Genomic DNA, 55,519 nt, shown 5'->3' with positions numbered 1-55,519 from the left:
GACCACGCAGTTCCAGTCGATCCCGCCATCTGCGCAGCAGAACCCGCTGCATGCGGGCGGCGTGATCGACCTGTCGCGGCAGTATGGCGGCGTTGACCTGCGCTGGAACGCCGCGCTCACGCTGGCCGACCGACCACTCGACGTGGTGGCGGGCCTGGCCTACGACAGCCTGCGCGAAAAGCGGCGCGGCTACGAGAACTACCTCGGACCGGTCTCGGCGCCGGTGCTCGGCGTGCAGGGGCGACTCAGGCGCAACGAGCTCAACGAGGCGTGGAATCTCGATCCTTACGCGCAAGCCAGCTGGCGCTTCACCGACCGTTGGACGCTCGAGGCCGGCGTGCGCCGCAGCAGCGTGCATTTCAACTCGCAGGATCGCTACATCGTCGGGGCGAACCGCGACGACAGTGGCAGCGCGCGCTACAGCAAGACCTTGCCCGTGGCCTCGCTGCGCTACCAGGCGACGCAGGACCTGGCGCTGTACGGCTCCATCGGTCGCGGCTTCGAGACGCCGACGCTGAACGAGCTTTCTTATCGGGTGAACGGTGCGAGCGGGCTCAACTTTGCGCTGCGGCCTTCGGTGAACGACAGCATCGAGATCGGAGCCAAGGCGCGGCTTGCCGGTGGCCTGCTGACGGCGGCGCTGTTCCAGACCCGCACGCGCGACGAGATCGTCACGGACACCAACGTTGGCGGTCGCGCCACTTTCCAGAACGCGGGCCGCACCAGACGCAATGGCTTCGAGCTGGGGTGGCAGCACGAGACCGCGAATCACTGGCGCACGCAGCTGGCCTACACGTGGCTGGACGCGACGTATCGCGATGCCTTCTGTTCGCCGTCGCCGTGCGCAGCTGCGAACACCGTGGCGGCGGGCAATCGCATTCCGGGCATTGCACGGCAGTCGCTGTTCGCATCGCTGGGCTGGGTGCCGCCCGAGGGCTGGCGCGCCGGCGTCGAGATGCGCGCGCTGGGCCGAATGCAGGCCAACGACGTCAACACCGCGAGCGCGCCGGGCTATGCCGTCGCGGCGGTGTATGCGGGCTACCTGACGAAATGGGAGCGTTGGGAGTTCAACGCCTTTGCGCGTGTCGACAACCTGTTCGACCGGCGCTACGTGGGCTCGGTCATCGTCAACGAGGGCAATGCGCGCTATTACGAGCCTGCGCCGGGCCGTAACTGGACGGTGGGCTTGAGCGGCGCTTACCGCTTCTGACCCACCGCCACTTGTCGCTTCTTACTTGAGGCCGGCAGCCGCGCGCAGGGCGGGCGCCTGCGTCGTCGCTTCCCAGGTGAACTCGGGCTCTTCGCGGCCGAAGTGGCCGTAGGCGGCGGTCTTCTGGTAGATCGGCCGCAGCAGGTCGAGCATCTGGATGATGCCCTTCGGACGCAGGTCGAAGTGCTCGCGCACGAGTTCGGCGATCTTGTCGTCGGGGATCACGCCGGTGCCTTCGGTGTAGACCGTGATGTTCATCGGCTCGGCCACGCCGATGGCGTATGCCACCTGGATCTGGCACTGGCGCGCGATGCCGGCGGCCACGATGTTCTTGGCCACATAGCGCGCGGCGTAGGCGGCCGAGCGGTCGACCTTCGACGGGTCCTTGCCGGAGAACGCACCGCCGCCGTGCGGGCAGGCGCCGCCGTAGGTGTCGACGATGATCTTGCGGCCGGTGAGGCCGCAGTCGCCCTGCGGGCCGCCGATGACGAAGCGGCCGGTCGGGTTGATCAGGTAGCGCGTGTCCTTGAGCCACTCCTTGGGCAGTACCGGCTTGATGATCTCCTCGATGATGGCTTCGTTGAACGAGGCCTTCATCTTGGTCGAGGTTTCGCTCTGGTCGGGGCTGTGCTGGGTGGAGAGCACCACGGTGTCGATGCTGTGCGGCTTGCCGTCCACGTAGCGCATCGTCACCTGGCTCTTGGCGTCGGGGCGCAGGAAGGGCAGGCGGCCGTCCTTGCGCAACTGGGCCTGGCGCTCGACGAGGCGGTGCGCGTAGTAGATGGGCGCGGGCATCAGCTCGGGCGTTTCGTCGCAGGCGTAGCCGAACATCAGGCCCTGGTCGCCGGCACCGGTGTTCAGGTGGTCGTCCGATGCATGGTCCACGCCCTGGGCGATGTCGTTGGACTGCTTGTCGTAGCAGACCATCACGGCGCAACCCTTGTAGTCGATGCCGTACTCGGTGTTGTCGTAGCCGATACGCTTGATGGTGTCGCGCGCCACCTGGATGTAGTCGACATGCGCGTTGGTCGTGATTTCGCCGGCTAGCACGACCAGGCCGGTGTTGGTCAGCGTCTCGGCGGCCACGCGGCTGCGGGGGTCCTGCTCGAAGATCGCGTCAAGGATTGCGTCCGAGATCTGGTCGGCTACCTTGTCGGGGTGGCCTTCGGAAACCGATTCGGAAGTGAAGAGGAAATCGTTCGCCATTTGTTCAAACTCCTTGAAGTGGTTGGCGCGTTGCCAACTCTGCGGAGCCATGGCGAACGCTTTAGCAGATGCCGATGAATCGGCCGGGGCACAATCGCTTCGCGCTTGTGTTTGTCGCCCTGCAAGTTGTTCCGTAACTCGGCGACAATTTGCATTCTATTCGAGCCGCGCAATACCATGCGCGCGCGTCCGTTTTTTGACCCCCTCCCTCCCGTTTTCAATGATCACCCTGTTCCGCCTGCTTGCCCGCGTGCCGATGCCGTTGATGCATCGACTCGGCGCCATGCTGGGCTGGCTGGTCTGGTGGAGCGCGCCGGACTATCGCCGCCGCTTCAAGGCCAACGCCGAGAGCGCGGGCTTCGTCCCCGACCAGTACCGTCCCGCCATTGCCGCCGCCGGCAAGATGGCTTCCGAGCTCCCCTGGCTCTGGCTGCGCCCGCAGGGCCAGACCGTGCTGCACCGGGTGGTGCGCTGGGAGGGCGTCGAGGCCTTCGAGGCGGCCATGCAGGCCAAAAAGGGCGTGATCCTGGTCGCGCCGCACCTCGGCAGCTGGGAGATGTGCGGCCAGGCCATCGGCGAGCGCTTTCTCGCGGCCTATGGGCCGATCACGGCGCTGTTTCGCCCCGCGCGCAAGAAGTGGATGGCTGACCTGATCGCCGCCGGTTCGCGCGATCGGCCCGGCCTGCAGACGCTGCCCACCAACAACAGCGGCGTGCGCGGCCTGATCCGCACGCTGCGCGGCGGGGGCTACACCGGCATCCTGCCCGACCAGGTGCCGCCGCTGGGGCAGGGCGTGTGGGCGCCGTTCCTGGGGCGTCCGGCCTACACCATGACCCTGCTTCCCCGCCTTGCGCAACAGACCGGCGCGGCCTGCTTCCTCAGCGTGTGCGAGCGCCTGCCGAATGGCGCGGGCTACGTGATCCGCTTCGAACCCATCGTCGGCACGGCGCTGACCGACCCGTCGGCTTCCATCGAGGACGCGTCGGCTGCCATGAACGACGCCATCGGCCGGCTGATCCACAGCCTGCCGGGCCAGTACGTCTGGGACTACGCCCGCTACAAGGAGCCGCGCGCCGAGCGCGTGGCCGCCGCTGCCGGGGAGGCCGCATGAGCCTCGGTTCCCGACTCGGCATCGGCTTCATGCGCGTGATCGCGCCGCTGCCGTTGCCGCTCGTGCGCGGCTTCGGCGCGTTCCTCGGCCGCATCCTCCACACCGTCGCCGTGCCGCGGCGGCGCGTGGTCGACACCAACCTGGCGGTCTGCTTCCCCGAGAAATCGGAGGCCGAGCGGCGCGCCATCGCGCGCCAGACCTTCGTCTACGTGGCGCAGTCCTGGCTGGACCGCAGCTGGCTATGGCATGCGCCCGAAAAGGTGGTGTCGAGCCGGCTCAAGGTGGTCGGGGCCGCTTCGGAGATCCGCGAGATCGCCGACGGCGATGAGCCAATGATCCTGTTCGCACCGCATTTCTATGGCCTCGACGCCGCGGCCACCGCGCTGACCATGCACACGGCGCGCCCTTCGGCCACCATCTACACGACCCAGCGTGACCCGATGGTCGACGCCTGGATCCGCGAAGGCCGCACCCGCTTCGGCGACGTGGCGGCGCTCAACCGGGTGGACGGCATCAAGCCGGTGCTGCAGGGCCTGCGCAAGGGCGGCCTGCTGTACCTGCTGCCCGACATGGACTTCGGGCGTGACCAGACCATTTTTGTGCCGTTCTACGGCGTGCAGGCGGCCACCGTGCCCTCGCTGTCGCGATTCGCGCGGCTGGGCAAGGCCAAGGTTGTGCCGGTGGTGTCGAAGCTCACGCCCGGGGGCTACGAGATCGAGATCCTGCCGACCTGGCAGAACTTCCCGACCGACGACGTCGAGGCCGACACGACGCTCATGAACACGCGGCTGCAGGGCTACATCGACACGATGCCTGCCCAGTACTACTGGGTGCATCGCCGGTTCAAGACCCGCCCGGAGGGCGAGCCGCCGATTTACTGATTGCGCTGCAGGAAGCCCTCGATCTCGCGGGCAACCAGCTGCGGCTGCTCGTGCACGATCCAGTGGGTCGCGTTCGGCACCTTCTTCACTTCGAGCTTCGGCACGTAGTCTTCCAGCCCTTCGAGCAGGCCGGGCAGCAGCGCAGCGTCGTCGAGCGCCCAGAACACGAAGGTCGGCACGTCCACCGTGAGCCGTTCGCGTGGCAGCACGGGAATGCCGTCGATGGTCTGGCCCGGGAGCGGCGGCTTCATCGGCGTCACGCGGTAGAGGTTGCAAGCGCCCGTGAGGCCCGCGCCCCAGACCTCGCGGTACTTCTGCTTCACCTCTTCGGTGAGCCAGCCGAAGCCGTCGGGGCCGGCCTTCATCAGCAGGAAGAAGGGCCACATGCGCTTGAAGTCGTCGGCCGCGAGCAGCCCCTCGGCGTCGGGGCGCGCGAGGAAGTTCATGTAGGCGCTCGCTTGCTGCTGCTCCGGGCTGTTGCGCAGTTCGCGGGTGAAGGTGCCTGGGTGCGGCGAATTGATGATGACCAGCTTGCCGACCTGCTGCGGGAATGCGTTGGCATAGCCCCAGGCAAAGGCGCCGCCCCAGTCGTGGGCCACCAGCGCGGCCATCGTGCCGTCGGCGCTTTCGGTCGCGACGAGCTGCTGGATGTCCTGGATCAGCAGGTGAGCCTTGTAGGCCGCTACTTCCGTCGGCGCGCTCGACTTTTCGAAGCCGCGCAGGTTGGGCGCCACGCAGCGGTAGCCGCCATGGGCGGGGTCTGCGAAGTATTCGAGCAGTTCGTCCCAGATGAACGCGGCCTCGGGGAAGCCGTGGAGGAACACCATCAGCGGCTGGCCCGGCTTGCCGGCGGCGCGGCAGCTCAGGGTGGTGCCGTTGGGCAGGCTGCGTTGGAAGGTCTCGATCATGCTTCTTGTCTCCTTGGGTTGACTGTCGCTATTGTTTTGATAGTGAACTGCGCAGATGGGACGGTCGGTACAGCCTGTTTTGTGGTCAGGCCTCTTCTGGCTCAGCCGGTGGCTCCGGTGCCGTTGCCGGTGCGGCAGCCCCATCCGGATGCACCCAGCGCCACAGCAGTTCGGCTGCTTCGCCAACGCCCTGCTTCTTCAAAGCCGAGAACAGTTTCACCTCGCCGCCGCCGGCGTTCAGTCGCGTAATGGACAGCACCTTGGCGGCTTCGCTGCGAGTGAGCTTGTCGGACTTGGTCAGCAGCACAAGGAACTTGAGGCCCTGCTCCACGCGCGGGCGGATCACGTCGAGCAGGATCTCGTCGAGCTCAGTCAGGCCGTGGCGCGGGTCGCACATCAGCACCACGCCGCGCAGGCTTTCGCGCGTCATCAGGTAGTTGCCCATCACGCGCTGCCAGCGCAGCTTGGCCTCGCGCGGCACGGCCGCATAGCCGTAGCCGGGCAGGTCGGCCAGCACCGCGTCGTCGACCTTCTGCTTGCCGATGCCGAACAGGTTGATGTGCTGCGTGCGGCCGGGTGTCTTGGAGGCGAAGGCCAGGCGCGTCTGCTGCGTGAGTGTGTTTATGGCGGTCGACTTGCCGGCGTTGGAGCGGCCGACGAAGGCGATCTCGGGCAGGTCGACGGGGGGCAGATGCTCCAGCTGGGGGGCGCTGGTGAGGAAGTGGGCGGTGTGCAGCCAGCCGAGCGCAACGCGCTCGCGTTCAGCGACCTGGGGGTCCGCGGCGGGGGCCGCGCGGGGAGGATAGGCAGCGGGCTTGGCGCGCGGGGAGGGCATCTACGGACTTTCGAAACAAGACCCACATTGTAGAATCGTGAGGTTTTGCGCCATAAATTCGAAGCCCCCGATATGAAGTTGTTTGCCAATATTCTGCTTGCAGCCCTCGTGGGCATCGCATCCAGCGCGAGTTTTGCAGCCGATGAACACGCGGCTGCTCCGGCCGCGGCGCCTGCAAAACCGGCCAAGCCGGACCCCGCCAAGGGGGACACGCTGTTCAATGCGAGCACTCCAACAGTGCAGAGCTGCGCCTCGTGCCACAACGCCGACGGCAACTCGACCATCGCGGCCAATCCCAAGCTGGCACAACAGCATCCCGAATACATCCTCAAGCAGCTGGAAGACTTCAAGTCCGGCAAGCGCAAGAACAGCGTCATGAGTCCCATGGCTGCGAACCTCAGTGACCAGGACATGCGCGACATCGCCTGGTTCGTGGCTTCGAAGAAGGTCAAGACCGGCTTCTCGAAGAGCAAGGACACCGTGGCCTTGGGCGAGAAGATCTACCGCGGCGGTATCGGTGAGCGCTCCATCCCCGCCTGCGCCGGCTGCCACAGCCCCAACGGCGCCGGCTTGCCCGCTCAATACCCGCGCCTGGGCGGCCAGAACGCCGACTACACCGTGGCCCAGCTCAAGGCCTTCCGTGGCGACGGCACCCCGGTGCGTACCAACAGCGGCCCCATGACCGGCGTCGCTGCCAAGCTCAACGACCGCGAAATTGCCGCCGTGGCGGACTACATTGCCGGCTTGCGCTGATGACGATGCGCTCCAGAGCGTGAACTAACCGCCGACAACAACCCCAAACAAAGGGCGGGCCGATCCAGCAGGATGGCCCGCCTTTTTGCTTTTTTCCCTTCTTCCCTTACCTTCGCCCGATGTCCGTCTCCACCCATGGCCTTCGCGTTCATCGCGGCCCGCACATGCTTCGTGCTGCGGTGGAGCTGTTTTCGTCGATGCGCTTCGCGATCGCGCTGCTCACCATCATCTGCATCGCATCGATCATCGGCACCGTGCTCAAACAGCACGAGCCGATCAACAACTACATCAACCAGTTCGGGCCGTTCTGGGCCGAGCTGTTCCGCGCGGCGCGGCTCGACTCGATCTACAGCGCCTGGTGGTTCCTGCTGATCCTGCTGTTCCTCGTGATCAGCACCACGCTGTGCATTGCGCGCAACACGCCGCGCATCCTGGTCGACCTCAAGACCTTCAAGGAAGACATCCGTGCGCAGAGCCTGAAGGCCTTCGGCCAGCGCGCAGAGAACCGGCTCGGTGAAACGCCCGAAGCGGCGGCCAACCGCATCGGGCAACTGCTGGTGAGCGGCGGCTGGAAGGTCAAGCTGCAGCAGCGCGAGGCTGTCGACGGCAGCCGACCGACTTCCGCGGGCTGGATGGTCGCGGCGCGTGCCGGCGGCGCCCACAAGCTCGGCTACATCGCGGCCCACAGCGCGATCGTGCTGGTGTGCATCGGCGGCCTGCTCGACGGCGATCTCGTGGTGCGCGCGCAGACCTGGTTCAACGGCAAGAGCGTGTTCACCGGCGGCGGCATGATCGCTGACGTGGCGCCGGAGCACCGCCTGTCCGCCAGCAACCCGACCTTCCGCGGCAACATCCTCGTGCCTGAAGGCGGGCAGGGCAGTGTGGCCATCCTGAACCAGTCCGACGGCGTGCTGCTGCAGGAGCTGCCGTTCTCCATCGAGCTGAAGAAGTTCATCGTCGACTACTACTCGACCGGCATGCCCAAGCTGTTTGCAAGCGAGGTGGTGCTGCACGACCGCGAGACTGGCGAGCAGGTGCCCGCGCGCATCGAGGTGAACCACCCGGCCAGCTACAAGGGCGTGGAGATCTACCAGTCGAGCTTCGATGATGGCGGCTCCAAGGTGAAGCTCAAGGCGGTGCCGATGGCGGCCGCTGCCAAGTCTTTCGAAGTGGAAGGCATCATCGGCGGCCCGAGCACCGAGATCACCAACGGCAAGGACAAGCTCACGCTCGAATACGCCGCGCTGCGCGTGATCAACGTCGAGAACTTCGCCGACGCCGGCGTCATGGGCAGCGGCGCCGACGTGCGCAAGGTCGACCTGCGCCACGACATCGAATCGCGCCTGGGCGCCGCCAACAAGACCAACAAGCCGAAGGTGCTGCGCAACATCGGCCCGAGCATCGGCTACAAGCTACGCGATGCCGCCGGCCAGGCGCGCGAGTATCAAAACTACATGGTGCCGGTCGACACCGGCGACGGCCAGCCGGTGTTCCTGCTCGGCATGCGCGAGAAGCCCGAAGACCCGTTCCGCTACCTGCGCGTGCCGGCCGACGAGCAGGGCTCGATGGATGGTTTCGTGCGCATGCGCGCCGCACTCGGCGACGCCGACACCCGCGCGCGCGCCATCGAGCGCTACATCGCCAAGGCGACCGACCCCAAGCGCCCCGAAATGGCCGAGCAGCTGCGCGTGTCGGCCGCGCGCGCGCTGGCGCTGTTCTCGGGCAGCGAGCGTGCCAAGGCCGACGCCACCACCGTAGGCGGCTGGCAGGCGATTGCAGAGTTCATGGAAGTCAACGTGCCCGAGGCCGAGCGCGAGCGCGCCGGCGGCGTGCTGGTGCGCATCCTGAACGATGTGCTGTTCGAAGTGCTCAATTTGAGCCGCGAAGGCGCCGGCCTGGCCGCGCTGCCGAACGACGAGAAGTCGCAGGCCTACCTGACCCAGGCCGTGCTGGCCATCAGCGACGCGCACTTCTACCCGGCCCCGGTCGCGATGATGATGACCGACTTCACCCAGGTGCAGGCCAGCGTGTTCCAGGTGGCGCGCGCCCCTGGCAAGAACGTCGTCTATCTGGGCTGTCTGTTGCTGATCGTCGGGATTTTTGCCATGCTGTACGTGCGTGAGCGGCGCCTCTGGGTGTGGCTGACGCCCGATGGCAATGGGACAGACGGCGACAAATTGGAGACAGCCGCCACGATGGCGTTCTCGGTCAATCGCAAGACCATGGACAGCGACCGCGAATTCGAGCACCTCAAACGCAAGTTGCTCGCCCTGAACAAGACAGAACCCGAGACACCATGAACACCACGACCCTCACGCTCAATGAAAGCTGGCTCTCGCGCCGCAACCTGTTCGACTGGGTGTTCGCGGCGCTGGTGCTGGCCGGCGGCCTGTTCGCGTTCGCGCGCTATGCGGGGTCGATGGACTACTACGAGAAGCCGATCCTCATTGCCGCGGTGATCGCGATGATCTCCATCGGCTGGTTCTGGCGGCCGCTGCGCGTGCTGGCTATCGTGGTGGCCGCGGCGTCGCTGCTGGCCATTGCCTCGTACCAGGGCGACCTGGCGCGCGCCGACACGGTGTTCTGGCTCAAGTACTTTTTGTCGAGCCAGTCGGCCATCCTCTGGATGAGCATGCTGTTCTTCATGGGCACGCTGTTCTACTGGCTCGGCTTCTTCGGCGGCAAGCAGTCGGACACCTTCGACATGATCGGCTCGCGCCTGACCTGGGCTGCGGTCACGATGGCGCTGATCGGCACCATGGTGCGCTGGTACGAAAGCCACCTGCTCGGCCCGGACATCGGCCACATCCCGGTCAGCAATCTGTACGAAGTGTTCGTGCTGTTCTGCTGGCTGACGGCTGCGTTCTACCTCTACTTCGAAGAGCGCTACAACACGCGTGCGCTCGGCGCCTTCGTGATGCTGGTGGTGAGCGCGGCGGTCGGCTTCCTGCTCTGGTACACGATCGTGCGCGAGGCGCATGAAATCCAGCCGCTGGTGCCTGCGCTGCAGAGTTGGTGGATGAAGCTGCACGTGCCGGCCAACTTCATCGGCTACGGCACCTTCGCGCTGTCGGCCATGGTCGCCTTCGCCTATCTCATCAAGGAGCAGGCCAACGAGACTCGCTGGTACAAGCTCACGCCGATCTGGCTGCTGGGCGTAGCGCTGTGCTTCGTGCCGGTGGCATTCCGCCAGCGCGTGCAGGAAGCCGGCGGCAGCTACTGGGTGGTCTATGCGGGCATCTCGGCGCTGATTGCGGCGGGCATCCTGCTCGGGCGCAAGCGCATCGCGGCGCGCCTGCCGGCCAACGACGTGCTCGACGACGTCATGTACAAGTCGATCACCGTCGGCTTCGCCTTCTTCACCATCGCCACCGTGCTGGGCGCCCTGTGGGCTGCCGACGCCTGGGGCGGCTACTGGAGCTGGGACCCGAAGGAAACCTGGGCGCTGATCGTCTGGCTCAACTATGCGGCCTGGCTGCACATGCGGCTCGTGAAGGGCCTGCGCGGCACCGTGGCCGCCTGGTGGGCACTGGGCGGGCTGGCGGTCACCACTTTCGCCTTCCTTGGCGTGAACATGTTCCTGAGCGGGTTGCACAGCTACGGCACGCTGTAGACGCAAGCTTGCGGTCTTTCGCGAAGAATTGAAACCGCGCGCCGCGACGGCGCGTAACCAAATCAGGGTTGGTCACGAACTACCCTGAGCACAACGATTCACGCGAAAGGCCTGTCATGTCGTTCCATTCCCGCCCGATCCGTCGCAACAGCAGCAGCCAAGGCGACAACGGCTTCATCCACCCGCTGTCGAGCGAGATCACGCCGCGCGCCGCCTACGAAAGCCGGCGCGACATGCTGAAGCTCATGGCTGGTGGCGCGGCAGGGGCGGCGCTGGCCGGTTTTGCCTCGCGCGAAGCCTGGGCACAGGCCGAGCGCCCCAACAAGCTCGCGCCGCTGCCGGGCGCCAAGTCGACGGTGCCGGGCGCCATGTCGATGGAAAAGCTCACCGACTACAAGGACGCATCGACCTACAACAACTACTACGAGTTCGGCACCGACAAGGCCGATCCGGCCAAGAACGCCGGAACGCTGAAGACGCGGCCGTGGACAGTGGAGATCGAAGGGCTGGTCAAGAAGCCGGGCAAGTACGGCATCGAAGACCTGCTCAAGCTCAGCGCGCAGGAAGAGCGCATCTACCGCCTGCGCTGTGTCGAAGGCTGGTCGATGGTCATTCCGTGGGTCGGCTATTCGCTGGCCGAGCTGATCAAGAAGGTCGAGCCGCAGGGCAATGCCAAGTTCATCGAGTTCGTGACGCTGGCCGACCCCAAGACCATGCCCTTCGTGGGCTCGCGCGTGCTCGACTGGCCCTACACCGAAGGCCTGCGCATGGACGAGGCGATGCATCCGCTCACGCTGCTTGCCTTTGGCATGTACGGCGAGGTGCTGCCCAACCAGAACGGCGCGCCGGTGCGCCTGGTGGTGCCGTGGAAGTACGGCTTCAAGTCGGCCAAGTCGATCGTGAAGATCCGCTTTGTCGAGAAGGAGCCGAGCACCGCCTGGAACAAGGCTGCGGCCAACGAGTACGGCTTCTATTCGAACGTGAACCCGAACGTCGATCACCCGCGCTGGAGCCAGGCCACCGAGCGCCGCATCGGCGACGGCGGCGGCCTGTTCGCCAAGCGGCGCAAGACCGAGATGTTCAACGGCTATGAAGCCCAGGTCGGCCAGCTCTATGCGGGCATGGACCTGAAGAAAAACTTCTGAGCCCGCTTCTGCACCCGGCCATCGCTCCATGAACAAGCTGCTCATGCACCCGGCGACCAAGCCGGTCATCTTTTTGCTGTGCCTGCTGCCGTTCGCACGGCTGGCCTACGGCGCGTTCACGGACGGACTCGGCGCCAACCCCGCCGAGTTCCTGATCCGCGCCACGGGCGACTGGACGCTGCGCTTCATCTGCATCGTGCTGGCGGTGACGCCGCTGCGCGTCATCAGCAAATGGAACGCGCTTGCGCGCTATCGGCGCATGCTGGGCCTGTTCGCCTACTTCTACGTGGTGCTGCACCTGCTGTGCTACAGCTGGTTCGACATGGGCTTCGAGTGGGGCGACATCGCCAAGGACATCGCGAAGCGGCCGTTCATCCTGGTGGGCTTCTCGGCCTTCGTGCTGCTGACGCCGCTGGCGGCCACGTCGTTCAATCGCGCGATCAAGGCGATGGGTGCCAGGCGTTGGCAGATGCTGCACAAGCTGGTCTACGTGATCGCGGGCCTGGGCTTGCTGCACTTCTTCTGGATGCGCGCGGGCAAGAACAACTTCGCCGAAGTGTTCATCTACGTTGCGATCATCGGGGTGCTGCTGGCGTGGCGCGTGTGGAATTTTGCGAGCAAGCGCAGGGCGAAGCCGGCAGCAGGGGCAGCAGGCGCGGTGCGCAACAGCGAGAAGCCGCTGCGCACCAACTGACGGCAGTAATCAGCCGTCGATCTCGCTGCGCAGCTGGTCTTCCATCGTCTCGCGACGGCGGATCAGCCTGGCGCTGGCACCACTCACCAGCACCTCGGCGGCACGGCCGCGCGTGTTGTAGTTGCTGGACATGCTCATGCAGTACGCGCCCGCCGACAGCACCGCCAGGAGGTCGCCCGCCACCACGTTGAGCGCGCGGTCGCGGCCGATCCAGTCGCCGCTTTCGCAGACTGGGCCAACCACATCGTAGGTCGGTGCGTCGCCGGCGCGCGTGCGCACCGGCACGATACGCTGGAAGGCCTGGTACATCGCGGGGCGCGGCAGGTCGTTCATGGCCGCGTCGACGATGCAGAAGTTCTTGTCCTCGCCCGGCTTGGTGTAGAGCACCTCGGTCACGCACACGCCAGCATTGCCGACCAGCGAGCGGCCGGGCTCGATCACCAGCTTGCGCTGGCCGAAGCCGCGCGCGTCGAGCTTGGCGAGCAACTGCTGCCACAGCGCATCGGCCTTGGGCGGGACTTCGCCGTTGTAGTCGATGCCCAGGCCACCGCCGAAGTCCAGGTGATGGATCGGCACGCCGGCCGCCTCGATTGCCTCGACCAGGTCGAGCACGCGATCGCAGGCGTCGAGGTAGGGCGAGGCTTCGGTGATCTGCGAGCCGATGTGGCAGTCGATGCCGACCACTTCCAGGCCCGGCAGCCTTGCGGCATGCCGGTAGGCCTCGACCGCGCGGTCGTGCGCGATACCGAACTTGTTGCCTTTGAGGCCGGTGGAGATGTACGGATGCGTCTTCGGGTCGACGTTCGGATTGATGCGAATGCTGATGGGCGCGCGCTTGCCTTCGGCCACCGCCACTTCGTTGAGAACGTCGAGCTCGGCTTCGCTCTCGACGTTGAAGCAGGCGATGCCGGCGGCGAGGGCCTCGCGCATTTCCGCGCGCGTCTTGCCGACGCCGGAGAAGATGATCTTCTTCGGATCGGCGCCGACGGCCAGCACGCGAGCCAGTTCACCGCCCGAGACGATGTCGAAGCCGCAGCCTGCCTCCGCGAAAACGCGCAGCACGCCGAGCGACGAATTGGCCTTCATCGCATAGCAAATCAGCGCATCGCGACCTTCGAAGCCACGCTGGTAGGCCGCCAGGGCGTCCAGCATCCACTGCTTCGAGTAGACGAAAAGAGGGGTGCCATGCTCGCGGGCCAGTGCGTCGAGCGCAACGCCTTCGACGTGCAGCGCGCCGTCGCGCTCGGCAATGTGCGGCTGGCCGGGGAGGGCGGGGGATGTGATACCGGAGCTCACTTGCGCGGTTCCGTGCTGTTGCTGGCCGGTGCGCTGGCAGCAGCGGCCGGTGCACTTGCGGCAGCCGCTGGTGCGGGCGCCGCCTCGCTGGAGGACGATGACCGCAAGCTTTCGGGCGTCATCAACTGCGGCAACGTGGCTCGTCCGGCGGCGGCAGGATCGGTCGGCAGGTACAGCGCACCGCGCTGTCCGCAAGCAACCAGACCGGCAGCGCCTGCGACGAGGCAGACCATGAGCGCAGCGCGGGCGCGGGTGCTCACTAGAATTTGGCGAACGTTCAACATAGCGAAATTGTAATGACCGACACCGAGTACATGGACCGCGCCGAAGCCGCGCTCGCCGCCATCGAGCAAGGCTGCGACCGTATCAACGAGGCAACCGACGCCGACATAGACAACCAGAGGGTGGGCGGGATGATCACGATTTCGTTCCCCAACGGCAGCCAGTTGATCGTGAATCTGCAAAAGCCCCTGCAGGAAATCTGGCTTGCCGCGCGCTCCGGCGGCTACCACTATCGCCATGACGGCCAAGTCTGGGTCGATACCAAGACCGGGGAGGAATTCTTCGGCAACCTGTCGCGCGAGGCGACCATGCAGGCAGGTCAGCCGCTGGCATTCGCGGCCGCCTGATTCTTCGTCTTCGCCGTCAGTTGCGGAAAAGATCGAGGATGCGATTGCGCTCCTCGGGCGGGGCCGGCGGGCTCACTGGGGCGCCGGTCAGGGCTTCCGCTGGCGCCGCAGGCGTGGACTCCACACCCAGGCTTGCCACGCCGCGTCCCGGCGCGTAGTCGTCGTAGTACCACTCGCCGCCGACGCTCACGATGCCTGAAGGCGGATTGGCCGATAGCTCAGTCACCGGCACGCCCTTGATGGCGGTTTCCATGTAGGTGATCCAGATCGGCAGGCTCAGGCCGCCGCCGGTTTCGCGGTCGCCCAGGTTGCGCGGTGTGTCGTAGCCGATCCACGAGATGGCCGTCATGGTCGGCTGGAAGCCCGCGAACCAGGCATCCAGCGAGTCGTTGGTGGTGCCGGTCTTGCCGTACAGGTCGGGGCGCTTGAGCATGGCTTGCGCCTTGGCAGCGGTGCCGGCGCGGGCCACGGAATTCAGCAGCGTGTCCATGATGAAGGCATTGCGCTGGGGAATGGCGCGCAGCGACTCGTTGAGCAGCGGCGGTTGCTTGTCGACCAGCACCTTGTCCTTGTGGTCGGTGATGCGGGTCACGAGATACGGATTGACGCGGTAGCCGCCGTTGGCGAACACCGAATAGCCCACCGCCATCTGCATCGGCGTGACCGAGCCTGCGCCGAGCGCCATCGGCAGATAGGCCGGATGCTTGTCCTTGTCGAAGCCGAAATTGGTGATCCACTCCTGCGCGTAGCGCGTGCCGATGGACTGCAGGATGCGGATCGACACGAGGTTCTTCGACTTCATCAGCGCGGTGCGCATCGACATCGGACCGTCGTAGCCGCCGCCGTAGTTCTTCGGCTCCCAGGGCTGGCCGCCGGTGGTGCCGGCGTCGAAGAAGAGGGGGCCGTCGTTGATGACAGTGGCCGGGGTGAAGCCCTTTTCAAGCGCCGCGGAATAGATGAATGGCTTGAAGCTCGAACCCGGCTGGCGCCAGGCCTGCGTCACGTGGTTGAACTTGTTCTTGCCGAAATCGAAGCCGCCGACCAGCGCCTTGATGGCACCGTCGCGCGGATCCATGGCGACGAAAGCGCCTTCCACCTCGGGCAGTTGCGTGATTTCCCAGGTGTTCTTGAGCGTCTTCACCACACGGATGACCGCGCCGCGGCGGATCTTGATGTTGGGCGGAGCCTTGTCGGAGAGGCCGGACTGCGCGGGCTTGAGGCCGTCGCCGGTGATCTGCACGGGGTCGCCGTTGCCGCGCACGGCGTCGATCTGCTTGGCCGTGGCCTTGAGCACGACCGCTGCCATCACGTCGCCGTTGTCGGGGTGGTCGCTGAGTGCGTCGTCCACCGCCTCGTCGAGTTCCTTGGCGTCGTTCGGCAGATCGACGAACTTCTCGGGGCCGCGATAGATCTGGCGGCGCTCGTAGTCCATGATGCCCTTGCGCAGTGCCTTGTAGGCTGCAGCCTGGTCGGCCGCGACCAGCGAGGTGTAGACCTTCAGGCCGCGCGTATAGGTGCTGTCGCCGTACTGGGCGTACATCAGCTGGCGCACGGTTTCCGCGACGTATTCGGCGTGCAGGCGGTTCGGGTCGGCGGCATCGCGCAGGTGCAGTTCTTCCTTCTTGGCTTCGGCGGCCTGTTCGGCGGTGATGAAGCCGGCTTCCTGCATGCGGTCGATTACGTAGAACTGGCGGCCGCGTGCACGCTGTGGGTTGTTGACCGGGTTGTTCGCACCCGGCGCCTTCGGCAGGCCGGCCAGCATGGCGGCCTGTGCGATCGTGAGCTCTTGCAACGGCTTGCCGAAATACGCTTCGGAGGCGGCGGCGAAGCCGTAGGCGCGGTTGCCGAGGTAGATCTGGTTCAAGTAGATCTCGAAGATCTGGTCCTTGGTGAGCAGGTGCTCCAGCTTGAAGGTCAGCAGCACCTCGTAGATCTTGCGGGTGAGCGTCTTCTCCGAGCTCAGGTAGACGTTGCGTGCCACCTGCATCGTGATGGTCGATGCGCCTTGGCTTTTCACGCGATTCATGTTGGCCAGGCCCGCGCGCACCATGCCCTTGTAGTCGACGCCGCCGTGGTCGTAGAAGCGTGCATCTTCGGCCGCGAGCACGGCGTCTTTCACGACCTTCGGAATGGCCGAGATCGGGGTGAGATTACGGCGCTCCTCGCCGAATTCACCGATCAGGATGCCTTCGGCCGAGAACACCCGCAGCGGCAGTTTGGGCCGGTAGTCGGAGAGCTCGCTGATGTCCGGCAGGTTCGGATACGCGACGGCAAGAGCCACCGCCACCACGCAAAGTACCGCCAGCACACCGGCCGCGGCAATGCCGAAGCCCCAGAAGAAAAAGCGCAACAGCCATTTCAGCCAGGTCGGGCGCTTGGGGGGAGGGGTCTTGGCTGGCCCTTTGGGGCTTGAAGTTTCTTGCATGAGGGGCCGGAGAGTCACCGGACATTATAAAAAGCCGTCCTCTTTTCACGATCCGATCTTTGCTGCCCTTGCATCGCCATAATTCAAAAGTTACAAAATGCGGATTTGACGTCAGGTTTTGACAACGCTTCAGGGTTTTGCCCCCCGGCGCTGCTTGGTTGCCGCTACGCCTGCTGCTAGCATGCAACCGAACGCACATTTTTCTATTGGTTACAAATACAGGGGGAGAGGGACCTAACTTGGCTGCTCTTGGATCATTGTTTCGTCGTCAGAACGCTCCCCTGCTTGGGCTGGATGTCAGTTCGTCCAGCGTCAAGCTGGTCGAGCTCGGCCGTGAGGCCAGCGGCAAGCTGGTTCTGGAACGCTGTGCCATCGAGCCCCTGGAACGTGGCTGGATCACTGACGGCAACGTCGAAAAGTTCGACGAGGTGGCGGAAGCCGTCCGGCGCGTCGTCCGCAAGAGCGGCACGCGCACGCGCAATGTGGCGCTTGCACTGCCGCCATCGGCCGTGATCACCAAGAAGATCATTCTTCCGGGCGGCATGAGCGAGCAGGAGCTCGAGATTCAAGTCGAGTCCGAAGCCAACCAGTACATCCCGTTCTCGCTGGACGAAGTCAGTCTCGACTTCTGCGTCACGGGGCCGAGTGCCACGTCCGCTGGCGACGTGGAAGTGCTGATTGCCGCGTCCCGCAAGGAAAAGGTCCAGGATCGCGAAGGCTTGGCAGAAGCCGCCGGCCTGAAGGCGATGATCCTCGACGTCGAGTCCTATGCATCGCGCCTGGCAACCGCCCGCCTGATCGAGCAGTTGCCCGGCAAGGGTGTGGATTCGATCGTGGCGCTCTTCGAAGTGGGTGCCTTCACCACCAGCATGCAGGTGCTGCGCAACCAGGAAGTGCTGTACGACCGCGACCAGGCATTCGGCGGCGCCCAGCTCACGCAACTGATCGTGCGCCAGTACGGTTTTTCCGCTGAAGAAGCCGAAGCCAAGAAGCGCAGCGGCGACCTGCCCGACGACTACGGTTCCGGTGTGCTCAAGCCTTTCGTGGAAAGCATCGCGCAGGAAATCGCGCGTGCGCTCCAGTTCTTCTTTACAAGTACGCCGCACAACCGTGTCGACTACGTGCTGCTGGCGGGTGGATCGGCATCGCTGCCGGGCCTGACCAACGCCGTGACGCGACAGACTTCGTTTGCCTGCTCGCTCCTGAATCCCTTCGACGGCATGGACTTCAGCTCGAACATTCGCGAGAAGAAGGTTCGCCGTGAGGCGCCGTCCTATCTGACCTCTTGCGGGTTGGCCATGCGGAGGTTCCTGCAGTGATCCTCATCAATCTGCTTCCGCACCGCGAAGCTGCACGCAAGCGGCGGCGCGAGGCTTTCTTTGGCACCTTGGGCGCCGCAGCGGTGCTGGGTCTTCTGATCGCCGGCCTGGGCTACCTCTGGTTCGAGGCCCAGATCGCAGGGCAGCGATCAAAGAACAGCTTCCTCTCGGCCGAAATCAAGAAGCTCGAGGTCGAGATCAAGGAAATCTCGACATTGCAGGAAGAAATCGCGGCGCTGCGCGCGCGCCAGCAGGCCGTCGAAGACTTGCAGGGCGACCGCAATCTGCCTGTGCACCTGCTCAACGAACTGGTCCGGCAACTGCCCGACGGTGTCTATCTGACCAGCATGAAGCAGGACAACCAGACGGTCACGCTTCAGGGCATGGCCCAGTCGAACGAGCGTGTCTCGGAACTGCTGCGCAACCTTGGCAACAACAGCCCTTGGCTTGTGAAGCCGGAGCTGGTTGAAATCACTTCGGCAAACGTGAACCTGACTCAGCGGGACCAACGCCGCGTGGCGAACTTCACGATGCGCATTGGCCTGAAACGCCCCACCGATGCTCAAAAGGCCGCCGCCGAAAAGGCCTTGGCCGCAACGGCGCAATCCAAGGGGTAACCGATCATGGCAAGCAATCGCCCCTCCCAAAAAATAGATGTCGGCGCTGCGTTGCAGCGTTTCGGCGAACAGTTCCGCGGGCTCAACCCGAACGATCCGTCGATGTGGCCGCCGGTGCCCCGGTACGCGCTCTGCCTGGCGGTCACCGCGCTGGTACTGGTTGCCCTGTGGTTCGTCTGGCTGACCAATTCAAACGACGAACTCGAAAGCGAGCGTTCCAAGGAAGTCGCGCTCAAGGCCGACTACCAGAAGAAGGTGGCCCAGGCGGCCAACCTCGAACTGCTGAAGAAGCAGCGCGAACAGGTCCAGCAGTACGTGACCCTGCTCGAGAAGCAATTGCCCAGCAAGGCTGAAATGGACGCTCTGCTGTCGGACATCAACCAGGCAGGCCTTGGCCGCAGCCTTCAGTTCGAGTTGTTCCGTCCTGGCACGGTGTCGGTCAAGGACTACTATGCCGAGCTGCCGATCGCCGTTCGCGTGACGGGGCGCTACCACGACATGGGCGCCTTTGTAGCCGACGTTGCCGGCCTGTCGCGCATCGTGACGTTGAACAACATCACCGTCACTCCGCAAAAGGACAAGGACGTGCTGACGATGGACACCACCGCACGCACCTTCCGCTACCTCGATGATGACGAGCGGGCCGCGCAGAAGCGCGCCGCTGCGCCGAAGGCGAAGAAATGAAAATCGCCGCCAAAGTACTGTGGCTCACGATGGCCGCGCTGGGGCTGAGTGCCTGCGACTCGGGCCAGGACGACCTGCAAAGCTGGATGGCCGAACAGCGCGCCCAGGTGAAGCCCTCGGTGCCACCCATTTCGGAGCCCAAGAAGTTCACGCCGCAGGCCTATACCGAAGCCTCGTCGTTCGAGCCTTTCAACATCCTGAAACTGACGCAGGCGCTGCGCCGCGAGTCGAACCAGCCGAGCACGTCGGAGCTGATCGCGCCCGAACTGGCGCGCCGCAAGGAGGCGCTCGAAGCCTTCCCGCTCGACTCGATGGCGATGGTCGGCAGCATGAACCGCAACGGCCAGCCGGTGGCGCTGGTCCGTGTCGACAAGCTGCTCTACAAGGTGCGCGTCGGCGAATACCTGGGACTCAACTACGGGCGCATTACCCGTATCAACGAAACCGAAGTCGCCTTGCGTGAAATCGTGCAAGACGCCGCCGGTGAATGGATCGAACGCGTCGCGACGCTGCAGCTGCAAGAGAGTGCGAAATGAACCAAAACAAATCAACGATGGCACAGTGGCTGCGCGCTGCCGGCCTGGGTCTGCTGGCCTTCGGTGCATTGGCCGTGGCCCATGCGCAAAACGCCATCGAGGCCGTGACCAGCTCGACCCAGTCCGGTGCGGAAGTGATCCGCATCGACCTCGCGCAGCCGCTCACCGCGGTGCCCGCCGGGTTTGCCGTGCAAACGCCGGCTCGCATTGCGCTCGATTTTCCGGGTGTCACGAATGCCATCGGCCGCTCCGCCATCGAAGTGAACCAGGGCAACCTGCGTTCGGTGAACGTGGTCCAGGCTGGTGAGCGCAGCCGGGTGGTGTTGAACCTGAAGCAGGCGACTGCGTACAAGGCCGAGATCCAGGGCAAGTCGCTGCTGGTCATCCTCGAGCCGGTGGCTGGCTCCGCGCTTGTCACGTCTGCCGCCACGACTTTCGCGGAAAACCGCAACCGGGACATGCTGCCGTTGCGCGACGTCGATTTCCGCCTTGGCGCCGACAGCACGGGCCGCGTCATCGTCGATCTTCCGAACAACCAGGTTGGTGTCGACGTCAAGCAGCAGGGCAAGAACCTCGTCGTGGAGTTCACCAAGTCGACGTTGCCCGAGGGGCTGCGCCGCCGCCTCGACGTGGCCGACTTCGGAACGCCGGTCCAGCTGATCACTTCGCAGCAATCGGGCGACCGCGTCCGCATGACGATCGAAGCCAAGGGCGACTGGGAGCACAGCGCCTACCAGAGCGAGAACCAGTTCGTGGTCGAAGTCCGCGCCCGCAAGGTCGATCCGACCAAGCTGACGCAAGGCGTCGGCTACAACGGCGAAAAGCTGTCGCTGAACTTCCAGAACATTGAAATCCGTTCGCTGCTGCAGGTGATTGCCGACTTCACGAACTTCAACATCGTGACCTCGGACTCGGTGAGCGGCGCGCTGACTCTGCGACTGAAGGACGTGCCCTGGGACCAGGCGCTCGACATCATCATGCAGGCGAAGAATCTGGGCATGCGCAAGAACGGCAGCGTGCTGTGGATCGCGCCCAAGGATGAAATCAACGCGAAGGAAAAGCTCGAATTCGAGGCCAAGGCCGCGATCGAGAACCTGGAGCCACTGCGGACCCAATCGTTCCAGCTTAACTACACCAAAGCGATTGCCATTGCTCAGGGGCTGACTGGGACGAGCGCTGCATCGGGTGGCGGTGGCGGTGGCGGTGGAGGTACGACGACGCGAATCCTGAGTCCCCGCGGCAGCGTCATCGCAGAGTCGCGCACCAACCAGCTCTTCGTGTCGGATATCCCGTCGCGCCTGGCCCAGATCACCGACCTGATCCAGAAGCTGGACATCCCGGTTCGCCAGGTGCTGATCGAAGCCCGGATCGTTGAAGCGTCCGATACCTTCGGCAAGTCGCTCGGTGTGCGGCTGGGCGGCGGTATCTCGGGCGAGCGCTTTGCCTCGTCCGCTGGGAATCGGGCCTATGGCAACGTTGGCGTGATGCCCGTCGTCACGGCGGGCACCAACGGTGGCGCCAGCACTGCCACCACCACTTGGACTAATTCCAACTTCATCAACCTCCCGGCAGGCGATGCGGGCGGCACAGGTAACGCGGCAGGTACCTTCGCGATCTCGCTCTTCAATTCGAGCTTCTCGCGCATGCTGAACCTCGAAATCTCGGCGCTCGAAGCCGACGGCAAGGGCAAGCTGGTGTCCAGCCCACGCGTCATCACAGCCGACCAGACCAAGGCGCTGATCGAGCAGGGTGAAGAAATCCCGTACCAGCAGGCCACGTCCAGCGGCGCTACCTCGATCTCGTTCCGCAAGGCGGTGCTGAAGCTCGAAGTCACGCCGCAGATCACGCCGGAGGGCAACATCATCCTGACGCTGGACGTAAGCAAGGACGCCCGCGGCGTGAATACCTCGGCGGGCCCGGCGATCAACACCAAGCACGTGCAGACCGAGGTGCTGGTGGAGAACGGCGGCACGGTCGTCATCGGTGGTATCTTCGAGCTCACCGAAACCAATGACGAATCGCGCGTGCCGGTGCTGGGTGAAGTGCCCTACCTGGGGGCACTGTTCCGCAAGCGCGAACGCGTTGCCAACAAGACCGAAATGCTCGTCTTTATCACCCCGAAGATGATTACCGACCGCAACGCCGCGCGCTGACGCGCGGGCGTAGCAGCCACCGCGTGGCGGTCGCACTCGTCGGCTTGCCCGGCGCCGGAAAATCCGCAGTGGGCCGGCGCCTGGGGATGCGGCTGGACCTTCCGTTCATCGACACCGATCACGTGATCGAGCAGCGCATAGGCTGCTCGATCCGCGATTACTTCGAGCGAGAGGGCGAAGTAGCCTTTCGAGACATCGAGCAGACCGTGATCGCCGACCTGGCTGCCAACGCCCATGGCGTTCTGGCGACTGGAGGCGGCGCGGTGCTGCGGGAGGCCAACCGCACCCAGTTGCGCGATCACTTCCACGTGATCTACCTGCGCTCCTCCCCCGAAGACCTGTTTCGGCGCCTGCGCCACGACGTCAAGCGCCCCCTGCTGCAGGTGGCCGACCCGCTGGGTCGGCTGCGCGAACTGCACGATGCGCGCGACCCGTTCTATCGGGAAACAGCCCATGACGTGGTCGATACCGGTCGCCCGTCGATCGCCATGCTGGTGAACATCATCGTGATGCAGCTGGAGCTGGCGGGCGTCGTCGAGCCAGGTGCTCACCCCGAAGAGCCCCCCGCCTGAGCCCGCCCGGGCCGCAGCGCCTAAACTCGCTGCCCATGTCCCTGCCCGTACTTTCCGCCCCGCCAGAACGCGTCGACATCCAGCTCGGCGACCGCAGTTACCCGATCCTGATCGGCGCCGGCCTGCTGGACGACCCCAAGAGCTTTGCCGTCACGCCCGCCGCGGCCACGGCCCTGATCGTCAGCAACACCACGGTGGCGCCGCTTTACGCCAAGGCGCTGCAGGCTGCCCTGGCGGACCGCTTCCGCACGGTTCACCTGCTCGAGTTGCCCGACGGCGAGGTCTACAAGAACCTGCAGACCCTGAACCTGATCTTCGACGACCTGCTGGGCCATGGCAGCGACCGCAAGACCGTGCTGTTCGCCCTGGGCGGCGGCGTGGTGGGCGATATGACCGGCTTCGCCGCCGCCAGCTACATGCGAGGCGTGCCTTTCGTGCAGGTGCCGACCACGCTGCTGGCGCAGGTTGATTCCTCGGTCGGCGGCAAGACGGCCATCAATCACCCGCTCGGCAAGAACATGATTGGCGCGTTCTACCAGCCGCAGCTCGTGGTTTGCGATCTGTCCACGCTGCAGACGCTGCCCCCGCGCGAACTGAGCGCCGGCCTGGCCGAAGTCATCAAGTACGGCCCGATCCACGACATGGCCTTCTTCGACTGGATCGAGGCGAACATCGACGCCCTCGTCGCAAGAGACCCCGCCGCACTGGCCTACGCCGTCAAGCGCAGCTGCGAGATCAAGGCGCTGGTGGTCGGCCAGGACGAGCGCGAGACCGGCCTGCGCGCGATCCTCAATTTCGGCCACACCTTCGGCCACGCGATCGAGTCGGGCCTCGGCTATGGCGAATGGCTGCACGGTGAGGCCGTCGGCTGCGGCATGGTCATGGCGGCGCACCTGTCGCAGCGGCTCGGCGGCGTCGATGCCGCATTCGTCGAGAGGCTCACGCGCCTGATCGAGCGCGCCGGCCTGCCGATCGTCGGCCCCGCGCTGGGAGCCGAGCGCTATCTGGAGCTGATGCGCGTCGACAAGAAATCGGAAGCCGGCGAGATCCGCTTCGTGGTGATCGACCGGCCCGGCTCTGCCGTGGTCCGCAGCGCGCCTGACGCGCTGGTGCGCGAAGTGCTCGCGCAGTGCTGCGCCGGATGAGCCTCGCGGCCTATGCCTGCCTGCCCGCGCGGTCGCGCGGCCGTCGGCATGCGGAGCCGCCCGCGCCTACGCGCGATGCCTTCCAGCGCGATCGCGACCGCATCGTGCATTCCACGGCTTTTCGCCGACTGGTCTACAAGACACAGGTGTTCCTGAACCACGAGGGTGACCTGTTCCGTACCCGGCTCACGCACTCGCTCGAAGTTGCCCAGCTGGGCCGCTCGATCGCCCGGGCCCTGCGCATCAACGAAGACCTGGTCGAAGCGATTGCGCTGGCCCATGACCTGGGCCACACGCCCTTCGGCCATGCGGGCCAGGACGCGCTCAACGACTGCATGGCCGGGCATGGTGGCTTCGAGCACAACCTGCAGAGCCTGCGTGTGGTCGATGCGCTGGAGCATCGCTATCCGCAGTACGACGGGCTGAATCTCAGCTTCGAGACCCGCGAGGGCATCCTCAAGCACTGCTCCCGCGCGAATGCGGAGCGCATCGAGGCGGCTGAGCCCGGGGGTGTGGCCCGGCGCTTCCTGGACCGCACGCAGCCGGCCCTCGAGGCGCAGCTGTGCAACCTCGCCGATGCCATCGCCTACAACGCCCACGACATCGACGACGGCGTGCGCTCGGGGCTCATCAGCGTCGAGCAACTGTCCGAGGTCGAGCTGTTCGAGCGCCATCGCCGCGAGGCGCTTGCCGAGCACCCGCAGTTGCAGGGCCGACGCGTGCTCTACGAAACCATCCGGCGCATGCTGAGCGCGCAGGTCTACGACGTGATCGACGCGACGCGCGCGGCGCTCGAAGTCCTCGCTCCGGCCGATGCCGACGCGGTGCGCAAGGCTCCGCCCGTTGTCGCGTTCAGCGGCACCATGCAGGCCCAGTCGGAAGACCTCAAGCGCTTTCTCTTCCACAACCTTTACCGGCATCCGCAGGTCACCCAGACCACCGACCAAGCACGCGACGTGGTGCGGGAGTTGTTCGAGGCCTATCTCGAGCGCAGTGCCGAAATGCCAACTTCCTTCGCTGAGCGCGGCGACAGGCACCGCGCTGTGGCCGACTACATCGCAGGCATGACCGACCGCTTCGCAATGCGTGAACACGAGCGGCTCACAGGCCGTCGGGGGATCGCGTGAGTTCCGTCGCAGCACGTCCGCGAGTTCCCGTCGCCGCCTTTGCCGTCCTGCTGGGCGGCGTCAGCGGAGCCCTGCACTTGGGCAAGCTGCCGCCTGCCGTGCCGGCGCTGCAGGCATCGCTCGGCATCGGCCTGGTCGAGGCGGGATTCCTTTTGTCGCTCGTGCAGGTCGCAAGCATGACCCTGGGGCTGCTGGTCGGGCTTGCTGCCGACACCATCGGCCTGCGCCGCAGCATGCTGACGGGGCTGATCGTCTTGACCGTCGCGAGCCTGCTGGGTGGCTTGGTCGGCACCAGCGCGGACGGCGGCGCGCACGCCGTGCAATGGCTGCTTCTGCTGCGTGGCGTCGAAGGCATTGGCTTCCTGCTGGCGGTCATGCCAGGACCGGGGCTGATCCGCGCCTTGACCCCGCCGGGCGCGGACAAGGCGGCGCTGGGCCTCTGGGGCGCCTACATGCCGCTCGGCGTGGCCCTTGCACTGCTGCTTGGACCCGCCCTGATCGCCTGGGGCGGTTGGACGGGCTGGTGGTGGGCGCTGTCGCTCGTTTCGGCCGGTGCTGCGCTCTGGCTGTGGACGGTCGTGCCTGCTGATCGCACCCGCCAGGCAGCGGCAGGCCAGCCCAGCGAAGGCTGGTCATCGCGCCTGCGCGCCACTGTCGGTGCGCGTGCACCCTGGCTGATCGCGCTGACGTTCGCCGTGTACTCGTCACAGTGGATGGCCGTCATCGGTTTCCTGCCCGCCATCTATGCGGGTGCGGGCGTGCCGGCCGCCTGGAACGCGGTGCTCACCGCGCTCGCGGCTGCCATGAACATCGTCGGCAACATTGCCGGCGGCCGCTGGCTGCAGCGCGGTGTGGCGCCCGAACGCCTGCTGCAACTCGGCTTCCTGACGATGGCGCTGGGCGGCGTGGCCGCCTTCGCGCAAACAGGGCAAGGCGCCGACGCGCTGGGCCTGCCACCCGCGCTGCGCTACATCGCCGTCTGCGCCTTCTCGCTGGGCGGCGGCATGGTGCCGGCCACGCTGTTTTTGCTGGGAGTGCGGCTGGCACCCGGGCCCACCACCGTGTCGACGACCGTCGGCCTCATGCAGCAGGCTTCCTCGCTCGGCCAGTTCCTGGCCCCGCCCGCGGTGGCGTGGCTGGCCCACCGCGTTGGCGGCTGGCACTGGACCTGGACGGCCACGCTGGCCTGTTCGCTGGCCGGCATGGCGATCGCGCGGCGACTGGGGCGGATTCGCCCTGCGGCGGAGATGGCATGACCCATCCGACGACAATTGCAGCCGCCCAGGCCGAAGCGGACACGCGGCGCTGGCTCGAATGCGCGGTGATCGGCCTCAACCTGTGCCCCTTCGCAAAGGCCGTGCACGTGAAGGCGCAGATCCACTACGCCGTGTACGAGCCCACCGAAGAGGCCGACCTGATGGATGCGCTACTGGCCGAAGCCAAAGACCTCGCAGCGCTCGACGCCGCCGTGCGCGACACCACACTTCTGATTGCACCGAACACCTTGGCCGACTTCCTGGACTTCAACGATTTCGCGGCGCGTGCCGAACGCCGGCTCGCGCGCGCCGGTTTCGACGGCGTGTTCCAGCTGGCGAGCTTTCATCCGCAGTTCCAGTTCGCCGGCACCGAAGCCGACGACCTCGGCAACGCCACCAACCGCGCGCCATACCCCACGCTGCACCTGCTGCGCGAGGACAGCGTGAGCCGCGCGGTCGAGGCGTTCCCCGAGGCGGAGGCCATCTTCGAGCGCAACATCGACACGCTCGAAGCGCTGGGGTCCGATGGCTGGGCGGCGCTCGACGTCGGCCCCGGGAGTGCCAAGCCATGAACACCAAAGCCGCATCGAAACCGGTGACGAAGACGAACAAGGCAGTCAAGGCTGATGCCGAACTGGCCGATGCCCTGCGCCCTGGCCAGTCCGTCGAGTTGCTCAAGGAGCTGCACATCCTCACCCGCGAGGGGCGGCTCAACCAGGACTCGCGGCGCAAGCTCAAGCAGGTCTACCACCTGTTCCAGTTCATCGAGCAGCTGCTGCGCGAGCTGCCGGAAGAGGGCGCAGGCGCCACGCTGGCCGACCATGGCGCGGGCAAGTCGTACCTCGGCTTCATCATCTATGACCTGTTCTTCCGGGCACGACAGGGCAGCAGCGGCCATGTCTACGGCATCGAGACGCGCGGCGAACTGGTCGAGCGCTCGCGTGCGCTGGCGCAGCGGCTGGGCTTCGACCGCATGTCGTTCCTGAACCTCACCGTGGCCGAATCGGCGCAGGCAAGCGAACTGCCGGAGCAGATCGACGTGGTCACCGCGCTGCACGCCTGCGACACCGCCACCGACGACGCCATCGCCTTTGGCCTGGCCAAGAAGGCGCGCTGCATGGTGCTCGTGCCCTGCTGCCAGGCCGAAGTGGCCGCCTGCCTGCGCGAAACCAAGGCGCTGGCACTCTCGCGGACACCGCTGGCCGAGCTGTGGCGCCATCCGCTGCACACGCGCGAAATCGGCAGCCAGCTCACCAACGTGCTGCGCTGCTTGTATCTCGAAGCCAACGGCTACAGCGTTACGGTGACCGAACTGGTCGGCTGGGAGCACAGCATGAAAAACGAACTGATCCTGGCGCGCTACACGGGCCAGCGCAAGGCGAGTGCGGCGACGCGGCTGCGCGAGTTGCTGGCGCAGTTCGGGCTCGACACGCTGGGCGACACGCGCTTTCGTCTCGCCTGAAGGCTGGCGCGCAACTCGCGTCCGCTTGCCCCGATGGCCCGTCTTCCCCGTCTCACGCTGGCCGACATGCCGCACCACGTGATTCAGCGCGGCAACAACCGCCAGCCGATCTTCGTGGATCGCGCGGATCACGAGAAGCTGCTCGCGCTGCTGGCCGAGAACGCCACGCGCTTCGGCATCGCGCTGCATGCCTATGTGTTGATGGACAACCACTTTCATCTGCTGGCCACGCCCAACAGCACCACCGGCCTGCCCCAGTTCATGCAGTCGGTGGGTCGCAGCTACGTGCGCTACTTCAACGACCGCCACGGCCGCAGCGGCACGCTGTGGGAGGGGCGCTACCGGTCGACGCTGATCCAGGCCGACCGCTACCTGCTGACCTGCATGGCCTACATCGACCTCAACCCGGTGCGGGCGGGCATGGTGGCCGATGCGCGCGACTTTCCGTGGTCGAGCCACGGCCACTACGCCGGGCTGCGGCACGACCGGTTGCTGACGCCGCATCCGCTGTACTGGGAGCTCGGCAACACGCCGTTCGCGCGGGAGGCCGCGTATGTCGAGTTGGTGCGCGGTGGGGTACGCGCGGCTGACCAAAGCGCGCTGACTGAAGCCACCTTGCGGGGCTGGGCTGCCGGTGACGACGATTTTCTCGACGGCCTGCAGAAGTCCACCGACCGCCGGGTGGTCAAAGCCAAGGCTGGCCGGCCGCCTTCGAACAGCTCATCCTGAGCTGAAAAGCGGCACCAATTCATTGCGTCGATTGGTCTTTGTGCTCCTGTTTTCGATATGTCCCCAATTTAATTCCGATAAGAAAACTCAACATTTAATAAGAATCTGACCCCTATTAAAGTGTTTGGCATTCTTTGTGCATCGCAATATGCTCCCTTTCCCTGCGAAAACTGAAGGAGCGCGCCCATGACGACGGCTGCCGAGATTCAACATCTCCAAGAACACGGTCTGTATTCCGGTGCCGACGAGCACGATGCCTGCGGCGTCGGCTTCGTTGCACACATCAAGGGCGAAAAAAGCCATGCCATCGTGCTGCAGGGCTTGAAGATCCTCGAAAACCTCGACCATCGCGGCGCCGTGGGCGCTGACAAGCTGATGGGCGACGGCGCCGGCATCCTGATCCAGCTGCCCGACCACCTGTACCGCGAAGAAATGGCGAAGCAGGGCGTCACGCTGCCCCCGCCGGGCGAGTACGGCGTCGGCATGATCTTCCTGCCGAAGGAACACGCCTCGCGCGAGGCCTGCGAACAAGAGATGGAACGCGCCATCAAGGCCGAAGGCCAGGTGCTGCTCGGCTGGCGCGACGTGCCGGTCAACCGCGACATGCCCATGTCGCCCACCGTGCGCGAAAAAGAGCCGCTGCTGCGCCAGGTCTTCATCGGCCGCGGCAACGACGTGATCGTGCAGGACGCGCTGGAACGCAAGCTCTACGTGATCCGCAAGACCGCCAGCGCCAACATCCAGCGCCTGAAGCTCAAGCACAGCAAGGAATACTACGTTCCCAGCATGTCGAGCCGCACCGTGGTCTACAAAGGCCTGCTGCTGGCCGACCAGGTCGGTACCTACTACCTTGACCTGCAGGACAAGCGCTGCGTCTCGGCCCTGGGCCTGGTGCACCAGCGCTTCTCGACCAACACCTTCCCCGAGTGGCCGCTGGCCCACCCGTACCGCTACGTCGCCCACAACGGCGAAATCAACACGGTCAAGGGCAACTACAACTGGATGAAGGCACGTGAAGGCGTGATGTCGTCGCCGGTTCTGGGCGCCGACCTGCAAAAGCTCTACCCCATCAGCTTCGCCGGCCAATCCGACACCGCCACCTTCGACAACTGCCTGGAGCTGTTGACGATGTCCGGCTACCCCATCAGCCAGGCCGTGATGATGATGATTCCCGAGCCCTGGGAACAGCACGCCACCATGGACCCGCGCCGCCGCGCGTTCTATGAATACCACGCCGCCATGCTCGAGCCGTGGGACGGCCCGGCTTCCATCGTGTTCACCGACGGCCGCCAGATCGGCGCCACGCTCGACCGCAACGGCCTGCGCCCCTCGCGCTACTGCGTGACCGACGACGACCTGGTCATCATGGCGTCGGAGTCGGGCGTGCTGCCCGTGCCCGAGCAGAAGATCGTGCGCAAGTGGCGCCTGCAGCCCGGCAAGATGTTCCTGATCGACCTGGAGCAGGGCCGCATGATCGACGACGAGGAGGTCAAGTCCACCCTCGCCAACAGCAAGCCCTACAAGCAGTGGATCGAGAACCTGCGCATCAAGCTCGACAGCGTCAAGGCCGAGCCGGTCTCCGCGCCGCTCTCGCAAGTCGCGCTGCTCGATCGTCAGCAGGCCTTCGGCTACACCCAGGAAGACATCAAGTTCCTGATGAGCCCGATGGCGCAGGCTGGCGAAGAAGGCATCGGGTCCATGGGCAACGACAGCCCGCTGGCCGTGCTCTCCAGCAAGAACAAGCCGCTGTACAACTACTTCAAGCAGTTGTTCGCGCAGGTGACGAACCCGCCGATCGACCCGATCCGCGAAGCCATCGTGATGTCGCTGGTGTCCTTCATCGGCCCCAAGCCCAACCTGCTGGACATCAACCAGGTCAACCCGCCGATGCGGCTCGAAGTGAGCCAGCCGATCCTCGACTTCGCCGACATGGCGAAGCTGCGCGACATCGGCAAGTACACGCAGGGCAAGTTCAAGAGCTATGCGCTCGACATCACCTACCCGCTCGCCTGGGGCGACGAAGGCGTCGAAGCCAAGCTGGCCTCGCTGTGCGCCGAAGCGGTGGACGCCATCAAGGGCGGCCACAACATCCTGATCATCAGCGACCGCGGCGTGAGCCCGACGCAAGTGGCCATTCCCGCCGTGCTGGCCCTGTCGGCCGTGCACCAGTACCTCGTGCGCGAAGGCCTGCGCACCACCGCCGGCCTGGTTGTCGAGACTGGCTCGGCCCGCGAAGTGCATCACTTCGGCGTGCTGGCGGGCTACGGCGCCGAAGCCGTGCACCCCTACCTCGCCATGGAAACGCTGGCGGCCATGCACGCAGACCTGCCGGGCGACCTGAGCGCCGACAAGGCGGTCTACAACTACGTGAAGGCCATCGGCAAGGGTCTGTCGAAGATCATGTCGAAGATGGGTGTCAGCACCTACATGAGCTATTGCGGCGCGCAGCTGTTCGAAGCCATCGGCCTGAACAGCGAGACAGTGAGCAAGTACTTCACCGGCACCGCCAGCCGCGTGGAAGGCATCGGCGTCTTCGAGATCGCCGAAGAAGCCATCCGCATGCACAAGGCCGCCTTCGGTGACGACCCCGTGCTCTCCAACATGCTCGACGCTGGCGGCGAATACGCCTGGCGCACGCGCGGCGAAGAGCACATGTGGACGCCCGACGCCATCGCCAAGCTGCAGCACAGCACGCGCTCCAACAACTGGAACACGTACAAGGAATACGCGCAGCTCATCAACGACCAGAACCGCCGTCACCTCACGCTGCGCGGCCTGTTCGAGTTCAAGATCGATCCGGCCAAGGCCATCCCGGTGGACGAAGTCGAATCCGCCGCCGATATCGTCAAGCGCTTCGCCACCGGCGCGATGTCGCTCGGCTCGATCAGCACCGAGGCGCACTCCACGCTCGCCATTGCCATGAACCGCATCGGCGGCAAGAGCAACACCGGCGAAGGCGGCGAAGACCCCGCACGCTACCGCAATGAGCTCAAGGGCATCCCGATCAAGCTGGGCGACACGCTCAAGAGCGTGATCGGCGCCGAAAACGTCGAGGTCGACCTGCCGCTGAAGGACGGCGACTCGCTGCGTTCGCGCATCAAGCAGGTCGCGTCGGGCCGCTTCGGCGTCACAGCCGAGTACCTGCATTCGGCCGACCAGATCCAGATCAAGATGGCGCAGGGCGCCAAGCCGGGCGAGGGCGGTCAGCTGCCGGGCGGCAAGGTCACCGAGTACATCGGCAAGCAGCGCTATGCCGTGCCGGGCGTGGGCCTCATTTCGCCGCCGCCGCACCATGACATCTACTCGATCGAAGACTTGGCGCAGCTCATTCACGACCTGAAGAACACCGCCCCGCACGCCAGCATCAGCGTGAAACTGGTGAGCGAAATCGGCGTGGGCACCATCGCGGCCGGCGTGGCCAAGTGCAAGAGCGACCACGTCGTGATCGCCGGCCATGACGGCGGCACGGGCGCCTCGCCCTGGTCGTCGATCAAGCATGCGGGCAGTCCGTGGGAAATCGGCCTGGCCGAAACGCAGCAGACGCTGGTGCTCAACCGCCTGCGCAGCCGCATCCGCGTGCAGGCCGACGGCCAGATGAAGACCGGCCGCGACGTCGCCATCGGTGCACTGCTGGGCGCCGACGAGTTCGGCTTTGCCACCGCCCCGCTGGTGGTCGAGGGCTGCATCATGATGCGCAAGTGCCACCTGAACACCTGCCCGGTGGGCGTGGCCACGCAAGACCCGGTGCTGCGCAAGAAGTTCTCGGGCAAGCCCGAGCATGTCGTCAACTACTTCTTCTTCGTTGCCGAAGAAGTGCGCCAGATCATGGCCCAGCTCGGCATCCGCAAGTTCGACGACCTGATCGGCCGCGCCGACCTGCTCGACATGCGCAAGGGCATCGAGCACTGGAAGGCCTCGGGCCTGGACTTCAGCCGCCTGTTCGCGCTGCCTAACGTGCCGGCCGACGTGCCGCGCTTCCATGTCGAGAACCAGGATCACGGCCTCGACAAGGCGCTGGACGTGAAGCTCATCGAAAAATCGCGTCCCGCCATCGACAAGGGCGAGAAGGTGCAGTTCATCGAGGTGGCGCGCAACGTCAACCGCTCGGTGGGCGCAATGCTTTCGGGCGCGCTGACCAAGGTGCATCCGCAGGGCCTGCCTGACGATTCGATCCGCATCCAGCTCGAAGGCACGGGCGGCCAGTCGTTCGGTGCCTTCCTGGCACGCGGCATCACGCTGTACCTGATTGGTGACGCCAACGACTACACCGGCAAGGGCCTTTCGGGCGGCCGCGTGGTGGTGCGCCCCAGCCTCGACTTCCGCGGCGAAGCGGTGCGCAACACCATCGTCGGCAACACCGCGCTGTACGGCGCGACCACCGGCGAGGCCTACCTGTGCGGTGTGGCCGGCGAGCGCTTTGCGGTGCGCCTGTCGGGCGCCACGGCGGTCATCGAAGGCACCGGCGACCACGGTTGCGAATACATGACCGGCGGCACGGTGGCCGTGCTCGGCAAGACGGGCCGCAACTTCGCGGCCGGCATGAGTGGCGGCGTTGCCTTCGTCTACGACGAAGACGGCCAGTTCGCCACGCGCTGCAACCTCTCGATGGTTTCGCTCGACAAGGTGCTGACCTCGGCCGAGCAGACCGCGAGCGTGCATCGCAAGATCTGGCACGGCGGCGTCACCGACGAAGCGCAGCTGAAGAAGCTGCTCGAAGAGCACCACCGCTGGACGGGCAGCAAGCGCGCACGCGAGCTGCTCGACAACTGGGCCGTGTCGCGCACGAAGTTCGTGAAGGTGTTCCCGAACGAATACAAGCGCGCGCTGGCCGAGCTGCACGACCGCAAGGTCGAGCTCACCAGCAGCGGCAACAACGCGCACATCGGCCTCGAGCCGCACGCGCTGGCTCCCGCACCGCAAACGGCCCCGGCTTCGGTCTGAGCGCCCACGAGTACAGAGAACAAAGGAAAGCACGATGGGAAAGATCACCGGCTTCATGGAGCATGAGCGTGTCGAAGAGGGCTACAAGCCCATCGAAGAGCGCGTCAAGCACTACAAGGAATTCGTCGTCGGCCTGGACACCGAACAGGCCAAGGTGCAGGGCGCGCGCTGCATGGACTGCGGCACGCCGTTCTGCAACAGCGGCTGCCCGGTCAACAACATCATTCCGGACTTCAACGACCTCGTGTACCGCAACGACTGGCAGAACGCCTTCGCGGTGCTCGACTCGACCAACAACTTCCCCGAGTTCACCGGCCGCATCTGCCCCGCGCCCTGCGAGGCAGCCTGCGTGCTCAACGTGAACGACGACGCGGTCGGCATCAAGTCGCTGGAGCACGCGATCATCGACCGCGCCTGGGACGAAGGCTGGGTGGCGCCGCGCGTCGCCAAGCACAAGACCGGCAAGAAGGTGGCGGTGGTGGGTTCGGGCCCGGCCGGCATGGCGGCCGCACAGCAGCTCGCGCGCGCCGGCCACGACGTGACGCTGTTCGAGAAGAACGACCGCGTCGGCGGCCTGCTGCGCTACGGCATCCCCGACTTCAAGATGGAGAAGTCGCACATCGATCGCCGCGTCGAGCAGATGAAGGCCGAAGGCGTGACCTTCCGCACCGGCGTGATGGTCGGTGCCGCGAAAGACCCGCTGGGCAAGGGCTCCAAGGTCACGAACCTGGCCAAGGAAACCGTCACGCCCGAACAACTGCAGAAAGAGTTCGATGCCGTGCTGCTCACAGGCGGTGCTGAGCAGTCGCGCGACCTGCCGGTGCCCGGCCGCGACCTCGACGGCATTCACTTCGCGATGGAGTTTTTGCCTCAGCAGAACCGTGTCAACGCGGGCGACAAGGTCAAGGGCCAGCTGCGCGCCGACGGCAAGCACGTCATCGTCATCGGCGGTGGCGACACCGGCTCCGACTGCGTGGGCACCAGCAACCGCCATGGCGCGGTCAGCGTCACGCAGTTCGAGCTGATGCCCCAGCCGCCCGAGGAAGAAAACCGCCCGCTGACCTGGCCGTACTGGCCGATCAAGCTGCGCACCAGCTCCAGCCATGAAGAGGGCTGCGAGCGCGAGTTCGCGATCTCCACCAAGGAATTCATCGGCGAAAAGGGCAAGGTCACCGGCCTGAAGACCGTTCGCGTCGAATGGAAGGACGGCAAGATGCAGGAAGTGGCCGGCAGCGAGCAGATCCTCAAGGCCGATCTGGTGCTGCTCGCGATGGGCTTCATCAGCCCCGTGGCCACCGTGCTCGACGCCTTCGGCGTGGAGAAGGATGCCCGCGGCAACGCCAAGGCCACGGTCGACTTCATCGGCGGCTATGTCACCAACATTCCGAAGGTTTTTGCCGCCGGCGACATCCGCCGCGGACAGTCGCTGGTGGTGTGGGCCATTCGTGAAGGCCGACAGGCCGCGCGCTCGGTGGATGAGTTCCTGATGGGGTTCAGCGACCTGCCGCGCTGAATTTTGTTTCAATTTCGCGGGGCCGGCCACGGCCCCGTTATCATCCGCGTCAAACCGCATGCCGGGATGCTTGAAAAAGCGCCCGGCTTTTTTATTGAGATGGACCCAGCCGCACCACTGCCACATCCCTTCGTAGAGTTCCGCGACGTCACGTTCGGCTATGGCGCACGCGCCATCCTCGACGGCGTTTCGTTCTCCGTGCCGCGAGGCAAGGTAACGGCTCTGATGGGGGCATCGGGCGGTGGCAAGACCACCGTGCTTCGCCTGATCGGCGGGCAGCAGAAGGCCCAGCGCGGCGAGGTGCTCTTCGACGGCCACGATGTCGGCAAGTTCGATGCAACCTCGCTCTATGCAGCGCGGCGTCGCATGGGCATGCTGTTCCAGTTCGGCGCGCTGTTCACCGACATGACCGTGTTCGACAACGTGGCGTTTCCGCTGCGCGAGCACACACAACTCTCCGAAGCGCTGGTGCGCGACGTGGTGCTCATGAAGCTCGATGCCGTCGGCCTGCGCGGTGCGCGCGACCTGATGCCCAGCGAGGTGTCGGGCGGCATGGCGCGGCGCGTGGCGCTGGCGCGCGCCATCGCGCTCGACCCCGACCTCGTGATGTACGACGAACCTTTCGCCGGGCTCGACCCGATCTCGCTCGGCACCGCCGCGCGTTTGATCCGCCAGCTCAACGACACGCTCGGGCTCACAAGCATCATCGTGTCGCACGATCTCGAAGAAACCTTCCGCATCGCCGACCACGTGATCATCCTGGCCAACGGCGGCATCGCCGCACAGGGCACGCCCGACGAAGTGCGCCACAGCGCCGATCCGCTGGTCCATCAGTTCGTCAATGCGCTGCCCGACGGGCCGGTGCGTTTCCACTACCCCGGCGTCAGCATCGAGGACGACTTCGGCAATGTCGAAGGAGGGCGCTCATGAGCTGGTGGAAGCCCGCAGACGTCGGCTTCGGCGTGCGCCGCCATCTGGCCAACCTGGGCTATGGCGCGAAGCTGTTCATGCGCCTGGTTGGCCCGGGCGCGCAGATCATGCGCCGCTTCGGGCTGGTGCGTGACCAGATCCATTTCCTGGGTAACTACTCGCTCGCGATCATCGGCGTGTCGGGGCTGTTCGTGGGCTTCGTGCTCGGGCTGCAGATGTACTACGCGCTGCAGCGCTACGGTTCTTCCGAAGCGCTCGGCCTGCTGGTCACGCTGAGCCTGGTGCGCGAGCTCGGGCCCGTGGTGGCGGCCTTGCTGTTCACCGGGCGCGCGGGCACATCGCTCACTGCCGAGATCGGTCTCATGAAGGCCGACGAGCAGCTGAGCGCCATGGAAATGATGGCGATCGACCCGGTGCAGCGCGTGCTCGCGCCGCGTTTCTGGGCTGGCGTCATCACCATGCCGCTGCTGGCGGCTGTGTTCAGCGCGGTCGGCATCATGGGCGGCTACGTGGTGGGCGTGCTGATGCTGGGTGTCGACCCGGGCGCGTTCTGGGGCCAGATGCAGGGCGGCGTCGATGTGTGGCGCGACGTCGGCAACGGCGTCATCAAGAGCATCGTCTTCGGTTTTACCGTGACCTTCATCGCGCTGCTGCAGGGCTACGAAGCCCAGCCCACGCCCGAAGGCGTGTCGCGCGCGACCACGCGGACCGTGGTGACGGCATCGCTGGCGGTGCTGGGGCTGGACTTCCTCCTGACCGCCATGATGTTCAGTATCTAAAGAGGCTCGGCCTCCATCGTTCTAGACAGAGAGTCAAACCATGCAACGTTCCAACAACGACATCTGGGTCGGCCTGTTCGTGCTGATCGGCGCGGCGGCGCTGCTGTTTCTCGCGCTGCAGTCGGCCAACCTGCTGAGCCTGAATTTCCAGAAGACCTATTCGGTGACCGCGCGCTTCGACAACATCGGCGGGCTCAAGCCGCAAACCGCTGTGAAGAGCGCGGGGGTTGTGGTCGGCCGTGTGGAATCCATCTCCTTCAACGACAAGTCCTTTCAGGCCGACGTCACGCTGGCTTTGCAAAACCGCTACAGTTTTCCCAAGGACAGCTCGCTCAAGATCCTGACCAGTGGCCTGCTCGGTGAGCAGTACATCGGGATCGAGGCGGGCGCCGAAGACAAGAACTTGCAGGCCGGCGACACCATCACCTCGACCCAGTCGGCCGTGGTGCTGGAAAACCTGATCAGCCAGTTCCTGTACAGCAAGGCGGCCGAAGGCAATTCGACGCCTGGAACAGCCAACAAGAAATGAAAACACGATCTTTTTTGTCTTCTGCTATGAATAACGTAGCAATTCGCGCCCGTTGGGTGGGCGCCGCAGCTTTTCTTGCACTGATGGCCGGTTGCGCCACCGGACCCAACGCCAATCCGGCCGACCCTCTCGAGCCGTTCAACCGCGGGGTCTCGCGCTTCAACGACACCGTTGACGATGCAGTGCTCGTTCCCGTGGCCACGGCCTACCAGAAGGCGCTGCCTTCGATGGTGCGCACCGGCGTGAACAACTTCTTCGGCAACATCGGCGATGTCTGGAGCCTGGCCAACAACGTGGCCCAGCTCAAGCTGCAGAACAGCGCCGAGACCTTCATGCGCCTGAACGTCAACACCTTCTTCGGGCTTGGAGGCCTGTTGGACGTTGCGACCGAGGCCGGCATTCCCCGCCACGAGGAAGACTTCGGCCAGACTCTGGGCTACTGGGGCGTGGGCCCGGGCCCGTACGTCGTGCTGCCGCTGCTGGGCTCCTCGACGCTGCGCGACACCGCGGCCAAGCCGGTCGATATGTACGGCGACCCGCTGGGCTATGTGGAAGACATCCCCTGGCGCAATTCGCTGACGGTGCTGCGCATCGTTGACACGCGCTCGCAGTACCTGCGTGCGAGCCGACTGCTCGGCGATGCGGCGCTCGACAAGTATTCGTTCACGCGCGATGCGTTCCTGCAGCGCCGCCGCAGCCAGGTCTACGACGGCAATCCGCCGGACGACGGCGGTGGTAGCGACGGTGCCGGCAGCGACGGTGGTGGCGGCGACAAGTAAGCCGCAAGAGGAGGGAAGGCTGCTTGCATCCGGTTGCAAGGCTTCACCTCCCGGACAGGAACCCGGTCGGCCCCAGGGGGCTCGAATCCGTTCCTGTCTCAGCACCCGGTTTTTTCGGGTGACTGCAGATTTTCAAACTTGAATGAGGGACTCTTCATGAACAACAAGACCTTGCAACGTCGCGATCTTGGCCGCCTGGTGCTGGCCGGTGCCCTGCTGTTCGGTGCGGCTGTCGCCTTCGTCCAGCCCGCCCGTGCCGCCGACGAAGCGCCCGATGCGCTCGTCAAGCGCCTCTCGACCGACGTGCTCGAAACGATCAAGGCCGACTCGTCCATCAAGTCGGGCGACGTCAACAAGATCATGCTGCTGGTCGACAGCAAGATCATGCCCAACGTCAACTTCCAGCGCATGACGGCCTCGGCAGTCGGCCCGGCCTGGCGCACTGCAACGCCCGAGCAGCAAAAACGCCTGCAGGACGAGTTCAAGGCCCTGCTGGTGCGCACTTATGCCGGCGCGCTCGACCAGGTGACCGACCAGACCGTCACCATCCGCCCGTTCCGCGGCTCGCCCGACGATAAGGACGTGCTGGTGCGCACCGAGGTCCAGGGCCGTGGCGATCCGGTGCAGCTCGACTACCGCCTCGAAAAGACCCCCGGCCAGGGCGCCGGCTGGAAGGTCTACAACCTGAATGTGCTGGGCGTGTGGCTGGTCGACACCTACCGCACCCAGTTCGCGCAGGAAATCAACAAGAACGGCATCGACGGCCTGATCGCCGCGCTGGCCGCGCGCAACAAGGGCAACAGCAAGGGCTGACCGGGCGCACGCGATGCTGGTCCTGCCCACCCGACTCACTCACGACGAGGCCCCCGCCTGCATGCGCATGCTGCAGCAGGGGCTGAAAGGCCAGGCCGACTCGTCGTCCACTGTGGTCGACGCGACCGCTCTGGCCCAGTTCGATTCATCGGCGCTGGCCGTACTGCTCGAATGCAGGCGCGAGTCGAGCGCGCTGGGCCGCGGCTTCTCCGTCAAAGGCCTGTCGCCTCGCTTGCGCGAACTCGCGGCGCTGTATGGCATTGCGGGCCTTTTGCCCGCCGCGCCCTGAAAAAGTAACGGCCCCTTAAAATCGCGGGCTCCCATGCCCGCGATTTCATTTCAATCGGTCTCCAAGACCTACCCCCCCTCCAGACAACAAAAAGCCCAGGGCAAGCCAGGGCTCAAGGCTGTCGACGAGGTCAGCTTCCAGATCGAACCGGGCGAATTCTTCGGCCTGCTCGGCCCGAACGGCGCGGGCAAGACCACCCTGATCAGCATGCTCGCGGGCCTGTCGCGGCCCACGGCCGGTGCCATCAGCGTCCATGGCTTCGACGTGCAGCGCGACTTTGCGCAGGCGCGCCGCCAGCTTGGCATCGTGCCGCAGGAGCTGGTGTTCGACCCCTTCTTCAACGTGCGCGAATCGCTGCGCATCCAGTCGGGCTACTTCGGCATCAAGAACAACGAGGCCTGGATCGACGAGCTGCTGCAAAGCCTGGGCCTCGCCGACAAGGCCACGGCCAACATGCGCCAGCTCTCGGGTGGCATGAAGCGCCGGGTGCTGGTGGCACAGGCGCTGGTGCACAAGCCGCCGGTGATCGTGCTCGACGAGCCCACGGCCGGTGTCGACGTCGAACTGCGCCAGACGCTCTGGCAGTTCGTCGCCCGGCTCAACAAGCAGGGCAGCACCGTGCTGCTCACCACCCATTACCTCGAAGAGGCCGAGGCACTGTGCAGCCGCATCGCGATGCTCAAGCAGGGCCGCGTGATCGCACTCGACCGCACCAGCGAACTGCTGAAATCGGCCGCGAGCAACGTGCTGCGCTTCAAGACCGATGCCATGCTGCCCTGGGCCATTGCCCAGCACGCGCGCATCACCGGGCGCATCGTGCAGCTGCCGGCGCAGAACGCCCATGAAGTCGAACAACTGCTGGCCGCCATCCGCGAAGCCGGCGTCGCGGTGGAAGACGTGGAAATGCGCAAGGCCGACCTGGAAGACGTGTTCATCGACCTGATGGCAGGCGAGCAAACCCCGTTGGAGGTCGCGCGATGATGGCCGTCACGGGTTGGCGCGCGCTGCTCTACAAGGAGACGCTGCGTTTCTGGAAGGTCGGCTTCCAGACCGTGGGGGCGCCAGTGCTCACCGCGCTGCTGTACCTGATGGTGTTCGGCCACGTGCTCGAAGACCACGTGAAGGTCTACGGCACGGTCGGCTACACGGCCTTCCTGGTGCCCGGCCTCGTGATGATGAGCGTGCTGCAGAACGCCTTTGCCAACAGCTCGTCGTCGATCATCCAGAGCAAGATCATGGGCAACCTGGTCTTCGTGCTGCTCACGCCGCTGTCGCACTGGGGCTGGTTCTTCGCCTATGTGGGCTCGTCGATCATCCGCGGGCTGGCCGTGGGGCTCGGTGTGTTCGTCGTGACGGTGCTGTTCGCGCAGCCGAGTTTCGTCGCGCCGGTCTGGATCATCGTGTTCGCGCTGCTGGGCTCGGCCATGCTGGGCACGCTGGGCCTCATCGCCGGTCTCTGGGCCGAGAAGTTCGACCAGATGGCGGTGTTCCAGAACTTCCTGATCATGCCCATGACCTTCCTGTCGGGCGTGTTCTATTCGATCGGCTCGCTGCCCCCGTTCTGGCAGAGCGTGAGCCACCTGAACCCGTTCTTCTACATGATCGACGGCTTCCGCTACGGTTTCTTCGGCGTGAGCGACGCCTCGCCCTGGCTCAGCCTGGGCATCGTCGGCACCGCTTGGCTGGTGGTGAGCGCGATTGCCGTCCACCTGCTTCGCATCGGCTACAAAATCCGGGGCTGAACAAAGCCTCTTCCCACACCCCATGACCGCCGAACAACTCCAGGCCCTGATCCAGTCCCATCTCCCGTGCGAGCACATCACGCTCGAGGGCGATGGCCGACATTGGTACGCCACCATCGTCTCGGCCGAATTCGAGGGCAAGCGCTCGATCCAGCGCCATCAGCGGGTCTACGCCACCCTCGGTGCGAAAATGCACACCGACGAGGTGCACGCGCTTTCGATGAAGACCTACACGCCGGCCGAATGGGCGGCAGTGGAAAAATAACTCCCGGCCCCTCGTGGCCTCCTGACTTCGCTGGAACTTCGATGGACAAACTTCTGATTCGCGGCGGGCGAGAGCTCCGCGGCGAAGTACTCATTTCCGGCGCCAAGAACGCCGCGCTGCCCGAGCTGTGCGCGGCGCTGCTGACCGACCAGCCCGTGACGCTGCACAACGTGCCGCGCCTGCAGGACGTGTCGACCATGCTCAAGCTGGTGCGCAACATGGGCGTGACGGCCGAGCGGGATGACAACGGCACCGTCCGCTTGAATGCCGGCGATCTCGGCAACCCCGAGGCGCCCTACGAGCTGGTCAAGACCATGCGCGCCTCCGTGCTGGCCCTGGGCCCGCTGCTGGCGCGCTTCGGCCATGCCAAGGTGTCGCTGCCGGGCGGCTGCGCCATCGGCTCGCGGCCGGTCGACCAGCACATCAAGGGCCTGCAGGCCATGGGCGCCGAGATCGTGGTCGAGCACGGCTACATGGTCGCGCGCCTGCCCGAAGGCCGCACCCGCCTGAAGGGCGCGCGCATCCTGACCGACATGGTCACCGTCACCGGCACCGAGAACTTCCTCATGGCCGCCGCGCTGGCCGAGGGCGAAACGCTGCTCGAAAACGCCGCGCAGGAGCCCGAGATCGTCGACCTCGCGGAAATGCTGATCCGCATGGGTGCGAAGATCGAAGGCCACGGCTCCAGCCACATCCGCATCCAGGGCGTCGAGAAGCTGCACGGCTGCGAGCACGCCGTGGTGGCTGACCGCATCGAGGCCGGCACCTTCCTGTGCGCGGTTGCGGCCACGGGCGGCGAGGCCTTCCTGCGCCACGCGCGCGGCGACCACCTCGACGCCGTGATCGACAAGCTGCGCGACGCGGGCTGCACCGTTGCCTCCGAAAAAGACGGCGTGCGCATCAGCTCCAAGGGCCCGGCCTACGAGCACCTGAAGGCGCAGAGCTTCAGCACCACCGAGTACCCGGGCTTTCCGACCGACATGCAGGCCCAGTTCATGGCCCTGAACGTGATCGCGCGCGGCGCCTCGATGGTCACCGAGACCATCTTCGAGAACCGCTTCATGCACGTGAACGAGATGGTGCGCCTGGGCGCACGTATTCACGTCGAAGGCAAGGTGGCGATGGTCGAGGGCGTGCAGCAGCTCTCGGGTGCCACCGTGATGGCCACCGACCTGCGCGCCTCGGCCAGCCTGGTCATCGCCGGCCTCGTGGCCGAGGGCGAGACGCTGGTCGACCGCATCTACCACCTCGACCGGGGCTACGACCGCATGGAGTCCAAGCTGCGCGGCCTGGGCGCCGACATCGAACGACTGACCGGAGCTGCCGCCGCATGATCACCTTGGCTCTTTCCAAAGGCCGCATCTTCGAAGAGACGATGCCCCTGCTGGCCGCCGCCGGCATCGAGGTCACCGAAGACCCCGAGAAGTCGCGCAAGCTGATTCTCGAAACAACCCGCCCCGACGTGCGCGTGGTGCTGGTGCGCGCCTCCGACGTGCCCACCTACGTGCAGTACGGCGGCGCCGACCTTGGCGTGACCGGCCTCGACGTGCTGCTCGAGCACGGCAACCAGGGCCTGTACCAGCCGCTCGATCTGCGCATTGCGGCCTGCCGCCTCAGCGTGGCTGTGCGCGCCGACTACGACTACGCCTCGGCCGTCAAGCAGGGCTCGCGCCTGCGCGTGGCGACCAAGTACGTGGGCCTGTCGCGCGACTTCTTCGCCAGCAAGGGCGTGCACGTCGACCTGATCAAGCTCTACGGCAGCATGGAGCTGGCGCCGCTCACGGGCCTGGCCGACGCAATCGTCGACCTGGTTTCGACCGGCAACACGCTCAAGGCCAACCACCTCGTCGAGGTCGAACGCATCATGGACATCAGCGCGCGCCTCGTAGTGAACCAGGCCGCGCTGAAGCTCAAGCGCGAGCCGATCCGCCGCATCGTCGACGCGTTTGCGTCCGCCATTCCTTCCGCCTGAATCCCATCCACCCACGCACCACGCACATGACTCTGAAAGCAGCCCCCGCCCGTCTGTCCACGACTTCAGCCAGCTTCGACGCTGAATTCAAGGCGCGGCTGCATTGGTCCGCGGACGACGACGCGGCCATCGAGAAGGTGGTGGCCGACATCCTCGCCGACGTGCAGAAGCGCGGCGACGATGCGGTACTGGAGTACACCAACCGCTTCGACAAGCTCGATGCAAAGACGCTGCCGGAGCTGGAGCTGACGCAAGCCGAACTCAAGGCCGCCTTCGAGGCGCTGCCGGCCGCTCAGCGCGACGCGCTCGAAGCCGCCGCGCGCCGTGTGCGCAGCTATCACGAGGCCCAGAAGAAGGCCAGCGGCGAAAGCTGGAGCTACCGCGATGCCGATGGCACGTTGCTCGGCCAGAAGGTCACGCCGCTCGACCGCGTCGGCATCTATGTGCCGGGCGGCAAGGCCGCGTACCCGTCGAGCGTGCTGATGAACGCCATTCCGGCGCACGTTGCGGGCGTGGGCGAAATCATCATGGTGGTGCCGACGCCGAAGGGCGAAAAGAACCAGCTCGTGCTCGCCGCCGCCTATGTGGCCGGCGTCACGCGCGGCTTCACCATCGGCGGCGCGCAGGCCGTGGCGGCGCTGGCCTACGGCACCGCCACCATCCCCGCCGTCGACAAGATCACCGGCCCCGGCAACGCCTACGTGGCAGCCGCCAAGCGCCGCGTGTTCGGCACCGTGGGCATCGACATGATCGCGGGCCCGAGCGAAATTTTGGTGCTGGCCGACGGCACCACGCCGCCCGAGTGGGTGGCCATGGACCTGTTCAGCCAGGCCGAGCACGACGAGCTGGCCCAGAGCATCCTGCTGTGCCCCGACGCTGCCTACATCGACCGCGTGCAGGCCGAGATCGACCGCTTGCTGCCGGCCATGCCGCGCGCGGAAATCATCGCCGCCTCGCTCAACGGCCGCGGCGCGCTGATCCACACGAAGAGCATGGAAGAGGCCTGCGAGATCAGCAACCGCATCGCCCCCGAGCATCTGGAAGTCAGCAGCAGCAGCGAACCGAACCGCTGGGAGCCGTTGCTGCGCCACGCCGGTGCGATCTTCCTCGGCGCCTTCACCAGCGAAAGCCTGGGCGACTACTGCGCTGGCCCGAACCACGTGCTGCCCACCAGCGGCACGGCGCGCTTTTCCAGCCCGCTGGGCGTGTACGACTTCCAGAAGCGCTCCAGCCTGATCGAGGTCAGCGAAGCCGGCGCCCAGGTGCTGGGCCCGATCGCCGTGACGCTGGCCGAGGGCGAGGGCCTGCAGGCGCACGCCGAAGCCGCCCGGATGCGGCTGCGTAAGATCTGAGCTCAAACAACCGGTCACCGGGAGGAGCAAGCAAGATGATCGATCGTCTCCGTCATTCGCGTCTTTTTCGATTCGCCACGGGTCTCGTTGCGGGCGCCGCACTGCTGGCCGCCTGCAGCCAGATGCCGCAGGCGCCGCGCACGTCGGCTGCCCTGAGTGCCACGCCCAGCGCCGCTCCGGCTGCGCCCGCGCTGCAGCTCGGCACGCAATGGGGCGAGGGCCTCGAATCGAAGACCCGCACGGTCATCACCAAGCGCCTGTCCGACCAGCCGGACGACGTGGCCTTGCTGGGCTACAACGAGGCCTCTGCCGTTCGCCGCTCCGTGGGCAGCAATCCTGAGAGCCGCCTGAGCCTGATGCTGGCCGACGGCGACGTCGAATGGTCGGTGCTCGGCGAAGACAGCCGCCCGCTGCCGCTGCAGCGCGCCCGTCGAGGCAGTGGCGGCGAAGACATGTTCCGCCTCGCCGGCGTGCAGGGCTCGCGCTACACGCTGCGCTTTCGCAATCTCAGCGAGCGCAACTACGAGGTGATCGCCACGGTCGACGGCCTCGACGTGCTCAACGGCAAGCCCGGTAGCCTGCGCAATGGCGGCTACGTGCTGCGTCCGCTGCAGGCGCTCACCATCGAAGGCTTCCGCAAGAGCGAGAACGAGGTCGCGGCCTTCCGCTTTTCCGCGCCCGGCCGTGCCTACGCGGCGAACACCGAAGCTGGTGACGTGCGCAACATCGGCGTGATCGGCGCCGCGCTGTTCGAACTCGAAGAGCGCGACGCACCGCGCCGCCAGCGCCGCGACGCCACCCCGTCGCAGCCCAGCGCCTTCCCGGCCGACGGCGCCTATGCGCCGCCGCCGCGCTACCGCAAGTGATGCCGATGAAGCGTGCCGCCGCCTTCCTGCTGCTCGCGCTGGCGGCCGCCACCGGCGCGCAGGCCATGAGCATCCGCGAACTGCACACGCTCGAAGCCAGCGAGAAAGACGGCAAGGCCTACGCCAGCTACTACCTGGTCGGCGTGCTCGAAGGCCTGCGCGAAGGCGTCGAATCGTCGCAGCGCAACGGGCAGAAGCCCGTGTTCTGCGTCGAGGGCCGCCGCCTCGAACCCTCCATGGCGCGTTCGCTCTACCAGACCGAGCTGACCCGCAACGCCGACAGTTACGAAGCCGACATGCCAGTGCAACTGGTCATGGCCGGCGCCCTCCGAAACAGCTACCGCTGCACCCGATGACCGCTGCTCCCGAATCCATCCGCCCGCCGCTCGACCGCATTCGCAACGACGTGCGGTCCATGCATGCCTACGCGGTGCAGGACGCGCGCGGCTTCGTCAAGCTCGACGCCATGGAAAACCCCTTCGGCCTGCCGCCCGCGCTGCAGGCCGAACTCGGCGCGCGCCTCGGTGCGCTGGCGCTCAACCGCTACCCGGGCGAGCGCGGCGCCGACCTGCAGCGCGCGCTGGCCGCGCACGCGCAGATGCCCGAAGGCTTCAGGCTGATGATGGGCAACGGCTCGGACGAGCTGATCTCGCTGCTGGCCATTGCCTGCGACGTGCCCGGCGCCACCGTGCTGACACCCGTGCCTGGCTTCGTCATGTACGCCATGAGCGCGAAGCTGCAGGGCCTGAAGTTCGTCGGCGTGCCGCTCACGGCCGACTTCGAGCTGGACGAAGCCGCCATGCTGGCCGCCATCGCGAGCGAGAAGCCCGCCATCGTCTACCTCGCGTACCCGAACAACCCGACCGCCAACCTCTGGGACGACGCCGTCGTCGAGAAGATCGTCGAAGCCCAGGGCGCGCAGGGCGGCCTGGTGGTGATCGACGAGGCCTACCAGCCCTTCGCCGCCCGCAGCTACATCGACCGCCTGGCGAAGCACGGCCACGTGCTGCTGATGCGCACGCTCAGCAAGTTCGGCCTGGCCGGCATCCGCCTGGGTTACATGATGGGGCCGGCCGTGCTGGTCGCCGAGATCGACAAGGTGCGCCCGCCCTACAACATCAGCGTGCTCAACTGCGAGTGCGCGCTGTTCGCGCTGGAGCACGCCGAGGTGTTCGAGGCGCAGGCCCGGCAGATCCGCGAGGAGCGCGAGCGCCTGATGATGGGGCTCGGCCGCCTGCCCGGCGTGAAGACCTGGCCCAGCGACGCCAACATGATTCTTTTGCGCGTGCCCGATGCCGCCAAGACCTTCGAGGGCATGAAGGCACACGGGGTTCTGATCAAGAACGTTTCTAAAATGCACGAACTGCTCGCAAACTGCCTGCGCCTCACCGTCGGAACGGCCGACGAGAATGCGCGGATGCTCGCGGCACTCGAAGCCTCACTATGACCACCCCCACCAACCCGGGCAGCGCCGATCGCACCGCGACGGTCACCCGCAACACCGCCGAGACGAAGATCACCGTCAGCGTCAACCTCGACGGCACCGGCAAGGCCAAGCTTGCTACCGGTATCGGCTTCTTCGACCACATGCTCGACCAGATCGCCCGCCACGGGCTGATCGACCTCGACATCGACTGCCAGGGCGACCTGCACATCGACGGTCATCACACGGTGGAAGACGTCGGCATCACGCTGGGCCAGGCCGTGGCCAAGGCCATCGGCGACAAGAAGGGCATCCGCCGCTACGGCCACGCATACGTGCCGCTCGACGAGGCGCTGAGCCGTGTGGTCATCGACTTCTCGGGCCGTCCCGGCCTCGTGATGCACGTGCCGTTCACCAGCGGCATGATCGGCACCTTCGACAGCCAGCTCACCTACGAGTTCTTCCAGGGCTTCGTGAACCACGCCTTCGTCACGCTGCACATCGACAACCTCAAGGGTGTCAATGCGCACCACCAGTGCGAGACGGTGTTCAAGGCCTTCGCGCGCGCCATGCGCGGCGCGCTCGAACTCGACCCGCGTTCCGTCGGCGTCATTCCCTCGACGAAGGGCTCGCTCTGAACGCGTTCGTCCATCAGCTATGAAATCTGTAGCAAATACCGTTGCCGTGGTCGACTACGGCATGGGCAACCTGCACTCCGTGTCGCAGGCCGTGCGCCATGCGGCCGACCAGGTCGGCGTGGAGGTGTTCGTCACCTCCGACCCCGACGTGGTCCGCAAGGCGACCCGCGTGGTGCTGCCGGGGCAGGGCGCCATGCCCGACTGCATGCGCGAGCTGCGCGACTCCGGCCTGCAGGAGTCGGTGCTCGAAGCTGCGGCGAGCAAGCCGCTGTTCGGCGTGTGCGTGGGCATGCAGATGATGCTGTCGCGCAGCGACGAGGGCCCGACCGACGGCCTGGGCCTCATTCCTGGCGAGGTCGTCAAGTTCGACCTGGCTGGCCGCCTGCAGCCCGACGGCAGCCGCTTCAAGGTGCCTCAGATGGGCTGGAACCAGGTGCGCCAGGCCCAGCCGCACGCCGTGTGGGCGGGGGTGCCCGACCAGAGCTACTTCTACTTCGTGCACAGCTTCTATGCCTGCCCGGCTGACCCCAAACACAGTGTGGGCGAGGCGGAATACGGCGCAAGCTTTACCGCAGCCATCGCACGCGATAACATTTTTGCAACCCAGTTCCACCCGGAGAAGAGTGCGGACCACGGGCTGCAGCTCTATCGCAACTTCCTCCACTGGAATCCCTGAACCTATTTTCCCGACCGGGCCGAACCTCTCACAGCCCGGATTCCGCACACTCGCGTCACTTCCATGCTCCTCATTCCCGCCATTGATCTCAAAGACGGCCACTGCGTTCGCCTCAAGCAGGGCGACATGGACCAGTCCACCATCTTCAGCGAAGACCCCGCTGCCATGGCCCGCAAGTGGGTCCAGGCCGGCGCGCGCCGGCTGCACCTGGTCGATCTGAATGGCGCCTTCGCCGGCAAGCCGCAGAACCACGCGGCCATCAAGGCGATCCTGAAAGAGGTGGGCGACGACATTCCGGTGCAGCTCGGCGGCGGCATCCGCGACCTCGACACCATCGAGCGCTACATCGACGACGGCCTGCGCTACGTGATCATCGGCACCGCCGCGGTCAAGAACCCCGGCTTCCTGAAAGACGCCTGCAGCGCCTTCGGCGGCCACATCATCGTGGGCCTGGACGCCAAGGACGGCAAGGTCGCCACCGACGGCTGGAGCAAGCTCACGGGCCACGAGGTGGCCGACCTGGGCAAGAAGTTCGAGGACTACGGCGTCGAGTCGATCATCTACACCGACATTGGCCGCGACGGCATGCTCTCGGGTATCAACATCGAAGCCACCGTCAAGCTCGCACAGGCGCTGACCATTCCGGTGATCGCCTCGGGCGGCCTGTCGAACATGGCCGATATCGACAAGCTCTGCGCAGTCGAATCCGACGGCGTCGAGGGTGTGATCTGCGGCCGCGCCATCTATTCGGGCGACCTCGATTTCGCCGCCGCGCAGGCTCGCGCGGACGAACTGGCCGGCGCCTGACGCCTTTACCGCGCAGCGCGTGCTCTCCGCGCTCGCCATCGCCAATTACCGCTCGCTGCGGCAGCTGACCGTGCCGCTGGGCCGGCTCACGGTCGTGACCGGGGCCAACGGCAGCGGCAAGTCGAGCGTGTACCGGGCGATGCGGCTGTTGGCCGACATTGCCAATGGCGGCGTGATCCGCTCGCTGGTGCGCGAAGGCGGGCTTTCATCGACTTTGTGGGCAGGGCCCGAGCGCTTCTCGGCGGCCATGTTGCGGGGCGAGGTGCCGGTGCAGGGCACCCGGCGAAATGAGCCGGTTGCGCTGAAGCTTGGGTTTGCCGGTAGTGAGTCCGATGAGTTCGGCTACGCGATCGATATCGGCCTGCCACCGCCGTCACCACCCATGCCGCCCACGGCTTTCTCGCACGATCCCGAAATCAAGCACGAGGCCATCTGGAGCGGCCCGCTGCTGCGGCCCTCGATGCACCTCGTCGACCGCAAGGGGGCCGCGCTGCGCCTGCGCGAAGGCAAGAGCTGGCAGGCTGTCGGCCGGCCGATTCCCGCCTTCGCCAGCATGATGACGGAGCATGCCGATCCGCGCGACGCACCCGAGATGCTCACTCTGCGCGAGCAGATGCGCTCCTGGCGCTTCTACGACCACTTCCGCTCGGACGCCGATGCGCCCGCGCGCCAGCCGCAACTGGGCACCTACACGCCGGTGCTGGCCAACGACGGCGCCGACCTGGCCGCGGCATTGCAGACCATCCGCGAGATCGGCGACGGCGAAGCGCTCGACCGCGCGGTGGACGACGCCTTTCCCGGCGCAAGCATCGAGGTTCAGGTGACGGGCGACCGCTTCGAGACGCTGATGCACCAGCACGGCCTGCTGCGGCCCCTTACAGCCGCCGAACTCTCTGACGGCACCCTGCGCTACCTGTTGTGGATCGCGGCGCTGCTGACGCCCCGTCCGCCCGCGCTGCTGGTGCTCAACGAGCCGGAGACCAGCCTGCACCCCGATTTGCTGCCCGCGCTCGGGCGGTTGATTGCGCAGGCGGCGCGCCAGTCGCAGGTGATCGTGGTGTCGCACGCCGCCCGGCTGATCGCCGCGCTGGACGACAGCGAAGGCCTGCAGCCGGTGGTGCTCGAAAAGCAGTTCGGCGAAACGCGCATCGCCAACCTCGACATGAGCGAAATACCGCGCTGGGAGTGGCCAGCGCGGTGATCCTGTTGGCCCCCCGGCTTTTCACTCCGCTTCGCTGCGTGTAATTCGCCACCCCCCGAGGGGGAGGCGCGGCCCGCCTTGGGGCGGCCCGGCGGCGGCCGCGGGCCAGGTTTATTCGGCCTTCACCGACATCGTCTGGATGATCGTTTCCAGCTGTGCACTCATCGGCAGGTTGATGCTTTCTCCCGACGGCAGCTTGCGCAGGAACCAGCGCTTGTATTGCCGCTCGATCTCGCCGTCTTCAGCCAGCACCTGGAAGGTGTCGACGACCACCTTGTTCAGCTGCGGGTCGCCCTTGCGGTACATGATCCCGTAGGGGTCGTAGGAGAGGAAATCGCCGACCACCTCGTAGTCGGCCTTGGCGGCGTCTTGTGCGATCAGGCCGTAGAGCAGCACGTCGTCGGTCGCGAAGGCGTCGGCCTGGCCGCTCTTCACCAGCCCGAACGACTCCGCATGGTCGCGCGTCACCTGCAGGTTGATGTTCAGCTTGAATTTTTCCGACAGGTCGCGCAGCGTCTTCTCGTTGGTGGTGCCGGCCGTGACGGCCACCTTCCTGCCCGCGAGGTCGCGGAACGACTTGATCGGCGAGCCCTTCTTCACCAGCACCTTGGTGCCCGAGACGAACATCGTGGGCGAAAAGCTCACGCGTTTCTGGCGTTCGAGGTTGTTGGTGGTCGAGCCGCATTCCAGGTCGACCTTGCCGCTGGCGACAGCGTCGATGCGCGAGTCGGACGTGACGGGCACCCACTTGATCGTGAGGCTCCTGTTCACTGCGTCTTCGATGGCCGTTACCAGCGCGCGGCAGAGCTCGATCGAATAGCCGATCGGCTCCTTGCGCGCATTGAGGTACGAGAACGGCACCGACGACTCGCGGTAGCCGATGGTGATGGCGCCGGTTTCGCGGGCCTTGGCGAGGGTGCCGGTCAGCGCGGTGGGTGCCTGTTCCTGCGCCTGTGCCGGCCCCGCCAGCACGAATGCGGCGGCGGCCAGCAGTCCTGCGAGGAAAACCGACAGCGTGGCCTTGGGCTTCATGGCGCGCCTCACGCGTGGGCGGGGTGGGCGAGGGTGGCGCTGGCTTCCTCGTCGAGTGCCTTGGCGTTGACCTCGGCATCGCTCTCGGACATCAGCTCGCCCTCCCACTTGGCAACCACGGCGGTGGCGATGGAGTTGCCCACTGCGTTGGTGGCCGAGCGGCCCATGTCGAGGAAGGTGTCCACGCCCAGGATCAGCAGCAGGCCGGCCTCGGGAATGTCGAAGTGGTTCAGCGTGGCGGCAATCACCACCAGCGAAGCGCGCGGCACGCCGGCCATGCCCTTGGAGGTGAGCATCAGGATCAGCAGCATGGTGATCTGCGTGCTGATCGGCATGTGGATGTTGTAGGCCTGCGCGATGAAGAGCACGGCGAAGGTGCAGTACATCATCGAGCCGTCGAGGTTGAACGAATAGCCCATCGGCATCACGAAGCTGGAGATCTTGCGCTTCACGCCGAAACGGTCGAGCGCCTGCAGGATCTTCGGGTAGGCCGCTTCCGAACTGGCAGTGGCAAACGACAGCAGGAAGGCTTCCTTGATGAGCACCAGCAGCTTGAACACGCGCGGGCCGAGGAACAGGAAGCCCGCCAGCACCAGCACGCTCCACAGCACGAACAGGCCCAGGTAGAAGTCGCCCATGAACACCGCGAACTTCAGCAGGATGCCCAGGCCGTTGACGGCCACCGTGGCGGCCATGGCGGCCAGCACAGCGAGCGGCGCAATCTTCATGACGTAGCCGGTGATCTTGAGCATGGCGTGCGACAGCTCCTCGATGGCGGCGACCAGCGTCTTGGCCTTGTCGCCCAGCGAGGCGAGCGCCACGCCGAAGAACATCGAGAACACCACGATCTGCAGGATCTCGTTGTTGGCCATGGCCTCGACGAAGGACTTCGGCACCGTGTGGCTCACGAAGTCTTTCAGCGTGAATTTGGAGGTGGCCAGGTTGGCCGAGGCGCCGATGTCGGGCAGCGGCAGGCCGAGGTTTTCGCCGGGCTTGAGCAGGTTGGCCATGACCAGGCCGATGACCAGCGAGATCAGCGAGGCTGTGAGAAACCAGCCGATGGCCTTGCCGAACACGCGGCCGACCGACTTGGCGTCGCCCATGTGCGCGATGCCCACCACCAGCGTGGAGAACACCAGCGGGCCGATCAGCATCTTGATCAGGCGCAGGAACACGTCCGAGATGATGGAGACGTAGTCTGCGATTTCTTTCGCGGCTTTCTTGTCCGGAAAGCTGGAGAAGATCATGTAGCCCACGATGATGCCGAGCACCATCGCGATCAGGATCCAGGCGGCCATCGGCAGCTTCTTCATGCGTATCCCCTTGTCGTGTGAGAGTAGTTTTTCCGAGTGCACGGGACCGACTTGCACGTTGTCCCTCGATGCAAGCGATCACAGGGTATCCAAGAAGGCCCCGGGCACGCAATGGCCCTTGATGCCAATTCCGTGCCACGGTGCGGGTGCTGCCTACAATTCTCGCCATGGAAATCACCCCGATCGAGTTTCGCGGCCAGCCTGCATTGCGTGCCAACGGCATCGATGGGAGCACCCTCACGGTGGCCTTGCATGGGGCGCAAGTGCTCTCGTGGACCGCGGCTGACGGGGTGGAAAGGCTCTACCTGAGCCCTTCGGCGGTGTTCGACGGGCACACGGCCATCCGCGGCGGCGTGCCCATTTGCTGCCCCCAATTCAACCAGCGCGGCATGTTGCCCAAGCATGGATTCATGCGCAATTTGCCTTGGGCGCACGAGGTTTCGGACACGCCCGAAACGCTGAGGCTGACGCTTCGCGACTCCGAAGCCACCAGAAAGCTCTGGCCGCACGCTTTTGAGGCGCGGCTTGAAGCCACTTTGTCCGGCGGCCAGCTGTGCACGACGCTCACGCTGCTCAACATCGACCGCGCGCCCTGGACCTTTGCCGCCGCGCTGCACACCTACCTGCGCGTCGACGACATCGCCAACGTGCGGCTAGAGGGCCTGCAGGGCGCCAACCGATGGGATTCGCTGCGCGACGACCGCTGGGTGGAAACCGCGGCAGCGTTGCATTTCGATGCAGAGTTCGACAGCGTCTATGCCGCGCCCGCCCAGCCGCTGCGGCTGGTTCAGCCGGGCGGCAAGCTCGAGATCTCCCAAAGCGCGAGCTGCAGCGAAACCGTGGTCTGGAACCCCGGCGCGGTGCTCGGTGCGAAACTCGCCGACATGCCTGCCGATGGCTTTCGCCACATGCTCTGCGTGGAGGCCGCTCGCATCGACGAGCCCGTGCTGTTGATGCCCGGCGCCCAATGGCAGGGCTGGCAACAGCTCCGCGTTCTCTGATTTCTTACCGGTTTTTCACTCCATGCTCGCCAAACGCATCATTCCCTGCCTCGACGTCACCGGTGGCCGCGTCGTCAAGGGCGTCAACTTCCTCGAACTGCGCGATGCCGGCGATCCGGTCGAGATCGCCGCGCGTTACAACGCGCAGGGCGCCGACGAACTGACCTTTCTCGACATCACCGCCACCAGCGACGGTCGCGACCTGATCCTGCCGATCATCGAGGCGGTGGCTTCTCAGATCTTCATTCCGCTGACCGTGGGCGGTGGCGTGCGCACGGTGGCCGATGTGCGCCGGCTGCTCAACGCCGGAGCCGACAAGACCAGCTTCAACTCGGCCGCCATCGCCGATCCGCAGGTGATCAGCGACGCGGCGCAGAAGTACGGCTCGCAATGCATCGTGGTCGCCATCGACGCCAAGCGCCGCAGCCCCGAAGAAGCCGCCACCCGCGGCGCGGGCTGGGACGTGTACAGCCATGGCGGGCGCAAGAACACCGGCCTGGACGCCGTCGAATGGGCGACCGAGATGGCGCGCCGCGGCGCCGGCGAGATCCTGCTGACCAGCATGGACCGCGATGGCACCAAGAGCGGCTTCGACCTGGAATTGACCCGCGCGGTGAGCAACGCCGTCAGCGTGCCGGTGATCGCCTCGGGCGGCGTGGGCAGCCTCGACGACCTGGCCGACGGCATCCAGACCGGCGGCGCCGACGCGGTGCTGGCGGCCAGCATCTTCCACTACGGCGAGCACACGGTGGGCGAGGCCAAGGCCCGCATGGCCGCGCGGGGCATCCCGGTGCGAATCGACGCTTGAACCGCGTCCAAAGGGTCTTTTCCTATCCCCGACAATACTTCCATGAATTGGCTCGATGAAGTGAAGTGGGACGCGAACGGCCTGGTGCCGGTCATCGCGCAGGAACAGGGCAGCAACGACGTGCTGATGTTCGCCTGGATGAACCGCGAGGCGCTCGAAAAGACCGCCGAGCTGGGCCGCGCGGTGTATTTCAGCCGCTCGCGCAACAAGCTCTGGTTCAAGGGCGAGGAATCGGGCCACGTGCAGACCGTGCACGAGATCCGCCTCGACTGCGACAACGACGTGGTGCTGCTCAAGGTCACCCAGCTCGGCCACGAGCCCGGCATCGCCTGCCACACAGGGCGCCACAGCTGCTTCTTCAGCAAGTATGAAAAGGGCCAATGGACGGTGGTCGAACCCGTCTTGAAAGACCCGGAGTCGATCTACAAATGACGGCCACAGTGAACAGCAACAGCACCTCCGACGCCCTCGCACGCCTGGCCGCGGTCATCGAAAGCCGCCTGCCCGCGCGCGGCGGCGACCCCGAGAAGAGCTATGTCGCGCGCCTGCTGCACAAGGGCCCCGACGCCTTCCTCAAGAAAATCGGCGAGGAAGCCACCGAGGTCGTGATGGCCGCCAAGGACGCCGACCACGGCGGTGACCGCTCGAAAATAGTGAACGAAGTGGCAGACCTGTGGTTCCACACCATGGTGGCGCTGGCGCATTACGGTTTTTCCCCCTCCGACGTCACCGCGGAACTCGAGCGCCGGGAGGGCACCAGCGGCATCGAGGAAAAGGCGCTGCGCAAGGTGCAGCAACGCGGCATCGAAGAGCAGCAGAAAGGCCAGGGCTCCGAATGAACGAAATCACCGCGATCGACGACATCTCCGGCAAGACGCCCGAGCAGCTGGAAAGCCTGCGCCAGATCACGCTGGCGGTCTACATCCTCTACGCGCTTTCGTGGTTCACGGGCGGCCTCACGGGGATCGTGGGCATCGTGCTCAACTACCTCAAGCGCGAGGATACGGAGGGCACGCTCTATCAAAGCCACTTCACCTGGCAGATCCGTACCTTCTGGTGGGGCCTGGTCTGGTCCATCCTGGGGTTCATCACCATCTGGATCCTGATCGGCTTCCCCATCCTCTTCGTCACTGCCGTGTGGATGATCTACCGGCTGGTCAAGGGCTGGCTGAACTGGAGCGAACGCAAGCCCATGGCTGTCTAACGAACAACCTCCATGTCACACGATCCCAACTGCATCTTCTGCAAAATCATCGAGGGCAAGATTCCCTCGCGCAAGGTCTACGAAGACGAAGACCTGTTCGGCTTCCACGACATCGCGCCCTGGGCGCCGGTGCATTTCATGCTGGTGCCCAAGAAGCACATCGCCTCGATGGCCCAGCTGACGCCCGACGACGAGGCGCTGATGGGCAAGATCATGGTCCTGGCGCCCAAGCTGGCGCTGGAGCAGGGCTGCAGGCCCTATCCGGACGGCGGCTATCGGGTCGTGGTCAATACGGGCACCGAGGGTGGGCAGGAGGTTCACCATCTCCATGTCCATGTCA

56 protein-coding genes (2 of these 56 running past the window's edge) are annotated in these 55,519 nt (G+C 65.7%); 48 read left to right on the top strand and 8 right to left on the bottom strand.

The genetic code is table 11. The features are described from left to right. Positions 1–1,210: the 3' portion of a TonB-dependent receptor domain-containing protein gene (locus ACSFCA_RS06730; RefSeq protein WP_435459022.1), read on the top strand. 929 nt of this gene lie to the left of the window's left edge; 1,210 of the gene's 2,139 nt are visible here — the last part of the coding sequence; its start codon lies off the left edge, out of view; its stop codon occupies positions 1,208–1,210. Positions 1,211–1,231: 21 nt separating this feature from the next. On the opposite strand, the gene metK is transcribed toward ACSFCA_RS06730, so the two are convergent. Further along, entirely contained in the window at positions 1,232–2,416 is a 1,185-nt protein-coding gene (metK, locus tag ACSFCA_RS06725) for a methionine adenosyltransferase (RefSeq protein WP_435459021.1), read from the bottom strand. Positions 2,417–2,636: 220 nt separating this feature from the next. Between metK and ACSFCA_RS06720 the strand changes: the two genes are divergently transcribed. Next, a complete protein-coding gene (locus tag ACSFCA_RS06720; protein WP_435459020.1) occupies positions 2,637–3,527 on the top strand; it encodes a lysophospholipid acyltransferase family protein in 891 nt (296 codons plus the stop codon). Next, positions 3,524–4,408: an LpxL/LpxP family acyltransferase gene (locus tag ACSFCA_RS06715; protein ID WP_258350994.1), complete on the top strand. Its 885-nt coding sequence runs from the start codon at positions 3,524–3,526 to the stop codon at positions 4,406–4,408. The genes ACSFCA_RS06720 and ACSFCA_RS06715 overlap by 4 nt, the downstream gene beginning before the upstream one ends. On the opposite strand, the gene ACSFCA_RS06710 is transcribed toward ACSFCA_RS06715, so the two are convergent. Continuing rightward, positions 4,402–5,316 (bottom strand): alpha/beta fold hydrolase, encoded by a 915-nt coding sequence (locus ACSFCA_RS06710; protein WP_258350993.1) that lies wholly within the window; start codon positions 5,314–5,316, stop codon positions 4,402–4,404. The two genes, ACSFCA_RS06715 and ACSFCA_RS06710, sit on opposite strands and share 7 nt — an antisense overlap. A gap of 85 nt (positions 5,317–5,401) precedes the next feature. Further along, positions 5,402–6,151, bottom strand: coding sequence for a ribosome biogenesis GTP-binding protein YihA/YsxC (yihA, locus tag ACSFCA_RS06705; protein WP_435459019.1), 750 nt, complete (start codon positions 6,149–6,151; stop codon positions 5,402–5,404). 72 nt (positions 6,152–6,223) lie between these two features. Here yihA and ACSFCA_RS06700 point away from each other — a divergent pair, with 72 nt between their 5' ends. The 5 genes from ACSFCA_RS06700 to ACSFCA_RS06680 all read left to right on the top strand — a co-directional run bounded on the left by ACSFCA_RS06700 (position 6,224) and on the right by ACSFCA_RS06680 (position 12,356). Continuing rightward, positions 6,224–6,904 carry a c-type cytochrome gene (locus ACSFCA_RS06700; protein ID WP_093075895.1) on the top strand — a complete coding sequence of 227 codons (681 nt, stop codon included), beginning with the start codon at positions 6,224–6,226 and terminating at the stop codon, positions 6,902–6,904. A gap of 119 nt (positions 6,905–7,023) precedes the next feature. Then, positions 7,024–9,204, top strand: coding sequence for a cytochrome c biogenesis protein ResB (locus tag ACSFCA_RS06695; protein WP_435459018.1), 2,181 nt, complete (start codon positions 7,024–7,026; stop codon positions 9,202–9,204). Then, positions 9,201–10,517, top strand: a complete 1,317-nt coding sequence (gene ccsB, locus ACSFCA_RS06690) for a c-type cytochrome biogenesis protein CcsB (protein ID WP_258350990.1) — start codon at positions 9,201–9,203, stop codon at positions 10,515–10,517. The genes ACSFCA_RS06695 and ccsB overlap by 4 nt, the downstream gene beginning before the upstream one ends. 116 nt (positions 10,518–10,633) lie before the next feature. Further along, positions 10,634–11,662, top strand: coding sequence for a protein-methionine-sulfoxide reductase catalytic subunit MsrP (msrP, locus tag ACSFCA_RS06685; protein ID WP_435459017.1), 1,029 nt, complete (start codon positions 10,634–10,636; stop codon positions 11,660–11,662). Positions 11,663–11,690: 28 nt separating this feature from the next. Then, positions 11,691–12,356, top strand: coding sequence for a protein-methionine-sulfoxide reductase heme-binding subunit MsrQ (locus ACSFCA_RS06680; RefSeq protein WP_258350988.1), 666 nt, complete (start codon positions 11,691–11,693; stop codon positions 12,354–12,356). 9 nt (positions 12,357–12,365) lie between these two features. On the opposite strand, the gene lysA is transcribed toward ACSFCA_RS06680, so the two are convergent. Together lysA and lptM are read right to left on the bottom strand one after the other, a co-directional pair. Continuing rightward, positions 12,366–13,652: a diaminopimelate decarboxylase gene (gene lysA / locus ACSFCA_RS06675; protein ID WP_435459016.1), complete on the bottom strand. Its 1,287-nt coding sequence runs from the start codon at positions 13,650–13,652 to the stop codon at positions 12,366–12,368. After that, positions 13,649–13,912 carry an LPS translocon maturation chaperone LptM gene (gene lptM / locus ACSFCA_RS06670; protein ID WP_435459015.1) on the bottom strand — a complete coding sequence of 88 codons (264 nt, stop codon included), beginning with the start codon at positions 13,910–13,912 and terminating at the stop codon, positions 13,649–13,651. The genes lysA and lptM overlap by 4 nt, the downstream gene beginning before the upstream one ends. Before the next feature lie 36 nt (positions 13,913–13,948). Here lptM and cyaY point away from each other — a divergent pair, with 36 nt between their 5' ends. Then, positions 13,949–14,281, top strand: coding sequence for an iron donor protein CyaY (cyaY, locus tag ACSFCA_RS06665; RefSeq protein ID WP_435459014.1), 333 nt, complete (start codon positions 13,949–13,951; stop codon positions 14,279–14,281). A 16-nt stretch (positions 14,282–14,297) separates the two neighbouring features. Here cyaY and ACSFCA_RS06660 read toward each other — a convergent pair whose 3' ends face one another. Further along, positions 14,298–16,706: a penicillin-binding protein 1A gene (locus ACSFCA_RS06660; protein ID WP_435459013.1), complete on the bottom strand. Its 2,409-nt coding sequence runs from the start codon at positions 16,704–16,706 to the stop codon at positions 14,298–14,300. 239 nt (positions 16,707–16,945) lie between these two features. On the opposite strand from ACSFCA_RS06660, the gene ACSFCA_RS06655 reads away from it, so the two are divergent. The 33 genes from ACSFCA_RS06655 to ACSFCA_RS06495 all read left to right on the top strand — a co-directional run bounded on the left by ACSFCA_RS06655 (position 16,946) and on the right by ACSFCA_RS06495 (position 49,821). After that, the gene (locus ACSFCA_RS06655) at positions 16,946–18,025 is read left to right on the top strand and encodes a pilus assembly protein PilM (RefSeq protein WP_258350983.1); all 1,080 of its coding nucleotides are present in this window, start codon (positions 16,946–16,948) and stop codon (positions 18,023–18,025) included. Continuing rightward, positions 18,022–18,642 carry a PilN domain-containing protein gene (locus ACSFCA_RS06650; RefSeq protein ID WP_435459012.1) on the top strand — a complete coding sequence of 207 codons (621 nt, stop codon included), beginning with the start codon at positions 18,022–18,024 and terminating at the stop codon, positions 18,640–18,642. Before ACSFCA_RS06655 ends, ACSFCA_RS06650 begins: the two co-directional genes overlap by 4 nt. A 6-nt stretch (positions 18,643–18,648) precedes the next feature. After that, positions 18,649–19,326, top strand: coding sequence for a type IV pilus inner membrane component PilO (locus ACSFCA_RS06645; RefSeq protein ID WP_093048539.1), 678 nt, complete (start codon positions 18,649–18,651; stop codon positions 19,324–19,326). Next, a complete protein-coding gene (locus ACSFCA_RS06640) occupies positions 19,323–19,862 on the top strand; it encodes a pilus assembly protein PilP (RefSeq protein WP_435459011.1) in 540 nt (179 codons plus the stop codon). Before ACSFCA_RS06645 ends, ACSFCA_RS06640 begins: the two co-directional genes overlap by 4 nt. Continuing rightward, positions 19,859–22,015, top strand: coding sequence for a type IV pilus secretin PilQ (locus ACSFCA_RS06635; protein ID WP_435459010.1), 2,157 nt, complete (start codon positions 19,859–19,861; stop codon positions 22,013–22,015). Before ACSFCA_RS06640 ends, ACSFCA_RS06635 begins: the two co-directional genes overlap by 4 nt. Positions 22,016–22,038: 23 nt before the next feature. Further along, positions 22,039–22,587: a shikimate kinase gene (locus tag ACSFCA_RS06630; RefSeq protein WP_258350980.1), complete on the top strand. Its 549-nt coding sequence runs from the start codon at positions 22,039–22,041 to the stop codon at positions 22,585–22,587. Positions 22,588–22,622: 35 nt separating this feature from the next. Next, positions 22,623–23,732 carry a 3-dehydroquinate synthase gene (gene aroB / locus ACSFCA_RS06625; RefSeq protein WP_435459009.1) on the top strand — a complete coding sequence of 370 codons (1,110 nt, stop codon included), beginning with the start codon at positions 22,623–22,625 and terminating at the stop codon, positions 23,730–23,732. Next, a complete protein-coding gene (locus tag ACSFCA_RS06620) occupies positions 23,729–24,859 on the top strand; it encodes a deoxyguanosinetriphosphate triphosphohydrolase (protein ID WP_435459061.1) in 1,131 nt (376 codons plus the stop codon). The genes aroB and ACSFCA_RS06620 overlap by 4 nt, the downstream gene beginning before the upstream one ends. Next, positions 24,856–26,115 carry an MFS transporter gene (locus ACSFCA_RS06615; protein WP_435459008.1) on the top strand — a complete coding sequence of 420 codons (1,260 nt, stop codon included), beginning with the start codon at positions 24,856–24,858 and terminating at the stop codon, positions 26,113–26,115. Before ACSFCA_RS06620 ends, ACSFCA_RS06615 begins: the two co-directional genes overlap by 4 nt. Then, entirely contained in the window at positions 26,112–26,687 is a 576-nt protein-coding gene (locus ACSFCA_RS06610; RefSeq protein WP_435459007.1) for a DUF1415 domain-containing protein, read from the top strand. The genes ACSFCA_RS06615 and ACSFCA_RS06610 overlap by 4 nt, the downstream gene beginning before the upstream one ends. Next, a complete protein-coding gene (locus ACSFCA_RS06605) occupies positions 26,684–27,577 on the top strand; it encodes a class I SAM-dependent methyltransferase (RefSeq protein ID WP_258350975.1) in 894 nt (297 codons plus the stop codon). The genes ACSFCA_RS06610 and ACSFCA_RS06605 overlap by 4 nt, the downstream gene beginning before the upstream one ends. Before the next feature lie 33 nt (positions 27,578–27,610). After that, entirely contained in the window at positions 27,611–28,306 is a 696-nt protein-coding gene (locus ACSFCA_RS06600) for a transposase (protein WP_435459006.1), read from the top strand. Positions 28,307–28,492: 186 nt separating this feature from the next. Beyond that, positions 28,493–33,247, top strand: coding sequence for a glutamate synthase-related protein (locus ACSFCA_RS06595; protein ID WP_435459005.1), 4,755 nt, complete (start codon positions 28,493–28,495; stop codon positions 33,245–33,247). Between the two features lie 34 nt (positions 33,248–33,281). Beyond that, complete coding sequence (locus tag ACSFCA_RS06590; protein WP_435459004.1) at positions 33,282–34,760, top strand: glutamate synthase subunit beta; 1,479 nt, start codon at positions 33,282–33,284, stop codon at positions 34,758–34,760. A 66-nt stretch (positions 34,761–34,826) separates the two neighbouring features. After that, the gene (locus ACSFCA_RS06585) at positions 34,827–35,690 is read left to right on the top strand and encodes an ABC transporter ATP-binding protein (RefSeq protein ID WP_258350971.1); all 864 of its coding nucleotides are present in this window, start codon (positions 34,827–34,829) and stop codon (positions 35,688–35,690) included. Then, complete coding sequence (gene mlaE, locus ACSFCA_RS06580; protein ID WP_258350970.1) at positions 35,687–36,469, top strand: lipid asymmetry maintenance ABC transporter permease subunit MlaE; 783 nt, start codon at positions 35,687–35,689, stop codon at positions 36,467–36,469. Before ACSFCA_RS06585 ends, mlaE begins: the two co-directional genes overlap by 4 nt. A 40-nt stretch (positions 36,470–36,509) precedes the next feature. After that, the gene (mlaD, locus tag ACSFCA_RS06575; RefSeq protein WP_093048574.1) at positions 36,510–36,998 is read left to right on the top strand and encodes an outer membrane lipid asymmetry maintenance protein MlaD; all 489 of its coding nucleotides are present in this window, start codon (positions 36,510–36,512) and stop codon (positions 36,996–36,998) included. 26 nt (positions 36,999–37,024) lie between these two features. After that, a complete protein-coding gene (locus ACSFCA_RS06570; RefSeq protein ID WP_435459003.1) occupies positions 37,025–37,777 on the top strand; it encodes an MlaA family lipoprotein in 753 nt (250 codons plus the stop codon). A gap of 156 nt (positions 37,778–37,933) precedes the next feature. After that, positions 37,934–38,590 (top strand): MlaC/ttg2D family ABC transporter substrate-binding protein, encoded by a 657-nt coding sequence (locus ACSFCA_RS06565; RefSeq protein ID WP_258350967.1) that lies wholly within the window; start codon positions 37,934–37,936, stop codon positions 38,588–38,590. A 13-nt stretch (positions 38,591–38,603) separates the two neighbouring features. Next, on the top strand, positions 38,604–38,879 hold the full coding sequence (locus tag ACSFCA_RS06560; RefSeq protein WP_093048583.1) for an STAS domain-containing protein: 276 nt from the start codon (positions 38,604–38,606) through the stop codon (positions 38,877–38,879). Positions 38,880–38,912: 33 nt separating this feature from the next. Next, positions 38,913–39,860, top strand: coding sequence for an ABC transporter ATP-binding protein (locus ACSFCA_RS06555; protein WP_093048586.1), 948 nt, complete (start codon positions 38,913–38,915; stop codon positions 39,858–39,860). Beyond that, entirely contained in the window at positions 39,857–40,621 is a 765-nt protein-coding gene (locus ACSFCA_RS06550; protein WP_258350966.1) for an ABC transporter permease, read from the top strand. The genes ACSFCA_RS06555 and ACSFCA_RS06550 overlap by 4 nt, the downstream gene beginning before the upstream one ends. Positions 40,622–40,643: 22 nt before the next feature. Further along, positions 40,644–40,886, top strand: coding sequence for a BolA family protein (locus ACSFCA_RS06545; protein WP_093048598.1), 243 nt, complete (start codon positions 40,644–40,646; stop codon positions 40,884–40,886). Between the two features lie 41 nt (positions 40,887–40,927). Then, positions 40,928–42,220, top strand: coding sequence for a UDP-N-acetylglucosamine 1-carboxyvinyltransferase (murA, locus tag ACSFCA_RS06540; protein WP_435459002.1), 1,293 nt, complete (start codon positions 40,928–40,930; stop codon positions 42,218–42,220). Continuing rightward, complete coding sequence (gene hisG / locus ACSFCA_RS06535) at positions 42,217–42,858, top strand: ATP phosphoribosyltransferase (RefSeq protein ID WP_435459001.1); 642 nt, start codon at positions 42,217–42,219, stop codon at positions 42,856–42,858. Before murA ends, hisG begins: the two co-directional genes overlap by 4 nt. A 26-nt stretch (positions 42,859–42,884) precedes the next feature. Next, entirely contained in the window at positions 42,885–44,210 is a 1,326-nt protein-coding gene (gene hisD / locus ACSFCA_RS06530) for a histidinol dehydrogenase (RefSeq protein WP_435459000.1), read from the top strand. Positions 44,211–44,245: 35 nt separating this feature from the next. Further along, positions 44,246–45,076 (top strand): hypothetical protein, encoded by an 831-nt coding sequence (locus ACSFCA_RS06525; RefSeq protein ID WP_435458999.1) that lies wholly within the window; start codon positions 44,246–44,248, stop codon positions 45,074–45,076. 5 nt (positions 45,077–45,081) lie between these two features. Continuing rightward, positions 45,082–45,432, top strand: coding sequence for a hypothetical protein (locus tag ACSFCA_RS06520; RefSeq protein ID WP_435458998.1), 351 nt, complete (start codon positions 45,082–45,084; stop codon positions 45,430–45,432). Beyond that, positions 45,429–46,523 (top strand): histidinol-phosphate transaminase, encoded by a 1,095-nt coding sequence (gene hisC, locus ACSFCA_RS06515; protein WP_435458997.1) that lies wholly within the window; start codon positions 45,429–45,431, stop codon positions 46,521–46,523. The genes ACSFCA_RS06520 and hisC overlap by 4 nt, the downstream gene beginning before the upstream one ends. Further along, complete coding sequence (hisB, locus tag ACSFCA_RS06510; protein WP_093048619.1) at positions 46,520–47,137, top strand: imidazoleglycerol-phosphate dehydratase HisB; 618 nt, start codon at positions 46,520–46,522, stop codon at positions 47,135–47,137. Before hisC ends, hisB begins: the two co-directional genes overlap by 4 nt. Before the next feature lie 19 nt (positions 47,138–47,156). Continuing rightward, positions 47,157–47,813, top strand: coding sequence for an imidazole glycerol phosphate synthase subunit HisH (gene hisH / locus ACSFCA_RS06505; protein ID WP_435458996.1), 657 nt, complete (start codon positions 47,157–47,159; stop codon positions 47,811–47,813). A gap of 63 nt (positions 47,814–47,876) precedes the next feature. Further along, a complete protein-coding gene (gene hisA / locus ACSFCA_RS06500; protein WP_258350957.1) occupies positions 47,877–48,620 on the top strand; it encodes a 1-(5-phosphoribosyl)-5-[(5-phosphoribosylamino)methylideneamino]imidazole-4-carboxamide isomerase in 744 nt (247 codons plus the stop codon). Between the two features lie 19 nt (positions 48,621–48,639). Then, positions 48,640–49,821: an AAA family ATPase gene (locus ACSFCA_RS06495; RefSeq protein WP_435458995.1), complete on the top strand. Its 1,182-nt coding sequence runs from the start codon at positions 48,640–48,642 to the stop codon at positions 49,819–49,821. Between the two features lie 111 nt (positions 49,822–49,932). On the opposite strand, the gene ACSFCA_RS06490 is transcribed toward ACSFCA_RS06495, so the two are convergent. Together ACSFCA_RS06490 and ACSFCA_RS06485 are read right to left on the bottom strand one after the other, a co-directional pair. Beyond that, positions 49,933–50,853 carry an amino acid ABC transporter substrate-binding protein gene (locus tag ACSFCA_RS06490; protein ID WP_258350956.1) on the bottom strand — a complete coding sequence of 307 codons (921 nt, stop codon included), beginning with the start codon at positions 50,851–50,853 and terminating at the stop codon, positions 49,933–49,935. 8 nt (positions 50,854–50,861) lie between these two features. Beyond that, positions 50,862–52,166 (bottom strand): dicarboxylate/amino acid:cation symporter, encoded by a 1,305-nt coding sequence (locus tag ACSFCA_RS06485; RefSeq protein WP_258350955.1) that lies wholly within the window; start codon positions 52,164–52,166, stop codon positions 50,862–50,864. Positions 52,167–52,333: 167 nt separating this feature from the next. Here ACSFCA_RS06485 and ACSFCA_RS06480 point away from each other — a divergent pair, with 167 nt between their 5' ends. The 6 genes in view from ACSFCA_RS06480 to ACSFCA_RS06455 are tightly spaced (at most 42 nt apart) and all read left to right on the top strand, a layout consistent with a single transcriptional unit that may run on beyond the window. Beyond that, entirely contained in the window at positions 52,334–53,167 is an 834-nt protein-coding gene (locus ACSFCA_RS06480; protein WP_258350954.1) for a D-hexose-6-phosphate mutarotase, read from the top strand. 22 nt (positions 53,168–53,189) lie between these two features. After that, the gene (gene hisF / locus ACSFCA_RS06475) at positions 53,190–53,975 is read left to right on the top strand and encodes an imidazole glycerol phosphate synthase subunit HisF (protein WP_093048640.1); all 786 of its coding nucleotides are present in this window, start codon (positions 53,190–53,192) and stop codon (positions 53,973–53,975) included. Between the two features lie 42 nt (positions 53,976–54,017). After that, positions 54,018–54,407: a phosphoribosyl-AMP cyclohydrolase gene (gene hisI / locus ACSFCA_RS06470; RefSeq protein WP_013539725.1), complete on the top strand. Its 390-nt coding sequence runs from the start codon at positions 54,018–54,020 to the stop codon at positions 54,405–54,407. After that, complete coding sequence (locus tag ACSFCA_RS06465) at positions 54,404–54,814, top strand: phosphoribosyl-ATP diphosphatase (RefSeq protein ID WP_435458994.1); 411 nt, start codon at positions 54,404–54,406, stop codon at positions 54,812–54,814. The genes hisI and ACSFCA_RS06465 overlap by 4 nt, the downstream gene beginning before the upstream one ends. After that, a complete protein-coding gene (locus ACSFCA_RS06460) occupies positions 54,811–55,179 on the top strand; it encodes a DUF4870 family protein (RefSeq protein WP_176928690.1) in 369 nt (122 codons plus the stop codon). The genes ACSFCA_RS06465 and ACSFCA_RS06460 overlap by 4 nt, the downstream gene beginning before the upstream one ends. Before the next feature lie 12 nt (positions 55,180–55,191). Next, positions 55,192–55,519: the 5' portion of a histidine triad nucleotide-binding protein gene (locus ACSFCA_RS06455; RefSeq protein WP_278881648.1), read on the top strand. 32 nt of this gene lie beyond the right edge of the window; 328 of the gene's 360 nt are visible here — the first part of the coding sequence; it begins with the start codon at positions 55,192–55,194; the stop codon falls past the right edge of the window.

It is taken from the genome of Variovorax multivorans (assembly GCF_051216835.1).
Taxonomy (GTDB): Bacteria; Pseudomonadota; Gammaproteobacteria; order Burkholderiales; family Burkholderiaceae_C; genus Variovorax.
The sequence above is the reverse complement of the archived record's forward strand: the minus strand, read 5'-3'. Positions and strand labels throughout refer to the sequence as shown.

Excerpts from the sequence above, each read along its gene's own strand:
- metK (WP_435459021.1), bottom strand. The coding sequence starts at position 2,416 with ATGGCGAACGATTTCCTCTTCACTTCCGAATCGGTTTCCGAAGGCCAC.
- ACSFCA_RS06720 (WP_435459020.1), top strand. The coding sequence starts at position 2,637 with ATGATCACCCTGTTCCGCCTGCTTGCCCGCGTGCCGATGCCGTTGATG.
- ACSFCA_RS06715 (WP_258350994.1), top strand. The coding sequence starts at position 3,524 with ATGAGCCTCGGTTCCCGACTCGGCATCGGCTTCATGCGCGTGATCGCG.
- ACSFCA_RS06710 (WP_258350993.1), bottom strand. The coding sequence starts at position 5,316 with ATGATCGAGACCTTCCAACGCAGCCTGCCCAACGGCACCACCCTGAGC.
- yihA (WP_435459019.1), bottom strand. The coding sequence starts at position 6,151 with ATGCCCTCCCCGCGCGCCAAGCCCGCTGCCTATCCTCCCCGCGCGGCC.
- ACSFCA_RS06700 (WP_093075895.1), top strand. The coding sequence starts at position 6,224 with ATGAAGTTGTTTGCCAATATTCTGCTTGCAGCCCTCGTGGGCATCGCA.
- ACSFCA_RS06695 (WP_435459018.1), top strand. The coding sequence starts at position 7,024 with ATGTCCGTCTCCACCCATGGCCTTCGCGTTCATCGCGGCCCGCACATG.
- ccsB (WP_258350990.1), top strand. The coding sequence starts at position 9,201 with ATGAACACCACGACCCTCACGCTCAATGAAAGCTGGCTCTCGCGCCGC.
- msrP (WP_435459017.1), top strand. The coding sequence starts at position 10,634 with ATGTCGTTCCATTCCCGCCCGATCCGTCGCAACAGCAGCAGCCAAGGC.
- ACSFCA_RS06680 (WP_258350988.1), top strand. The coding sequence starts at position 11,691 with ATGAACAAGCTGCTCATGCACCCGGCGACCAAGCCGGTCATCTTTTTG.
- cyaY (WP_435459014.1), top strand. The coding sequence starts at position 13,949 with ATGACCGACACCGAGTACATGGACCGCGCCGAAGCCGCGCTCGCCGCC.
- ACSFCA_RS06660 (WP_435459013.1), bottom strand. The coding sequence starts at position 16,706 with ATGCAAGAAACTTCAAGCCCCAAAGGGCCAGCCAAGACCCCTCCCCCC.
- ACSFCA_RS06645 (WP_093048539.1), top strand. The coding sequence starts at position 18,649 with ATGGCAAGCAATCGCCCCTCCCAAAAAATAGATGTCGGCGCTGCGTTG.
- ACSFCA_RS06640 (WP_435459011.1), top strand. The coding sequence starts at position 19,323 with ATGAAAATCGCCGCCAAAGTACTGTGGCTCACGATGGCCGCGCTGGGG.
- ACSFCA_RS06635 (WP_435459010.1), top strand. The coding sequence starts at position 19,859 with ATGAACCAAAACAAATCAACGATGGCACAGTGGCTGCGCGCTGCCGGC.
- aroB (WP_435459009.1), top strand. The coding sequence starts at position 22,623 with ATGTCCCTGCCCGTACTTTCCGCCCCGCCAGAACGCGTCGACATCCAG.
- ACSFCA_RS06620 (WP_435459061.1), top strand. The coding sequence starts at position 23,729 with ATGAGCCTCGCGGCCTATGCCTGCCTGCCCGCGCGGTCGCGCGGCCGT.
- ACSFCA_RS06610 (WP_435459007.1), top strand. The coding sequence starts at position 26,112 with ATGACCCATCCGACGACAATTGCAGCCGCCCAGGCCGAAGCGGACACG.
- ACSFCA_RS06605 (WP_258350975.1), top strand. The coding sequence starts at position 26,684 with ATGAACACCAAAGCCGCATCGAAACCGGTGACGAAGACGAACAAGGCA.
- ACSFCA_RS06600 (WP_435459006.1), top strand. The coding sequence starts at position 27,611 with ATGGCCCGTCTTCCCCGTCTCACGCTGGCCGACATGCCGCACCACGTG.
- ACSFCA_RS06595 (WP_435459005.1), top strand. The coding sequence starts at position 28,493 with ATGACGACGGCTGCCGAGATTCAACATCTCCAAGAACACGGTCTGTAT.
- ACSFCA_RS06590 (WP_435459004.1), top strand. The coding sequence starts at position 33,282 with ATGGGAAAGATCACCGGCTTCATGGAGCATGAGCGTGTCGAAGAGGGC.
- ACSFCA_RS06585 (WP_258350971.1), top strand. The coding sequence starts at position 34,827 with ATGCTTGAAAAAGCGCCCGGCTTTTTTATTGAGATGGACCCAGCCGCA.
- mlaE (WP_258350970.1), top strand. The coding sequence starts at position 35,687 with ATGAGCTGGTGGAAGCCCGCAGACGTCGGCTTCGGCGTGCGCCGCCAT.
- mlaD (WP_093048574.1), top strand. The coding sequence starts at position 36,510 with ATGCAACGTTCCAACAACGACATCTGGGTCGGCCTGTTCGTGCTGATC.
- ACSFCA_RS06570 (WP_435459003.1), top strand. The coding sequence starts at position 37,025 with ATGAATAACGTAGCAATTCGCGCCCGTTGGGTGGGCGCCGCAGCTTTT.
- ACSFCA_RS06565 (WP_258350967.1), top strand. The coding sequence starts at position 37,934 with ATGAACAACAAGACCTTGCAACGTCGCGATCTTGGCCGCCTGGTGCTG.
- ACSFCA_RS06560 (WP_093048583.1), top strand. The coding sequence starts at position 38,604 with ATGCTGGTCCTGCCCACCCGACTCACTCACGACGAGGCCCCCGCCTGC.
- ACSFCA_RS06555 (WP_093048586.1), top strand. The coding sequence starts at position 38,913 with ATGCCCGCGATTTCATTTCAATCGGTCTCCAAGACCTACCCCCCCTCC.
- ACSFCA_RS06550 (WP_258350966.1), top strand. The coding sequence starts at position 39,857 with ATGATGGCCGTCACGGGTTGGCGCGCGCTGCTCTACAAGGAGACGCTG.
- ACSFCA_RS06545 (WP_093048598.1), top strand. The coding sequence starts at position 40,644 with ATGACCGCCGAACAACTCCAGGCCCTGATCCAGTCCCATCTCCCGTGC.
- murA (WP_435459002.1), top strand. The coding sequence starts at position 40,928 with ATGGACAAACTTCTGATTCGCGGCGGGCGAGAGCTCCGCGGCGAAGTA.
- hisG (WP_435459001.1), top strand. The coding sequence starts at position 42,217 with ATGATCACCTTGGCTCTTTCCAAAGGCCGCATCTTCGAAGAGACGATG.
- hisD (WP_435459000.1), top strand. The coding sequence starts at position 42,885 with ATGACTCTGAAAGCAGCCCCCGCCCGTCTGTCCACGACTTCAGCCAGC.
- ACSFCA_RS06525 (WP_435458999.1), top strand. The coding sequence starts at position 44,246 with ATGATCGATCGTCTCCGTCATTCGCGTCTTTTTCGATTCGCCACGGGT.
- ACSFCA_RS06520 (WP_435458998.1), top strand. The coding sequence starts at position 45,082 with ATGAAGCGTGCCGCCGCCTTCCTGCTGCTCGCGCTGGCGGCCGCCACC.
- hisC (WP_435458997.1), top strand. The coding sequence starts at position 45,429 with ATGACCGCTGCTCCCGAATCCATCCGCCCGCCGCTCGACCGCATTCGC.
- hisB (WP_093048619.1), top strand. The coding sequence starts at position 46,520 with ATGACCACCCCCACCAACCCGGGCAGCGCCGATCGCACCGCGACGGTC.
- hisH (WP_435458996.1), top strand. The coding sequence starts at position 47,157 with ATGAAATCTGTAGCAAATACCGTTGCCGTGGTCGACTACGGCATGGGC.
- hisA (WP_258350957.1), top strand. The coding sequence starts at position 47,877 with ATGCTCCTCATTCCCGCCATTGATCTCAAAGACGGCCACTGCGTTCGC.
- ACSFCA_RS06490 (WP_258350956.1), bottom strand. The coding sequence starts at position 50,853 with ATGAAGCCCAAGGCCACGCTGTCGGTTTTCCTCGCAGGACTGCTGGCC.
- ACSFCA_RS06485 (WP_258350955.1), bottom strand. The coding sequence starts at position 52,166 with ATGAAGAAGCTGCCGATGGCCGCCTGGATCCTGATCGCGATGGTGCTC.
- ACSFCA_RS06480 (WP_258350954.1), top strand. The coding sequence starts at position 52,334 with ATGGAAATCACCCCGATCGAGTTTCGCGGCCAGCCTGCATTGCGTGCC.
- hisF (WP_093048640.1), top strand. The coding sequence starts at position 53,190 with ATGCTCGCCAAACGCATCATTCCCTGCCTCGACGTCACCGGTGGCCGC.
- hisI (WP_013539725.1), top strand. The coding sequence starts at position 54,018 with ATGAATTGGCTCGATGAAGTGAAGTGGGACGCGAACGGCCTGGTGCCG.
- ACSFCA_RS06465 (WP_435458994.1), top strand. The coding sequence starts at position 54,404 with ATGACGGCCACAGTGAACAGCAACAGCACCTCCGACGCCCTCGCACGC.
- ACSFCA_RS06460 (WP_176928690.1), top strand. The coding sequence starts at position 54,811 with ATGAACGAAATCACCGCGATCGACGACATCTCCGGCAAGACGCCCGAG.